The sequence below is a fragment of the Anaerotruncus sp. DFI.9.16 genome, assembly GCF_024461615.1.
In the GTDB taxonomy this organism is placed as follows: domain Bacteria; phylum Bacillota; class Clostridia; order Oscillospirales; family Ruminococcaceae; genus Anaerotruncus; species Anaerotruncus massiliensis.
Genome location: NZ_JANFZX010000014.1, coordinates 1 through 56577 on the forward strand (window position 1 = coordinate 1; position 56577 = coordinate 56577).

The 56577-nt window shown below is 64.7% G+C and carries 58 protein-coding genes and 1 pseudogene (1 of these 59 only partly in view); 48 read left to right on the forward strand and 11 right to left on the reverse strand.

The features are described 5' to 3' along the window. Window positions 1-35 precede the first annotated feature (35 nt). From NE609_RS17800 to NE609_RS07645, 4 genes and pseudogenes are all read left to right on the forward strand, one after another. Window positions 36-566: pseudogene (locus NE609_RS17800) on the forward strand (phosphoenolpyruvate-utilizing N-terminal domain-containing protein); the annotation flags it as partial. 184 nt (window positions 567-750) lie between these two features. Beyond that, window positions 751-1665 carry a phosphoenolpyruvate--protein phosphotransferase gene (gene ptsP, locus NE609_RS07635; protein WP_256152236.1) on the forward strand — a complete coding sequence of 305 codons (915 nt, stop codon included), beginning with the start codon at window positions 751-753 and terminating at the stop codon, window positions 1663-1665. After that, on the forward strand, window positions 1665-2204 hold the full coding sequence (locus tag NE609_RS07640; protein WP_256152204.1) for a nucleoside deaminase: 540 nt from the start codon (window positions 1665-1667) through the stop codon (window positions 2202-2204). The genes ptsP and NE609_RS07640 overlap by 1 nt, the downstream gene beginning before the upstream one ends. Before the next feature lie 4 nt (window positions 2205-2208). Then, window positions 2209-3033 (forward strand): HAD family hydrolase, encoded by an 825-nt coding sequence (locus NE609_RS07645; protein WP_256152205.1) that lies wholly within the window; start codon window positions 2209-2211, stop codon window positions 3031-3033. A 51-nt stretch (window positions 3034-3084) separates the two neighbouring features. On the opposite strand, the gene NE609_RS07650 is transcribed toward NE609_RS07645, so the two are convergent. Together NE609_RS07650 and NE609_RS07655 are read right to left on the reverse strand one after the other, a co-directional pair. Next, on the reverse strand, window positions 3085-4623 hold the full coding sequence (locus NE609_RS07650; RefSeq protein WP_256152206.1) for a YifB family Mg chelatase-like AAA ATPase: 1539 nt from the start codon (window positions 4621-4623) through the stop codon (window positions 3085-3087). 109 nt (window positions 4624-4732) lie between these two features. Then, window positions 4733-5302, reverse strand: coding sequence for a manganese efflux pump MntP family protein (locus NE609_RS07655; RefSeq protein ID WP_256152207.1), 570 nt, complete (start codon window positions 5300-5302; stop codon window positions 4733-4735). Between the two features lie 430 nt (window positions 5303-5732). Here NE609_RS07655 and NE609_RS07660 point away from each other — a divergent pair, with 430 nt between their 5' ends. From NE609_RS07660 to nrdR, 27 genes are all read left to right on the forward strand, one after another. Further along, entirely contained in the window at window positions 5733-7442 is a 1710-nt protein-coding gene (locus NE609_RS07660; RefSeq protein WP_121585934.1) for a phospho-sugar mutase, read from the forward strand. Window positions 7443-7577: 135 nt separating this feature from the next. Then, window positions 7578-7781, forward strand: coding sequence for a 50S ribosomal protein L31 (gene rpmE / locus NE609_RS07665; RefSeq protein WP_101551254.1), 204 nt, complete (start codon window positions 7578-7580; stop codon window positions 7779-7781). Window positions 7782-7850: 69 nt separating this feature from the next. Then, window positions 7851-8411, forward strand: coding sequence for a GNAT family N-acetyltransferase (locus tag NE609_RS07670; RefSeq protein ID WP_256152208.1), 561 nt, complete (start codon window positions 7851-7853; stop codon window positions 8409-8411). After that, window positions 8398-8562 carry a hypothetical protein gene (locus NE609_RS07675; protein WP_158595529.1) on the forward strand — a complete coding sequence of 55 codons (165 nt, stop codon included), beginning with the start codon at window positions 8398-8400 and terminating at the stop codon, window positions 8560-8562. The genes NE609_RS07670 and NE609_RS07675 overlap by 14 nt, the downstream gene beginning before the upstream one ends. Then, window positions 8546-9433 (forward strand): RluA family pseudouridine synthase, encoded by an 888-nt coding sequence (locus tag NE609_RS07680; protein ID WP_256152209.1) that lies wholly within the window; start codon window positions 8546-8548, stop codon window positions 9431-9433. Before NE609_RS07675 ends, NE609_RS07680 begins: the two co-directional genes overlap by 17 nt. A gap of 139 nt (window positions 9434-9572) precedes the next feature. Beyond that, window positions 9573-10349: a transporter substrate-binding domain-containing protein gene (locus NE609_RS07685; protein ID WP_101551248.1), complete on the forward strand. Its 777-nt coding sequence runs from the start codon at window positions 9573-9575 to the stop codon at window positions 10347-10349. Window positions 10350-10424: 75 nt separating this feature from the next. Continuing rightward, entirely contained in the window at window positions 10425-11090 is a 666-nt protein-coding gene (locus NE609_RS07690) for an amino acid ABC transporter permease (RefSeq protein WP_101551246.1), read from the forward strand. Then, complete coding sequence (locus NE609_RS07695) at window positions 11077-11799, forward strand: amino acid ABC transporter ATP-binding protein (RefSeq protein WP_121585930.1); 723 nt, start codon at window positions 11077-11079, stop codon at window positions 11797-11799. The genes NE609_RS07690 and NE609_RS07695 overlap by 14 nt, the downstream gene beginning before the upstream one ends. 63 nt (window positions 11800-11862) lie before the next feature. Beyond that, entirely contained in the window at window positions 11863-12633 is a 771-nt protein-coding gene (locus NE609_RS07700) for a TIGR00282 family metallophosphoesterase (protein ID WP_256152210.1), read from the forward strand. Window positions 12634-12821: 188 nt separating this feature from the next. Next, window positions 12822-14366, forward strand: a complete 1545-nt coding sequence (locus NE609_RS07705; RefSeq protein WP_256152211.1) for an ABC transporter substrate-binding protein — start codon at window positions 12822-12824, stop codon at window positions 14364-14366. A 60-nt stretch (window positions 14367-14426) separates the two neighbouring features. Continuing rightward, window positions 14427-14783 (forward strand): Asp23/Gls24 family envelope stress response protein, encoded by a 357-nt coding sequence (locus NE609_RS07710; protein ID WP_101551237.1) that lies wholly within the window; start codon window positions 14427-14429, stop codon window positions 14781-14783. Between the two features lie 36 nt (window positions 14784-14819). Then, the gene (locus NE609_RS07715; protein ID WP_121585924.1) at window positions 14820-16481 is read left to right on the forward strand and encodes a DAK2 domain-containing protein; all 1662 of its coding nucleotides are present in this window, start codon (window positions 14820-14822) and stop codon (window positions 16479-16481) included. 16 nt (window positions 16482-16497) lie between these two features. Next, window positions 16498-17055, forward strand: coding sequence for a biotin transporter BioY (locus NE609_RS07720; protein WP_121585922.1), 558 nt, complete (start codon window positions 16498-16500; stop codon window positions 17053-17055). 100 nt (window positions 17056-17155) lie between these two features. After that, a complete protein-coding gene (locus NE609_RS07725; protein WP_256152212.1) occupies window positions 17156-18301 on the forward strand; it encodes a DUF6070 family protein in 1146 nt (381 codons plus the stop codon). Between the two features lie 21 nt (window positions 18302-18322). Continuing rightward, on the forward strand, window positions 18323-18883 hold the full coding sequence (locus tag NE609_RS07730) for a hypothetical protein (protein ID WP_256152213.1): 561 nt from the start codon (window positions 18323-18325) through the stop codon (window positions 18881-18883). Between the two features lie 332 nt (window positions 18884-19215). Further along, window positions 19216-21855, forward strand: a complete 2640-nt coding sequence (alaS, locus tag NE609_RS07735) for an alanine--tRNA ligase (protein ID WP_256152214.1) — start codon at window positions 19216-19218, stop codon at window positions 21853-21855. A gap of 30 nt (window positions 21856-21885) precedes the next feature. Next, a complete protein-coding gene (locus NE609_RS07740) occupies window positions 21886-22227 on the forward strand; it encodes a histidine triad nucleotide-binding protein (RefSeq protein WP_101551225.1) in 342 nt (113 codons plus the stop codon). 242 nt (window positions 22228-22469) lie between these two features. Beyond that, entirely contained in the window at window positions 22470-22847 is a 378-nt protein-coding gene (gene crcB / locus NE609_RS07745) for a fluoride efflux transporter CrcB (protein ID WP_121585915.1), read from the forward strand. 136 nt (window positions 22848-22983) lie between these two features. After that, window positions 22984-23175, forward strand: a complete 192-nt coding sequence (locus NE609_RS07750) for a hypothetical protein (RefSeq protein WP_121585913.1) — start codon at window positions 22984-22986, stop codon at window positions 23173-23175. A gap of 20 nt (window positions 23176-23195) precedes the next feature. Further along, on the forward strand, window positions 23196-23972 hold the full coding sequence (locus NE609_RS07755) for a 4Fe-4S binding protein (protein WP_256152215.1): 777 nt from the start codon (window positions 23196-23198) through the stop codon (window positions 23970-23972). A gap of 96 nt (window positions 23973-24068) precedes the next feature. Beyond that, window positions 24069-25463, forward strand: coding sequence for an asparagine--tRNA ligase (asnS, locus tag NE609_RS07760; protein WP_121585909.1), 1395 nt, complete (start codon window positions 24069-24071; stop codon window positions 25461-25463). Between the two features lie 340 nt (window positions 25464-25803). Continuing rightward, window positions 25804-27090, forward strand: coding sequence for an aminotransferase class I/II-fold pyridoxal phosphate-dependent enzyme (locus tag NE609_RS07765; protein ID WP_256152216.1), 1287 nt, complete (start codon window positions 25804-25806; stop codon window positions 27088-27090). A 123-nt stretch (window positions 27091-27213) separates the two neighbouring features. Beyond that, a complete protein-coding gene (purB, locus tag NE609_RS07770; protein WP_121585905.1) occupies window positions 27214-28647 on the forward strand; it encodes an adenylosuccinate lyase in 1434 nt (477 codons plus the stop codon). A gap of 285 nt (window positions 28648-28932) precedes the next feature. Next, window positions 28933-30291: a preprotein translocase subunit SecD gene (secD, locus tag NE609_RS07775; protein ID WP_101551209.1), complete on the forward strand. Its 1359-nt coding sequence runs from the start codon at window positions 28933-28935 to the stop codon at window positions 30289-30291. Beyond that, complete coding sequence (gene secF, locus NE609_RS07780) at window positions 30291-31211, forward strand: protein translocase subunit SecF (RefSeq protein WP_256152217.1); 921 nt, start codon at window positions 30291-30293, stop codon at window positions 31209-31211. Before secD ends, secF begins: the two co-directional genes overlap by 1 nt. 120 nt (window positions 31212-31331) lie before the next feature. Further along, window positions 31332-32120 carry a sugar phosphate isomerase/epimerase gene (locus NE609_RS07785; RefSeq protein ID WP_256152218.1) on the forward strand — a complete coding sequence of 263 codons (789 nt, stop codon included), beginning with the start codon at window positions 31332-31334 and terminating at the stop codon, window positions 32118-32120. A gap of 91 nt (window positions 32121-32211) precedes the next feature. Beyond that, complete coding sequence (gene nrdR / locus NE609_RS07790) at window positions 32212-32682, forward strand: transcriptional regulator NrdR (protein ID WP_121585899.1); 471 nt, start codon at window positions 32212-32214, stop codon at window positions 32680-32682. Window positions 32683-32742: 60 nt separating this feature from the next. On the opposite strand, the gene NE609_RS07795 is transcribed toward nrdR, so the two are convergent. Further along, on the reverse strand, window positions 32743-33123 hold the full coding sequence (locus tag NE609_RS07795; protein WP_121585897.1) for a DUF4363 family protein: 381 nt from the start codon (window positions 33121-33123) through the stop codon (window positions 32743-32745). Beyond that, a complete protein-coding gene (locus NE609_RS07800) occupies window positions 33120-33830 on the reverse strand; it encodes a DUF421 domain-containing protein (protein ID WP_242970845.1) in 711 nt (236 codons plus the stop codon). Before NE609_RS07800 ends, NE609_RS07795 begins: the two co-directional genes overlap by 4 nt. Before the next feature lie 122 nt (window positions 33831-33952). On the opposite strand from NE609_RS07800, the gene NE609_RS07805 reads away from it, so the two are divergent. From NE609_RS07805 to NE609_RS07815, 3 genes are read left to right on the forward strand one after another with little or no spacing between them, the layout of a single operon-like run. Further along, window positions 33953-35506: a spore germination protein gene (locus NE609_RS07805; RefSeq protein WP_256152219.1), complete on the forward strand. Its 1554-nt coding sequence runs from the start codon at window positions 33953-33955 to the stop codon at window positions 35504-35506. Then, on the forward strand, window positions 35496-36584 hold the full coding sequence (locus NE609_RS07810) for a GerAB/ArcD/ProY family transporter (protein WP_256152220.1): 1089 nt from the start codon (window positions 35496-35498) through the stop codon (window positions 36582-36584). Before NE609_RS07805 ends, NE609_RS07810 begins: the two co-directional genes overlap by 11 nt. After that, entirely contained in the window at window positions 36581-37789 is a 1209-nt protein-coding gene (locus tag NE609_RS07815) for a Ger(x)C family spore germination protein (protein WP_256152221.1), read from the forward strand. The genes NE609_RS07810 and NE609_RS07815 overlap by 4 nt, the downstream gene beginning before the upstream one ends. Window positions 37790-37903: 114 nt before the next feature. Here NE609_RS07815 and NE609_RS07820 read toward each other — a convergent pair whose 3' ends face one another. Beyond that, entirely contained in the window at window positions 37904-38245 is a 342-nt protein-coding gene (locus NE609_RS07820; RefSeq protein ID WP_256152222.1) for an SLOG family protein, read from the reverse strand. Between the two features lie 260 nt (window positions 38246-38505). On the opposite strand from NE609_RS07820, the gene spoIVB reads away from it, so the two are divergent. The 3 genes from spoIVB (at window position 38506) to NE609_RS07835 (ending at window position 40973) form a co-directional block, all read left to right on the forward strand. Then, window positions 38506-39723 (forward strand): SpoIVB peptidase, encoded by a 1218-nt coding sequence (gene spoIVB, locus NE609_RS07825; protein ID WP_121585887.1) that lies wholly within the window; start codon window positions 38506-38508, stop codon window positions 39721-39723. A gap of 139 nt (window positions 39724-39862) precedes the next feature. Beyond that, the gene (gene spo0A, locus NE609_RS07830) at window positions 39863-40642 is read left to right on the forward strand and encodes a sporulation transcription factor Spo0A (RefSeq protein WP_121585885.1); all 780 of its coding nucleotides are present in this window, start codon (window positions 39863-39865) and stop codon (window positions 40640-40642) included. A gap of 163 nt (window positions 40643-40805) precedes the next feature. Further along, complete coding sequence (locus NE609_RS07835; protein ID WP_121585883.1) at window positions 40806-40973, forward strand: DUF1540 domain-containing protein; 168 nt, start codon at window positions 40806-40808, stop codon at window positions 40971-40973. Between the two features lie 67 nt (window positions 40974-41040). Here NE609_RS07835 and NE609_RS07840 read toward each other — a convergent pair whose 3' ends face one another. Next, entirely contained in the window at window positions 41041-41892 is an 852-nt protein-coding gene (locus NE609_RS07840; RefSeq protein ID WP_256152223.1) for an endonuclease/exonuclease/phosphatase family protein, read from the reverse strand. Between the two features lie 243 nt (window positions 41893-42135). Here NE609_RS07840 and NE609_RS07845 point away from each other — a divergent pair, with 243 nt between their 5' ends. The 4 genes from NE609_RS07845 to NE609_RS07860 are packed head-to-tail and all read left to right on the forward strand — an operon-like array spanning window position 42136 to window position 45116. Further along, window positions 42136-43104, forward strand: coding sequence for an aldo/keto reductase (locus NE609_RS07845; RefSeq protein ID WP_256152224.1), 969 nt, complete (start codon window positions 42136-42138; stop codon window positions 43102-43104). Window positions 43105-43108: 4 nt separating this feature from the next. Beyond that, window positions 43109-43444 (forward strand): Smr/MutS family protein, encoded by a 336-nt coding sequence (locus NE609_RS07850; RefSeq protein WP_172439229.1) that lies wholly within the window; start codon window positions 43109-43111, stop codon window positions 43442-43444. Next, a complete protein-coding gene (locus NE609_RS07855) occupies window positions 43444-44580 on the forward strand; it encodes a DUF3810 domain-containing protein (protein ID WP_256152225.1) in 1137 nt (378 codons plus the stop codon). Before NE609_RS07850 ends, NE609_RS07855 begins: the two co-directional genes overlap by 1 nt. Window positions 44581-44621: 41 nt before the next feature. Then, a complete protein-coding gene (locus NE609_RS07860; protein WP_256152226.1) occupies window positions 44622-45116 on the forward strand; it encodes a hypothetical protein in 495 nt (164 codons plus the stop codon). A gap of 62 nt (window positions 45117-45178) precedes the next feature. Here NE609_RS07860 and NE609_RS07865 read toward each other — a convergent pair whose 3' ends face one another. Then, on the reverse strand, window positions 45179-45895 hold the full coding sequence (locus tag NE609_RS07865; RefSeq protein WP_256152227.1) for a hypothetical protein: 717 nt from the start codon (window positions 45893-45895) through the stop codon (window positions 45179-45181). Window positions 45896-46268: 373 nt separating this feature from the next. Between NE609_RS07865 and guaB the strand changes: the two genes are divergently transcribed. Further along, on the forward strand, window positions 46269-47741 hold the full coding sequence (gene guaB / locus NE609_RS07870; protein WP_172439228.1) for an IMP dehydrogenase: 1473 nt from the start codon (window positions 46269-46271) through the stop codon (window positions 47739-47741). A gap of 101 nt (window positions 47742-47842) precedes the next feature. Next, window positions 47843-48601, forward strand: a complete 759-nt coding sequence (locus NE609_RS07875; protein WP_256152228.1) for an NAD(P)-binding domain-containing protein — start codon at window positions 47843-47845, stop codon at window positions 48599-48601. Window positions 48602-48830: 229 nt separating this feature from the next. On the opposite strand, the gene NE609_RS07880 is transcribed toward NE609_RS07875, so the two are convergent. Continuing rightward, window positions 48831-49388, reverse strand: a complete 558-nt coding sequence (locus tag NE609_RS07880) for a FumA C-terminus/TtdB family hydratase beta subunit (RefSeq protein WP_101551171.1) — start codon at window positions 49386-49388, stop codon at window positions 48831-48833. Beyond that, entirely contained in the window at window positions 49369-50142 is a 774-nt protein-coding gene (locus NE609_RS07885; protein WP_101551169.1) for a hypothetical protein, read from the reverse strand. Before NE609_RS07885 ends, NE609_RS07880 begins: the two co-directional genes overlap by 20 nt. A 233-nt stretch (window positions 50143-50375) precedes the next feature. Between NE609_RS07885 and NE609_RS07890 the strand changes: the two genes are divergently transcribed. Beyond that, complete coding sequence (locus tag NE609_RS07890) at window positions 50376-51011, forward strand: HAD family hydrolase (protein WP_256152229.1); 636 nt, start codon at window positions 50376-50378, stop codon at window positions 51009-51011. Here NE609_RS07890 and ytvI read toward each other — a convergent pair. After that, window positions 51008-52087 (reverse strand): sporulation integral membrane protein YtvI, encoded by a 1080-nt coding sequence (gene ytvI, locus NE609_RS07895; protein ID WP_256152230.1) that lies wholly within the window; start codon window positions 52085-52087, stop codon window positions 51008-51010. The genes NE609_RS07890 and ytvI overlap by 4 nt on opposite strands. A gap of 255 nt (window positions 52088-52342) precedes the next feature. Here ytvI and NE609_RS07900 point away from each other — a divergent pair, with 255 nt between their 5' ends. The 4 genes from NE609_RS07900 (at window position 52343) to NE609_RS07915 (ending at window position 56314) form a co-directional block, all read left to right on the forward strand. Then, window positions 52343-52786 (forward strand): ACT domain-containing protein, encoded by a 444-nt coding sequence (locus NE609_RS07900; protein ID WP_242970844.1) that lies wholly within the window; start codon window positions 52343-52345, stop codon window positions 52784-52786. A gap of 38 nt (window positions 52787-52824) precedes the next feature. Beyond that, a complete protein-coding gene (locus NE609_RS07905) occupies window positions 52825-54069 on the forward strand; it encodes a homoserine dehydrogenase (RefSeq protein WP_121585866.1) in 1245 nt (414 codons plus the stop codon). Further along, window positions 54069-54962, forward strand: a complete 894-nt coding sequence (gene thrB / locus NE609_RS07910; RefSeq protein ID WP_101553233.1) for a homoserine kinase — start codon at window positions 54069-54071, stop codon at window positions 54960-54962. Before NE609_RS07905 ends, thrB begins: the two co-directional genes overlap by 1 nt. A gap of 146 nt (window positions 54963-55108) precedes the next feature. Continuing rightward, a complete protein-coding gene (locus NE609_RS07915; RefSeq protein ID WP_101551161.1) occupies window positions 55109-56314 on the forward strand; it encodes an aspartate kinase in 1206 nt (401 codons plus the stop codon). A 166-nt stretch (window positions 56315-56480) separates the two neighbouring features. On the opposite strand, the gene NE609_RS07920 is transcribed toward NE609_RS07915, so the two are convergent. After that, window positions 56481-56577 carry the 3' end of a hypothetical protein gene (locus NE609_RS07920; protein WP_256152231.1) on the reverse strand. 1262 nt of this gene lie beyond the right edge of the window, so the window shows 97 of its 1359 coding nt (coding positions 1263-1359); its start codon lies off the right edge, out of view; its stop codon occupies window positions 56481-56483.

A 56577-nucleotide genomic window follows, 5' to 3' on the forward strand; every position in this document is an offset into this window, starting at 1 on the left:
GCCCCCCCCCCCCCCCCCCCCCCCCCCCCCCCGCGGTGGAGGAGGAAATCCCCGGAAAAGGCGCGCGGGAGGAGGCGCGGCGATGCCGCGAGGCCGCCGACGCCGTCCGGCGGGAGCTGCGCGGCCTGCGGGAGCGGGCGGCCGAAGCCGCCGGTGAGGCGGAGGCGCAGATCTTTGAAATCCATGCGCTGCTGCTCGACGACCCGGATTTCACCGGGGAAATTCAGCGGCAGCTCGACGGGGGCGCGGCGGCGGAGACGGCGGTGCGCCGTGCGGGGGAGACCCTCGCGGCGGAGTTCGAGGCGCTCGGGGACCCCAACATCCGCGAACGCGCGGCGGATATCCGAGACGTGTCCCGCCGGCTGCTTTCGGCGCTCGGCGGCGGAGGGGGGCTTTCCGGGGAGGGAGAGCCGGACGGCCCCGTCGTGCTGGTCGCGGACGAGCTGACCCCGAGCGACACCCTCTCGCTCGACCGCTCGCGGGTGGCGGGGTTCGTCACCCGGCGCGGGTCGGCGGCCTCCCATGTGTCCATCCTCGCCCGCGCGATGGGGATCCCCGCCGTCGTGGGGATTGCGGCGGCCCCGGAGCTCGAGGGGAGGCTGCTGGCCGTTGACGGAGACGCGGGCAGGGTGACGGTCGACCCGGACGAGGCCGCGCTCTCTGAGGCGCGAAGCCGCCGGAGGGCGGCGGCGCGGCCCCCCCGGCGGCGGGGGGGCCCGCGGGGGGGGGGCGGCGGGCCGCCTCGGGCGGCTGCGGGCCGGCGGGTTCCCGCCCGCCGAAACGCGCGGCGGAATCCGGGTGGAGCTGGCCGGGAACATCGGCGCGCCCGGGGAGGCGCGGGCGGTTCTGGAAAACGGCGGGGAGGCGGTGGGCCTTTTCCGCAGCGAGTTTCTCTACCTCGGGCGGGAGACGCCGCCCGACGAGGAGACGCAGTATCTCGCCTACCGGGAGGCCCTCGAACGGATGGAGGGCAGGCGGGTGATCGTGCGCACCGTCGACATCGGCTCGGACAAGCGCGCCCCCTGTCTCGACACGGGGCGGGAGGAAAACCCGGCGCTCGGCTGGCGGGCGATCCGTATCTGCCTGGACCGGCGGGAGCTCTTTCGGACCCAGCTGCGCGCGCTGCTGCGCGCCTCCGTCCACGGAAGGCTCGCGGTCATGTTCCCGATGATCGCCTCCCTCCAGGAACTGCGCTGCGCCCGGAAACTGCTCGGGGAGGCGCGCGCGGAGCTTGAGGCGGAGGGGACGGGGACCGCTTCCGTGGAGGTCGGGGTCATGATCGAGACGCCCGCGGCGGCAGTCCTCAGCGACCTGCTCGCGCGTGAGGCGGACTTTTTCAGCATTGGCACCAACGACCTCACCCAGTATACGCTGGCCGCCGACCGGATGAACGAACGGATCGCCGGGTACTACCGCCCGGCGGACCCGGCCGTCCTGCGGCTCATGAAGCTGACGGCGGAGAACGCCCGGAAAAACGGCGTCTGGACGGGGGTGTGCGGCGAGTCGGCCGCAGACCCGGCACTCATCCCGCTCTATCTCGCGATGGGTATCACCGAGCTTTCGATGTCGCCCGCCGCGCTGCCGGAGGCGCGCGAACGGGTCCGGTCGCTCGATATGGAGGAGGCGCGGGCCGCGCTTGCCCGCGCGCTCGGGGAGGTGGAGTGATGCTCGGACGAAAACGGGCCGAGGCGCTCGTGCTCATGGCGATGGAGGAGGCGGCCGCCGCGCTCGCGCGGGGGGACGACCCCTACGGCGGCGTCATCGCCGACCGGGAGGGCCGCGTCCTTGTGCGGGACGGCAACCGCGAAAACACCGAACGAAACCCCTGCGCGCACGCCGAGATGGTGCTCATCCGTGAGGCCTGCGCGAAGCTGGGGAGGAACGACCTTTCGGACTGCCTGCTCGTCTGCAACTACCGGCCCTGCCCGATGTGCGCGGCCGCGATGGTGCAGGCGGGCATCCGGGAAATCTACATCGGCTCCGCCGCGCTGGATTTCCCGGCGCTCCTCATGAAAACGGCGGGAAGCTACGCGGAGATGGGGATCACGGTGACGGGAGGCATTCTCGACGAGGCGTGCGCCGCGCAGGTACGCGCCGGGCGCGAGCAGCGCGCAAAGGAACGGGAGGCCGGGACGGGAAAAGAGAGCGGGTCCGGGGCCCCCTGCCGCGCTGGGAGCCTGGAAGCTCCCGCGGATGGGAGGTAGGGGGATGTTCGGCGGACTCGAATGTGTCGCGGCCGACCTGGACGGGACGCTGCTCGGCCCCGACGAATTGCCGGGGGAGGCGGACCGTGCCGCCGTTCGCGCGCTGTCTGCCGCAGGGATCCGGGTCGTTGCCGTCACGGGGCGGCATCCCCACATCGCGGAGTGGCCGGTCCGTCTCGCGGGATGCCATCCCGCCGCCATCTGCATGAACGGCGCGGCGGTCTATGACTTTGCGGCCGGGGCCTACCGTGCGGTCGAATACATGCCCGGGGAGGAGGCCTACCGGGCCTGCCGCCTGCTCGACCGGCTCGGCGCGCCCTACGCGGCCTATGCCGCCGACGCGATCCTGCTGGCCGGTGCGTGGGAGGCGGGAAATTTTTACGAAGCGCATTTTTCCCGGTGCGGGTCCCGTTTCCGCCATAAGCCGGTTTACTGCCGGGACAGCGCGGACTTCGGCGGGCGGGAGATCGCAGACCTGCTGCTCCCGGGGGTCCCATCCGAAGCGGCGGAGGTGCTGCGGGCGCTCGCCGGTCGGATGGAGGGGGTGCGGCTGGTCTCGTCGAGCGGAAGCTGCGTCGACCTCTGCGGCGCGGGCGTTTCCAAGGGCGCGGCCCTGCGGGAATACTGCCGCCGGGAGGGGCTTTCCCTCGCGGGGACCCTCGCGCTGGGGGACGAGGAAAACGACCGTTCCATGTTGGAAATCTGCGGACATCCCTTCGTGCCGGAGGGCTCGGCGATCTCGGGCAGGCTGCCGGGCGCGCGCGTGACAGCGCGCTGCGGGCGGGATCCGCTCGCGCACGCGCTCAGGGCCCTCTTCCCAGCGTGGTAAAAAACGCGCCCCCGTCCCGGGGCTTCCGGGGCGGGGGCGCGCGTTTTGAAATTATCCGCGGTTCCAGTATTTGCGGTCGAGGGAGCGGTACTGCACCGCCTCGGAGAGGTGGGGCGCGCGGATGCGTTCGCTCCCGTCGAGATCGGCGATCGTGCGCGCCACCTTGAGGATGCGGTCGTAGGCGCGCCCCGAGAGGCCTAGCTTTTCAAACACCAGCCCAAGCATCCGCTCCGCCTCGGGGTCGAGCGGGCAGGCTTCGGCGAGCATCGACGGGTCGAGCCGGGCGTTGCAGGAGACGCCGGTCCCGGCGTAGCGGGCGTTTTGGCGTTCGCGCGCCGCCTGCACCCGGAGGCGGACCGCGGCGGAGGATTCCTCCGCGTCCCGCCGCGCGGACAGCTGGGCGTAGGTGACGGGGGAGACCTCGACATTCAGGTCGATGCGGTCGAGCAGCGGCCCCGACACCCGCCCCAGATAGGAGGACACGCGGGAGGGCGGGCAGGAGCAGCGCCGGGTGGGATGGCCGAAATAGCCGCAGGGGCAGGGATTCATCGCGGCCACGAGCATGAAGCGGCTGGGATAGCTCAGCCGCGCGCCCGCCCGCGCGATCGTGAGGACGCCGTCCTCCAGCGGCTGGCGCAGGGCCTCCATCGCCTGCCGCTGGAATTCGGGCAGCTCGTCGAGGAAGAGGACGCCGTTGTGGGCGAGGGATACCTCGCCCGGCCGGGGCACCGGGCCGCCCCCGCAGAGCCCCGCGGGCGAGACGGTGTGGTGCGGCGCCCGGAAGGGCCGCGTCCGGATGAGCGGCAGGTCGGGCGCGAGCATCCCGCAGGCGGAATAGATCTTCGTCGTCTCGATCGACTCCTCCTCGGTCATGTCGGGCAGGATGGAGGGCAGGCGCTTGGCGAGCATGCTCTTGCCGGTGCCGGGCGCGCCGATCATCAGCAGGTTGTGCCCGCCCGCCGCCGCGACCTCAAGCGCCCGTTTGGCGGGGCCCTGCCCCTTCACATCGGCGAAGTCGGGCAGGGGCGGCTGCGGCCCGCCGCCAAAGCGGGCCGTCCCGGCGGGCGGGAGGGCGCATTCCCCGCGCAGGTGGGAGACGAGCTCCCCGACCGAGCCGACCGGGAAGACCTCGATCCCCCGCGCGGCCGACGCCTCGGCGGCGTTGGCGGCGGGGATGAAGGCGCGGCGCATCCCCGTCCCGGCCGCGCCGAGCAGCATGGGCAGCACCCCGCACACCCGGCGCAGCCCGCCCGAGAGGGAGACCTCGCCGATGAAGGCGGAATCCGCAAGCGGGGCGTTTTCGGGCAGGAGCCCCTGCGCGGCGAGCAGCCCGACGAGGATGGGCAGGTCGTAGAGGGAGCCCGCCTTCTTTACGTCGGCGGGCGCCAGGTTGACGACGATGCGTCCGTCGGGGAAGGGATAGCCGCAGTTGGAGAGGACGGAACGCACCCGCTCGCGCGATTCGCGCACCGCCGCGTCGGGCAGGCCGACGATGTCGAAGGCGGGCATCGCCCGGGCGACGTTCACCTCGACGGTGACGGGATAGGGATCGATTCCCAGGATCCCCAGGCTCTGGATTGTGGACAGCATGGCGGCGTTCCTCCCCTCTGATAGGAAAAGGATACCATATCCGGAAAGCAAAATCGACCTGTTTCGGCAAATTTTGTCGAAACAGGTCGAAAACAGGGCGCGGATTTGATCAGCCGAACATGTGCTCGACAAAGATTTTCAGCCCGATGCCCACGAGGATAACCCCGCCGAGCACCTGCGCGCGGCTGCCGAGCAGCAGCCCGAACTGCTTGCCGAGCATGGAGCCGACGATACAGCAGAGGAAGGTCACCACGCCGATGAAGGCCGCGGCCGTGACGATGTTGACCTGCATGACCGCGAACCCGACCCCGACGGCGAGCGCGTCGATGCTCGTGGCCACCGCCTGCACGGCGAGGACCTTGAAGGTGAAGAGATGGTCGGGGGAGCAGCCCTCGGGATGGCGCAGCTCACGGACGCCGTCGAAGACCATCTTCCCCCCGATGAACCCGAGCAGCAGAAGAGCGATCCAGTGGTCGGCGGCGGAGATCGCGTCGCTGAAGGTCCGCCCGGCAAGATAGCCGATGATCGGCATGAGCATCTGGAAGAGGCCGAAGGAAAAGGCGGCGGCCGCCGCCTGCTTCCGGCCGAAGCCCCGGTAGCACATGCCGTTGGAGATGGATACCGCGAAGGCGTCCATCGACAGCCCCAGCGCGATCAGAAAAAGTGTCGGCGTTCCCATAGGAAGAATCCCCCTTGCCATGTTGTTTCAGTAACCCGGATGCGTTCGCGCCCCGGGGCCCGCGGCCGCCCCCGGACGGTGCTCGGCTCCTGCGGGGGCGCCCGCCCCGGCAAAACGAAAGACCCACGGACATGGCTCTTCGGGCCCGTCCATGAGTCTTGTTCTTTCAGGCAAGCCAGGCCGTGAGGCCAATATGTTGACTTGCCACGCGCCGGAATGCGCGCAAACTACTCCCCCATGCGGAAATCTTAGCCCAGTATAACATGCCCGTCCGCCCGATGCAAGAGCCGGGCGGCGTTTCGGGAGAATTTTTCCGGACGCTTCCATTTCTCCCCAGTAATCGGTTGACTTTGACAGCCTGTACGGGTATCATGATAACAGGAAAATGAACAATCCCCATGAAAGTATATATGTGACGGGAGGAAGTTATATGAACCATAACGAGCTGTATGAGCGCTGGCTGGCCGCGTCCCTCGAGGACCCCGACCTGACCGCGGAGCTCCGGTCGATCAAGGGGCGGGACGCCGAAATCCTCGACCGTTTTTACCGCGACCTCGCCTTTGGAACCGCGGGGCTGCGCGGGGTGATCGGCGCGGGCAACAACCGCATGAACATCTATACCATCCGCCGCGCGACCCAGGGTCTCGCCAACTACCTGCTCGCCCAGTCGGAGGAGCCGCACGTCGCGATCTCCTACGACAGCCGCATCAAATCCGACCTCTTCTCACGGGAAGCGGCGGGGGTGCTGGCCGCCAACGGCATCCGGGTGTCGATCTACCGGGAGCTGATGCCCGTCCCGGCGCTCTCCTTCGCGACCCGCGAGCTTCGCTGCGACGCGGGCATCATGGTCACCGCCTCCCACAACCCCGCCAAATATAACGGCTACAAGGTCTACGGCAGCGACGGCTGCCAGATGACCGAGAACGCCGCCGACGCCGTCCTCAAAGAGATCAACAGCCTCGACGTGCTCACCGGCGCGAAGACGATGAAGTTCGAGGACGCGCTCGCCTCCGGGATCGTCTCCTACATCCCCGAGGAGGTCGTCGACCGCTTTATCGACAACGTCCTTGCCCAGCAGGTCAATCCGGGCGTCTGCGAAAAAGCGGGCCTCAAGCTCGTCTATTCCCCCCTCAACGGCGCGGGCAACAAGCCGGTGCGCCGCGTGCTCGCCGCGATCGGCGCGCGGGACGTGACCGTCGTGCCCGAGCAGGAGCACCCCGACGGCAGCTTCCCGACCTGCCCCTTCCCGAACCCCGAGATCAAGGAGGCGCTCGCCAAGGGGCTCGAGCTCGCGCGCGAAACGGGCGCGGACCTCATGCTCGCCACCGATCCCGACTGCGACCGGGTCGGCATTGCGGTGAAGGAGGGGGAGGACTACACTCTGCTCACCGGAAACCACGTGGGCGCGCTGCTCTTCGACTACATCTGCCGCTGCCGCACCGAAAACGGCACGATGCCCAGGGACCCCGTCGCGGTGACGACGATCGTCTCCACCAAGCTCACCCAGATGATCGGCAAGGCCTACGGCGTCGAGGTGCGCAGCGTGCTGACCGGCTTCAAGTACATTGGCGAGCAGATCGCGCTGCTTGAATCCGCCGGGCATCCCGAGCGGTTCCTCTTCGGCTTCGAGGAGAGCTACGGCTACCTGTCGGGCACCTACGTCCGCGACAAGGACGCGGTCGTCGGCTCGATGCTCATCGTCGAGATGGCCTCCTGGTATAAGCAGAGGGGCATGAGCCTCGTCGACGCGTTAAACGATCTCTATAAACGGTTCGGTATCTGCCGCGAGAGCGTCTCCAATTTCCAGTTCGAGGGCGCCGAGGGCATGAAGATCATGGCCGGCATGATGGAGAAGCTGCGGGAGAATCCGCCCGCCGAGATCGCCGGGCAGAAGGTCACCTGCGTGAGCGACTACGAGAAATCCACCTCCACCTGCGAAGGGAAGGCTTCGCCGATCGACCTGCCGAAATCGAACGTGCTCGAATACGCGCTCGCCGACGGCTGCACCGCCATCGTGCGCCCCTCGGGCACCGAGCCGAAGATCAAGCTCTACCTGTCGGTCGTCGGCAGGGACATGGCCGAAATCGACGCGCGCGCCGCCGCGATGGGCGCGGACGTCAAGCGCATCATGGGCGTCTGAGCGGGCAAAATAGGGAAAATACGCAAAATCCTGCGGTTTCCGTAAAAAACCGCTTGCAATCGCGAGAGACGTGTGGTATAGTTTTAATGTTGCATTTATGGCATCTATCTCCGATGTCAGAAAGAGGTGAAACAAATGAAAGAGGGAATCCATCCCAAGTATGTGGATACGACGATCACCTGCGCCTGCGGCGAAGTGATCCATACGCGCTCGACGAGGGAGAACATCCGCGTTGAAATCTGCTCCAAGTGCCATCCTTTCTTCACCGGCCGTCAGAAGCTGGTTGATACGGGCGGACGCGTTGACAGGTTCAAAAAGCGTTTTGGCATGGACAAGTAAGTTTGCTGCAAAGTGCGCAGCCGCGGAAACCGCGGCTGCGTTTTTTGTATCCGGAAGGAGGCGCGGCTGATGCGGATCGAAACCAGGCGCCTGCTCCTGCGCCCGCTGGAGGAGGCCGACTTTTCCGCGCTGCAAAAAATCCTCGGCGACCCGCGGGTGATGTACGCGTGGGAGCACGGCTTCGGCGACGCCGAGGTGCGGGACTGGATCGCCCGCAGCAGGGCGCGTTATGCGCGGGAGGGCGCGGGCCACCTCGCGGCAATCGAGCGCACGTCGGGGGACTTTGTCGGCACGATCGGCCCGGTGTGGGAACCGATGGGGAGCCGCGAGGCGTGGAGCGTCGGCTATATCCTCCGCCGGGACCGCTGGGGGGAGGGCTTCGCCCGCGAGGGAGCGGCCGCCTGTGTGCGGCATGTCTTCGAGGCGCTCGGCGCGCCCGAGGCGGCCGCCGACATCCGCCCGGAAAACGCCGCCTCCCGCCGGGTCGCGGCCGCGCTCGGCATGGAGGAGGCGGGGGCGTTCGTGAAGATCTACCGCGGGAAGGAAATGCCCCATCTCATCTACCGGATCACAAAGGAACGCTACGAATCGATGAAGCGGGAAAGAGGGAATATTTATGCGGAAATCTGAGAAATTCTTGTGGGCGTCTGTATTTTTATGCATCGGCATGGTGATCGGCTTTCTGATCGCGCCGATCAAGGCGGGCATTGTCTGCGGCAATGACAACACCATTTACACCGGGACCGGCCGGGACGCCGGGGACGATGACGCGGAGGCTTGAATTCACCGTGCCGCCCGCCTATGACGGGCGCAAGGTCGTCCACTTCCTGCGCGGGGAGGCGGGGTGCTCCTATACGCTCGTGCGCTCCCTCAAAACGAAGGAGGACGGCATCCTCTTAAACGGCGCGCGCGCCCGCACGATCGACCGCCTGCGGGCGGGCGACCGGCTGGCGATCACGCTGCGCGACGGCATGGGCGGGGCGGAGCCGGACGGCACGCCGTCCGTGCCGCTCCTCTATGAGGACGACGATATCGCTGTCTATGACAAGCCCGCCGGGATGGCCTGCCACCCGGTGCGCGGCATGCAGAGCGGCACGCTCGCCAACGTCTTCGCGCGCGACTGCCGTGCGCGGGGGCAGGAGGCGGTCTGCCGGCTGATGGGCCGGCTCGACCGGGACACGTCGGGCGCGGTGGTGATCGCGAAGAACGCGTTTGCGGCCGCCGCGCTCACCGGGCAGGTGGAGAAGGCCTACCTCGCGCTCGTGACGGGCGCGCCGGAGCCCCGGGCGGGGACGGTCGACGCGCCGGTCGGGCAGCCCGACCGGGCGGACCCGCGCCGCCGGGTCGTACCGGACGGCAAGCCCGCCGTGACCCACTACGAGACGCTAGCGGAATACCCCGGCTACAGCCTCGTGCGCTGCACCCTCGAGACGGGGCGCACCCACCAGATCCGCGTGCACATGGCCCACCTCGGCTGCCCGCTGCTCGGCGACGCGCTCTACGGCGGGGATCGGGCGCTTATCGGGCGGCACGCGCTGCATTGCGCGGGCGTCTCCTTCACCCATCCGGTGAGCGGCGTTTCGCTCACCGTGCGCGCGCCCTTTCCAAAAGATATGCAAAAGTTGGCGCCCGATTGTGCGCAAACATGGTGAATATGTATGAAAATTGCGGAGAGTGCATATTTTTTGAAAAAACCCCTTGCAAAACGGGGGAATGGATGTATAATTATAACACGATATACAGAACGGCCCCCGCATCAGGCATGCGGGCTCAGATTGGGAGGAAACTGAAATGAAAAAGGTAATGGCTCTGGCCCTCGCGGCCCTGATGGTGCTTTCCCTCGCGGCGTGCGGCAAAAAGGCGCAGGTCGCCATCAACTCGGTCGAGGACCTGAACGGCAAGAAGATCGGCGTCCAGGCGGGCACCACCGGCGAAATCTACGTGCAGGAAAACGTCACCGACGCCCAGCTCGGCAGCTACAAGTCCGGCATGGACGCGGCGCTCGACCTCAAGAACGGCAAGCTCGACGCGGTCATGCTCGATGAGCTTCCGGCCAAATCGATCGTCGCGCAGAACGACGACCTGACGATCATCGACTTCAACCTCGAGCCCGAGGAGTACGCGATCGCCGTCAAGAAGGGCAACACCGAGCTGCTCGACGCGATCAACGCGACGATCGCCCGGATGCAGGGCGACGGCTCCTATGAGGCGCTCGTGAACGCCTTCATGCCCGCCGAGGGCGAAGAAGCGATCAAGGTCCCCGAGGCGCTTGAGACCACGGGCGACGTGATCAAGATGGGCACCAACGCGGCCTTCAAGCCCTTCGAGTACGCCGAGGGCTCCGAGATCGTCGGCTTCGACATCTCGATGGCGCAGAACGTGGCCAAGGACATGGGCAGGAAGCTCCAGGTCGAGGACATGGCGTTCGACAGCCTGCTTTCCGCGCTTGACACCGGCACGATCGACTTTGTCGCCGCCGGCATGACCGCCACCGAGGAGCGCCGCCAGAGCGTCGACTTCTCCGAGCCCTATTACTCCTCCAAGCAGGTCGTCATCGTCCGCAAATAAGCAGTAAGAATCGATACGGGGATGCCGGGTGGGGCCTTTCGGCCCCGCCCCGCTCCTGTTTAGGGAGGAACGCCAATGCATGCGATCTATCAAAACCTGATTGCCATGGACCGCTGGAAGCTGATCCTCGAGGGCCTGGGCAACACGATCATCATCGCGCTGGGCGCGATCGTGATCGGCACCCTGATCGGCGCCGCCATGGCGCTCATGCGGGTGTCGGGCAACCGGGTCCTCGGCGGCATCGCCAGGGGCTACATCACGGTCATCCGCGGGATCCCGATGGTGACCCAGCTGATGATCTTCAACTTCATCATCTTCGCCCCCACCGGCATGCCGAAGCTCGCGATCGCGATCGTCAGCTTCGGCGTGAACTCGGGCGCCTACTGCGCGGAAATCTTCCGCGCGGGCATCCAGGGGGTCCCGCTCGGGCAGACGGAGGCCGGGCGGTCGCTCGGGCTGGGCAGGGCGCAGACCATGTGGTCGATCGTCATCCCGCAGGCGGTCAAGGCGGTGCTCCCCACCTACACCAACGAGTTCGTCGTGCTCATCAAGGAGACGGCGGTCGCCAGCTACATCGCGCTCATGGACCTGACCAAGGCCAGCGACATGATCCGCAACGCGACCTTCAACGCGTGGGTGCCGCTGCTCTCCGCGGCGGTGATCTATCTCTGCCTGACGCTGGGGCTGTCGAGCCTCTTCGCACGGCTGGAAAGGAGGCTGGCGCGCAGTGATCGAGGTTAAAAATCTCCGCAAGTCCTTCAAGGGGCTCGAGGTGCTCCGCGGCATCAATGAGACGATCGCCAAGGGGGAAAAGGTGGTGGTCGTCGGGCCGTCCGGCTCGGGCAAATCCACCTTCCTGCGCTGCCTCAACCGGCTCGAGGAGCCGTCGGGGGGCGAGATCTGGTTCGAGGGGACCAATATCTGCGACCCCAAGTGCAACATCAACCGCCTGCGCCAGAAGATGGGCATGGTGTTCCAGCAGTTCAACCTCTTCGCGCACCTGTCGGTCAAGGAGAACATCACCCTGGCGCCCACCAAGCTCAAGATCATGACCCCCGCCGAGGCGGACGAGAAGGCGATGCAGCTTTTGAACCGCATCGGGCTGGCGGAAAAGGCTAACGCCTATCCGAGCCAGCTTTCGGGCGGCCAGCAGCAGCGGATCGCGATTGTGCGGGCGCTGGCGATGAACCCCGACGTGATGCTCTTCGACGAGCCGACCTCCGCCCTCGACCCTGAGATGGTCGGCGAGGTGCTCGATTTGATGATCCAGCTCGCGGAGGAGGGGATGACGATGGTCGTCGTCACCCACGAGATGGGCTTTGCGCGCGAGGTGGGGACCCGCGTGCTCTTCATGGACGAGGGGCAGATCCTCGAGCAGAACACGCCCAAGGAGTTCTTCGCGAACCCGCAGAACCCGCGCACAAGGGACTTTTTGTCCAAGATTCTATAGGATTACCGACTGACCGCAGGGGCGCCGCGCGCCCCTGCGGAATTTTCGCCGGATGGAGGCACTATGAACGTACTGTTTTTGGGGGACGTGGTGGGCCAGGCGGGCTGTGAAAAGGTCCGCCGCGAGCTGCCGCGGCTGAAAAAAGAGCTGTCCGCCGGGATCGTGGTCGCCAACGGGGAAAATTCCGCCGAGGGCAACGGGATCACCCCCTACAGCGCGCAGCACCTCTTTGCGAGCGGGGTGGACGTGCTCACGACGGGCAACCACGCGCTGCGCCGCCGCGACGTCTACGACCTGCTCGAGGAGGGGAACGGCATCGTGCGCCCCGCGAATTTCCATCCGTCCGCGCCGGGGAAGGGCTGGTTCCTCCACGACAATCCCGCCTTCCCGCTCGCGGTGGTGAACCTGCAGGGGCGCGTCTATATGGACCCGCCGCTCGCAAGTCCCTTCGACACGGCGGACGCGCTGCTCTCCAAAATTGACTGCCCCAACATCCTCGTGGATTTCCACGCGGAGGCGACGGCGGAGATGCTCGCGCTCGGCCACTACCTCGACGGCCGGGTGTCGGCGGTGATCGGCACCCACACCCACGTGCAGACCGCCGACGAGCGCCTGCTGCCGCGGGGGACCGCCTACATCACCGACGCGGGGATGTGCGGCGGGAGGGACTCGATCCTCGGGGTGGAGAAGGAACGGGCGATCGAACGGCTGCGCACCGGGCTGCCGGTGCGCTTCCAGAACGACCCGGAACAGATTGAACTGTGCGGCGTGCTGCTCGTGTTCGGGAAGACGCCCGGGAAGGTCGAGCGGATCGAACGGGTCCGGGTCCCCTGACGAAGAATGGAAAACCGGACAAAAATCCCCGCGGCCCTGCCGGCCGCGGGGATTTTTTCGTTTTTTACGAATGTTCACAAAGCTGCGTTGAAATTATATGGCCTATGGGGTATAATATTTAGGATTTACATGAAGCGGAATCCGTTGGGCGGCCGCAGGCCGCCGGGACGATGGCATGGGAGTGCGGGATGAAAAAACGGTTTTATGCGCTGCTGGCGGCGCTGGCGGTCCTTTTGGGCGGCTGCGCCCCCGTCGATTTGAGCGACCAGCAGCAGGTGGATATTACGGGCCAACTGCAGGAGTCCGCCCCGTCCGCGACGGAGGCGGAGGAATCCGCCGCGCCCGTCGAAGGCGAGGTGCGCGTGGCCTACGACCCCTCGGATTCCCTCAACCCCTATACGATTACCTCCCAGCTCAACCGGCAGCTCGTTCCGCTGCTTTACGACAGCCTCACCCGGCCCGACAAGACCTGGCGGCCGGAAAACCTGCTGGCGCGGGAGATCACGCAGACGGACGGCAAGCAGTACGTCGTGAAGCTGCGTGGGGACGCGCTCTTCTGGGACGGCACCCGCCTGGACGGCAAGGACGTCATCTACTCGTTCACGACCGCGGTCGCCTCCGACTCCAACTGGAAGCAGATGCTTCAGAACGTGTCGGGCTGCTCAGTCAACAGCGACGGCGACGTCGTCTTCCGGCTCTATTCCGCTGACGCGGATTTCCCCGCGCTGCTCTCCTTCCCGATCATCAAGGAGGGCACGGCGGGGGAGGACTTTCCCGTCGGCGTCAGCAAGTATTACGTCTCGGGCACCTGGCGGCAGGGGGTCGTCCTCGAGCAGAACCCCCTCTACTGGCAGGAGGCGGGCAGCATCAAAAAGGTGCTGCTGGTGGGGGTGTCCGACCCGGGCGCGCTCGGCTTCAGCCTGCGTACGGGGGATGTGGACCTCGTCTACTCCGACCTGAGCGACCCCGAGCTCTCGAACCTCTCCGCCCAGAGCGCGCCCGTATCCCTCAACAACCTCGTCTATGTCGGGATCAACGGGAGCCGCGGCCTACTGGCGGAGCCGGCCTTCCGGCAGGCGCTCTCGCTGGCGGTCAACCGCGACGAGCTGGTGCAGAAGGCGTACGTCTCCCGCGCGCGGGCGACGATGTACCCGCTGAACCCCGATTTCTACCGCATGGAGTCGATCGAGCTCTCCGCGCCGCGCGACCTGACCAGGGCCGGGGAGCTGCTCGATGAACTCGGGCTGCGGCAGAAGGACGACGACGGCTGGCGGCTGCGCTACGGCGCGCCCGTCACCCTGCGCCTGCTCGTCAACAGCGAGAACGCCGCGCGCACCGCGGCGGCCGCGCTGATCGCCGAGCAGCTCGCGCGGCTGGGGATCAGGGTGGAGGTCGTGTCCCAGTCGTTTTCCCAGTACCAGTCGAGCCTCGCTGGCTACAACTACGACCTCTATATCGGCGAGACGCGGCTGATGGACAACATGGATTTTTCCCTGCTCTTAAACGGCGGGGCCCTCGGCTACGCGGCCCCCTACAGCGAGTACCTGAGCGACCTGGCGCGCGCCTACCGCGCGACGGGGACCGGCGTGGGGACGCTCTGCGAGGCGTTCTCCGCCCAGACGCCCTTCATCCCGCTTGTCTTCCGGCAGGGGGCGGTCTCGTTCGAACGGGCCTTCCAGGCGGAAATCCTTGCAACGGAGCAGGATATTTTCTATAATATAATGGAATGGTAGAACTTTACCCCGCGTGATTTCGTAACATTGCGCTGGCAGATAGAATGGAGGTTTTTCGTTTTGATCAGCATCGAGAACCAATACGGCACGGTGGAGATCTCCCAGGAGTATTTTTCCAACCTGGTCGGGAAGGCGGCGTCCGAGTGCTTCGGCGTCGTGGGCATGGTCAGTTCCCCCGCGCAGGGGCTGCGCGCCGCCATCCGCGGCAAAAAGACCCCCGACGAGGGGGTGCGCGTGCGCACCTCGGGCGGCGGGCTCATCGTCGACCTGCACATCGTGGTCATCTACGGCATGAATATCGCGGCGGTCACCCGCAGCATCGTCAACCGGGTGCGCTATACGGTGGAGCAGGCCACCGGGCTCGAGGTGGCAAAGGTCAACGTCTTTGTCGACGCGATGAAAACCGAGAACGCATAACGGATGCAAAACTTCTGAGATGGGGGTCATAAGATCGTGATTACAGGACGGATGCTCAGGGATGCGTTTATCTCGGGAGCAAACAACATTTCCAACCAGCGGCAGGCGGTCGATGCGCTTAACGTCTTCCCGGTGCCGGACGGCGATACGGGAACCAATATGTCGATGTCCGCCTCGGCGGCCAAGCGGGAGCTCAAGCGGGTCCCCGACGACGCGACCGTTTCCCGCGTGGCGGACGTGTGCGCCTCGGCGCTGCTGCGCGGCGCGCGCGGCAACTCGGGCGTCATCCTTTCGCTGCTCTTCCGCGGCTTCTCCCGCGGGCTCAAAAACGAGACCGAGGCGGACGCCGAGCACATCGTGCGCGCGCTGGAAAAGGGCGTGGAATCGGCCTATAAGGCGGTCATGAAGCCCACCGAGGGCACCATCCTCACCGTGGCGCGCGTCGCCGCGATGAGGGCGCGCGAGGAGCTCCACGCCGACACCACCACCGAGGAGATCTGGGACATCATCCTCGACGCCGGCAGGGAGGCGCTTGCCGAGACCCCTGAGCTGCTGCCGGTGCTCAAAAAGGCCGGCGTCGTCGACGCGGGCGGGCAGGGGCTGATCGTCGTCTTTGAGGGCATGGCCGAGGTCTTCCACGGCCGCCCGGGCGTCGAGCCGGGCGAGGAGAAGCCGGCCGACAGCGATTCGATCCATCCCGACCGCAACGCGGCGGGCGAATACGTGGGGGAGATCACCCACACCTACTGCACCGAGTTCCTCGTCAAAAAGACGGAAAACTCGATCGACCCGCAGGATCTGCGCGAGTTCCTCGAATCGATCGGCGACTGCGTGGTGGTGGTCGACGACGACGACATCATCAAATGCCACGTGCACACCGACCATCCCGGCCAGGCGCTCGAAAAGGCGGGCACCAACGGCGCGCAGCTGACCAGCCTCAAGATCGAGAACATGCGCGAGCAGTACGAGGCGCAGAAGGCGAGCATCGTGGAGCCGGAGAGCGACGCCGGCTTCAAATACGCGGCGGTCGACCCGTCGCGCGAATACGGCTTTGTTGCGGTCGCCGCGGGCGAAGGGGTGCAGAAGCTCTTCGAGGACCTCGGCGTCGACAACATCGTGAGCGGCGGCCAGACGATGAATCCGTCGACCGACGACATCCTCTCGGCGGTGCACGCGACCCCGGCCAAGACGGTCTTCGTGCTGCCCAACAACAAGAACATCATCATGGCCGCCGAGCAGGCGACCAAGCTGGCCGACCGCAGGGTGGTGGTGCTCCAGACCCGCACGATCCCGCAGGGCCTGTCGGCGATGCTCGCCTTCGACCCCGACGCCGACGCGACGGCCAACCAGCTCGCGATGCAGAAGGCGTTCGAGCGGGTCGGGACCGGCCAGGTGACCTTCGCGGCGCGGGACAGCGACTTCGACGGCCACAAGATTAAGGAGGGCGAGCTGCTCGCGCTGGAAAACGGCAGGCTCGCCTTCACCGAGAAGGACCTCACCCGCGCGGTCGTGCGGCTGGCCAAGGCCCTCACCCACCGGGACAGCAGCTTCGTGACGCTGCTCTACGGCGAGGAGATCGAGGACGGGCTGGCCGAGAGCGTGCGCGAGGCGGTGGCTGACAAGCTGCCCGACGACGTCGAGGTCGCGCTCATCAAGGGCGGGCAGCCGGTCTACTACTTCATCATCTCGGTCGAATGACCCGGGGGCGTTCGTGATGCGGCATCAGAAAGTCACCCGGATGGTGCTCGCCGCGATGTTCGCGGCAATCACCGCCGTGGCCTCCCAAATCATTTTCCCGCTCGGCTTCACGCCGGTGCCCTTCTCCTGCGCGATGATCGCGATCTACCTGTGCGGGGCGCTGCTCGATCCGCGGACGGCCTTCTTTTCCCAGCTCGCCTACCTGCTGGCCGGCGCGGCCGGCGCGCCGGTCTTCTCCTACTTTTCCGGCGGCCTGCATAAGCTCGCCGGGCCCACGGGGGGCTACCTCTTCGTCTATCCGCTCATGGCGCTGGCGGTTTCGGCCGTCACACGCCGCTGGGGGCGCGGCTTCTTCAAATACTGCGCCGCGATGACGATGGCGCTCGCACTCTGCTACGCGGTGGGAACCGCGTGGTTCATGTTTGTGTCGGGCACCGGGCTCGCCGCCTCGCTGGTGGCCTGCGTGGCGCCCTTCGTTCCGATGGACGCCGTCAAGATCCTGCTTTCCGCAGCGCTCGCCAGCGCGCTTTCCCGCGCGCTCGGTAAGGCGCGGCTGCTCGGGACGAACATATAAACGAAAGCCCATCCGGGGCGGGCGGAACGCCCGCCCCTTTTTCTACGGTTTTGTCCCGTTCTTCCGCCGCGGATGGTTTGGTATGGTATGGAGGCGAAAGATGATGATGTATGGAAAATCCCTGCGCGCGGTGTGCGCGCTGCTCTGCTGCCTGACGCTGGCGTCCTGCGGGAAGGCTCCCGCGCCCGCCGCGCCGGAATCCTCCGTGCCGCCCGCGGCGGCGGAATCCGGGAGCGTTCCCACGGAGGAAGCGCCCGCCGTGGATGAGGAGTTCGCCCGAGTGGTGGAGGCCGCCGTTCCGGTCGCCCGGGAGATCACGGCGGAGTATGGGGAGGTAATCGCGGCGTTCCCCGAGACGAAACGGGAACGGCTGCTCGCGGCGGTAACGGCGCTGAGCGTCCCCGCGAAGCTGTGGGACTACGGGAACAGCGAGCGCGGGATCGAGGGCTGGCAGGCGATTGCAGAGTTCTGCGAGGCCTTCCGGCGCGGCGAGGACGCCGAAACCGCCTGGTACTGGGTCGGCGCCGAAGAGGCCGCGCAGTACCGGATGACGGCGGCGGACGGGACGCTCTCCCGGGAATACCGGTGCTGGAAATTCGGGGACACTTCGCCCTCGTCGGATTCCACGACGGTGGAGACGCTGTCCGGCGTCAAATTCCGGGAGGACGGCTGGATCGAATGGAGCCGTTCCCCGGACGAGCTCCCGGAGCAGGAGCGGATCGTCCCGCTGCCGAAGGAGCTTTGGGGTCTCTGTGAAAAATATGTCATGCCCGTCGCCGGGGATCACAGCAACGTGCTGACGCGCGACTGGGACGCCGAAAACCACGAAGACGTGTGGTGGGAATTCGTGTTCGTCTCGCTCTCGCGCAGCGTGGGGAAGGAGCTTTTCGATACCTATGAAGCGGTGGAGGACGCCTACGACACTTACGAGGTGCCCGCCGCCGATGTGGAAGGGCTGCTGACGGGATATTTCCCGGTCACCGCGGAGGAGCTGCGGGCGCTGCCCAACTACCGCCCGGACACGCAGACCTACCGGATGCAGTATTTCCAGGGAAGCGGCACCTTTGTGGGCGGGGACCTGGAAGTGACGGATAAAACCGATCACCCCGACGGCAGCATGACGCTGCGGGTCGACTGGGTGCGCCCGGACGACTGGTCGGGACGGTATTACCTGACCGTCCTGCCCGGAGAGGACGGAAGCTGGAAATATCTCGGCAACCGGGTGGAGCCGGGCACCGAGGGATAGACGACAGTTTGGAGGATACGGATGAACGGGAGACGGGGAATGGCCGCGCTGGCGGCCCTGCTGGTCTGCTGCGGCTGCGCCGCACAGCCCGCGGACGCGGGAAGCGCGCTTTTCGCGACGGAGGACGGGCGAATGACCTTCACGTTCCCGGCGGGCTGGACGGCGGACGCCGAAAGCCGCGCCTTCGACCTCGTCTGCCGCGAAGAGGCACGGGAGCTCTCGGCGGGCGTGTTCTCCTACACGCGCGAGGGCGCGGCGATGCCGTTCGAGCCGTCCGAGGCGCTCGACTTCCACGTGGAGGACTTTTGCGCCCGGCTGGAGGACGCGGGGGAGCCGGGCGGAAAGGAGGAGCGCGCCGACGGGGGACACTCCTTTACGTCGGTGCTGTTAGAGGCGGGAGGAACCGCCTACTATTTCACGCTGATCGAATTTTCCGGCTACTCGGGGCGGTTCGCGGTGGCGGTGATGACCTGCCCGGCGGCGGCCTTCGAGGCGGAGCGCGCCGGGTTCGACGCGATCGCCGCCTCGGCCGCGCTCGCGGAGGAGCCGCCGGGCCCCGCCCCGCGCGGGCAGGCCGCGTAAACCCGCTTCCCGCGCGTTTTTGCGGTTGACATCGGGCGCGCGGGAGGGTATACTACAAGGAGATAACGGCGAAGATGGGGTCAATCCGTGGATTCCGGCACAGAGAGGCGCGCGGCTGGTGGGAGCGCGCCGCGGAAGAGGCGGGCGCCGCCCCGGAGCCTTCCGGCGACGAGCCGGACGCAGGCGGGCGTTAACCGCAGCGAGCGGCGCGGGGGTTTCCCGCGCAATTTGGGTGGTACCGCGGAAGGCAGATGCTTTTCGTCCCAACTTTTGGGGCGAGGAGCATCTTTTTGTATTTCCGCCGGAAAAGGTTAAAGGAGCGATTGAAAACAATGGAATGGACCGGACTCAACGAACTGCGTGAAAAATTCCTCAGCTTTTTTGAGAGCAAGGGGCATCTGCGGCTGCCGAGCTTCCCACTGATGCCGTCCGCCGACGAGGCGAGCCTGCTGCTCATCAACTCGGGCATGGCCCCGATGAAAAAGTGGTTCCTCGGCATTGAGGAGCCGCCGCGCCACCGGGTGACGACCTGCCAGAAGTGCATCCGCACCCCCGACATCGAGAATGTCGGCAAGACCTCCCGCCACGGCACCTATTTCGAGATGCTGGGCAACTTCTCCTTTGGCGACTACTTCAAGCACGAGGCGTGCGCGTGGGCGTGGGAGTTCATCACCAAGGAGCTCGACCTGCCGGTCGACCGCATCTGGGTGTCGGTCTACCTGGACGACGACGAGGCGGAGGAGATCTGGACCAAGGAGGTCGGCGTCGACCCGGCGCGCATCGTGCGGCTGGGCAAGGAGGACAACTTCTGGGAGATCGGCTCCGGCCCCTGCGGCCCCTGCTCGGAGATCTATTTCGACCGCGGCGAGCAGTACGGCTGCGGCAAGCCCGACTGCGCCCCCGGCTGCGACTGCGACCGCTACGTCGAGTTCTGGAACCTCGTCTTCTCCCAGTTCAACGGCGACGGCGAGGGCCACTATGAGAAGATGGAGCACCCGAACATCGACACCGGAATGGGCCTCGAGCGCCTCGCCTGCATCATGCAGGGGGTGGACAACCTCTTCGAGGTCGACACGGTGCAGAATATCTTAAAGCACGTCGCGCGCATCGCGGACGTCGAGTACCACAAGGACGCCAAAACCGACGTGTCGCTGCGCGTCATCACCGACCACATCCGTTCCACCACCTTCATGGTGAGCGACGGCATCCTCCCGCAGAACGAGGGCCGCGGCTATGTGCTGCGCCGCCTGCTGCGCCGCGCGGCGCGCCACGGCCGCCTGCTCGGCATCAACGAGCCCTTCCTCTACAAGGTCTGCGAAACGGTCATCGGGGAGAACGCGAACGCCTATCCTGAATTGGTCGAGCACAAGGACTACATCGTCAAGGTCATCAAGGTCGAGGAGGAACGTTTCGCCCGCACGATCGACCAGGGCATGGAGCTCTTGAGCAGCTTCATTGACAAAATCGACTCCCAGATGGACCGGAAGGTCATGAAGGGCGCGGACGCCTTTAAGCTCTACGACACCTACGGCTTCCCGGTAGACCTCATCCGCGAGATCCTTTCCGAGCGGCACATCGAGCTGGACGAGGCGGAGTTCGACCGCCAGATGCAGGCGCAGAAGCAGCGCGCCCGCGAGGCGCGCGCCGCGCTGGGCGATCTCGGCTGGGAGGAGGACGTTCTCGCGGACCTCGGCGCGCCGGGGAAATTTGTCGGCTACACCGAGAACACCGCCGAGGCGAGAATCGTCGCGCTCGTGAAGGACAACCGGCGCGTCGACGAGCTGCACGACGGCGAAATGGGCTCGGTCGTCCTCGACGTGACCCCCTTCTACGCCGAGAGCGGCGGCCAGGCGGGCGACAGCGGCTTTATCAAGGCTGGCGGGAACGCCTTCAACGTCTACGACTGCAAAAAGTCCAAGGGCGGGCATTTCGTCCATGTGGGCGAACTGACGGTCGGGACCCTCGCCGTGGGCGACCGGGTGACGGCGGTCATCAACACCGACCGCCGCCGCGACATCATGCGCAACCACACCGCCTGCCACCTGCTTCAGGCGGCGCTGCGGCAGGTGCTGGGCGACCACGTGCACCAGGCGGGCGCCTTCTATGACGACAGCGTCTGCCGGTTCGACTTCAGCCACTTCTCGGCGGTTACACCGGAGGAGCTCAAAAAGGTCGAAGAGATCGTCAACCGGATGATCCTCGCGGCGGTCGACGTGCACGTCGACGAGATGCCGATCGAGGAGGCCAAGAAGCTGGGCGCGATGGCCCTCTTCGGGGAAAAGTACGGCGATGTTGTGCGCGTGTGCGACATCCCGGGCGAATCGACCGAGTTCTGCGGCGGCACCCATCTGGAGAACACCGCGCTGGTCGGGCTCTTCAAGATCGTGAAGGAGTCCTCCGTCGCGGCGGGCGTGCGCCGCATCGAGGCGGTCACCGGCAAGAACCTGCTGCGCTATTTTAGCGAGCAGGAGGCGCTGCTCGAGCAGGCGGCGGCTGCCGTCAAGGCGAGCCCCGCCGAGCTGCCGGCGCGCGTCGAGGCGCTGAACGGCGAAATGAAGGAGCTGCGCCGCAAGCTGGAGGGCGCGGAAGGCAAGCTGGCGGAGGCGCAGCTCGGCAACGTGCTGGAGAACTCCCAGATCGTCGGCGGCGTGCGGGTCGCGTCGGTCGCGATGACCGGCGCGAAGATTGAGGCGCTGCGCACGATGGGCGACCGGGTGCGCGAGAAGTTCTCCGACATCGTCTGCGCCTTCTCCACCACCAACGACGGCAAGGCGTCCATCCTCGTGGTCTGCGGCAAGCAGGCGGTCGAGAAGGGCGCGCACGCCGGCAAGATCGTCAAGGACCTCGCCGCCCTCTGCGGCGGCAGCGGCGGCGGCCGTCCCGACAGCGCGCAGGGCGGCACGTCGGAGATCTTCCGCGTCGACGAGGCGATGGCCCAGCTGACCTCCATCGTGAGCAGGCTGGTCGAATAAACACGCACCATACGGGAAGGAGGGCATACCATGAGCGACTGCATCTTCTGCAAGATCATCGCGGGCGAAATCCCCAGCAGGAAAATCTATGAGGATGAGCGCTGCTACGCGTTCCACGACATCGACCCCAAGGCGCCGGTGCACTTCCTCGTGATCCCCAAGGAGCACATCACCGGCGCGAACCGGATCACCGAGGAGAACGCGCCCCTCGTCGGGCACATCTTCGCGGTCATCGCGAAGGTCGCCGCCGAGCTCGGCGCGGGCGACGACTACCGCGTCGTCACCAACTGCGGCCCCAAGGCTGGCCAGACGGTCGGCCACCTGCATTTCCACGTGCTGGCGGGCCGCGACATGACCTGGCCTCCGGGCTAAAGGCGCATGGCGCTTTGGCGTCCTGACCAAAGCGCCCCCGCTCGCGGGACTGCTCGGCGCGCCGCCCTCGCGGCGCGCCGAAGCGCGCTTCGCGCGATGCCCGCTCGATGCGCCTCACGGGGAGGGGCGGGCCGCCCCTCCCCGTGTGCCCCACCCCGGCGGGGCGCCCTTTGCGCGCACCTGCCCTCCGAATGGAGGGCGGGTGCGCGTGCGTCTATTTTTTCGCGGAAGGAAGGAGCGGCATGGGAAATCTTCTGGCCGTCGGCTGCGGCGGCTTTTTGGGCGCGTCGGCGCGCTACCTCGTCTCGCTGGCGGCGGGGCGGCTCGATACCCGGGGCTTCCCGTTGGGGACCTTCGCGGTCAATTTGGCCGGGGCGTTCCTGATCGGGTTCCTGTCGGAGCTGCTCGCGCGGGCCTGCCCTGACCGGAACCGGCTGCGCCTCTTTTTGACGACGGGCGTTATGGGCGGCTTCACGACCTTCTCCACCTTCAGTCTTGAGACGGTGAACCTCTTCCAGGCGGGCCGGCCGTGGCTGGCGGCGGCGAACGTCCTGCTGAGCGTGGTTTTCTGCCTCGCGGGCGCGGCGGCGGGGAAGCTCTGCGCGGCGCGGGCGGCGTAAAGAGAAACGAAGCGGCGGTTGCCGTTCCAAACGCAACCTCTGTTCGCAGAAACATCGAAAACCCAACGGAATACCGACGACATATCATTGGCAATTGTGCTATCCTGATAGCACAATGCGTGAAGAGGTGATTGCCGTGCCGTTGGAGATACATGGTGTGCGGAGGGACCCGTCGGTCTACCGGTCGATCTATCTGCCGGAGCGGCTTATCGAGGCAGTGGAACGCATCGCATGGCGGGAGAACGTGAGCGTCAATCGCGTGATCGTCAGCATGATCGCGTTCGGCGTAGAGGAACTGGAAAGGGCGGAGGAACCGCTAAGACCGTAAAGAAAGTGGAGGTACCTACTATGGAGATCACCAAATTGACGGCGTTCATTTTCAGCCCCACGGGCACGACGGCGGCGGTCGCGAAGCCGCTGGCCGAGGCGCTTCTGTCCGGCGCGCGCATCGTCGACCTGACCTGCGCGGACGCGGAGGAGGAGCGCTTCGGCCCGGACGAGCTCGTCCTCTTCGCCGCCCCGGTCTACGGCGGGCGGATTCCCGCGCCCGCGGCGAAGCGGTTCGCGCGGATAAAGGGGGAGGGCACCCCCGCGCTGCTCGTCGCGGTCTACGGCAACCGTGACTACGACGACGCGCTGCTCGAGCTCTGCGATCTCGCGGAGGAAAACGGCTTTCGCCCGGCGGGGGCGGGGGCCTTCCTCGCCGAGCACTCGATCTTCCATTCGGTCGCGCGCGGCCGTCCCGACGTGGCGGATTTGGAGGCGGTCCGGACGTTCGCCGGGCTGGCGAGGGAGAAGCTCGCCCGGGCGGCTGGGGCGGGGGAGTTCGGCCCGCTTGCCGTCAAGGGGAACCGGCCCTACCGGGAATTTTCCGGCGTGCCGCTCAAGCCCCAGGCGGACAGAAAGTGCGTCAAATGCGGCGTCTGCGCCGAAAACTGCCCCGCCGGGGCGATCCCGGCGGACGACCCCTCCAAAACGGACAATAGCCGCTGCATCTCCTGCATGCGGTGCGTTAAGGCCTGCCCGGTTGGGGCGCGCAGGGTGAACGGCCTCATGCTGTCGGTGGCGGAAAAGCCGTTCGCGAAGAAAAACAGCCTGCGCCGGGAACCCGAGTGGGTCCTCTGAACGGGACGGTTCCGTTTGGATTGGTTTTTTATTGCAAATCCGGGGCATCCTGTGGTATATTAGTGGAGTGAATATCATCTGGAAAGAGGTAGTATTGTGAAACGGACAGAGATCAAACAGCTCTTCTCCGCGCCGCAGGATTTCGACGGCGCAGAGACGACCGTCTGCGGCTGGGTACGCACCATCCGCGATTCCAAGGCGATCGGCTTTATCGAACTCAACGACGGCTCCGCCTTCAAGAATTTGCAGGTCATCCTCGAGCAGGGGACCCTTTCGAACTTCTCCGAGATCGTGAAGCTCAACGTGGGCAGCGCGATCACCGTGCACGGAAGGGTGGTGCTGACTCCCGAGGCCAAGCAGCCGCTGGAGATCCACGCGGAATCGGTGGAGGTTGAGGGCCTTTCCACGCCCGACTATCCGCTCCAGAAGAAGCGCCATTCGCTCGAATTCCTCCGCTCGATCGCCCATCTGCGCCCCCGCACCAACACCTTTGAGGCGGTGTTCCGGGTGCGTTCGGTGGCGGCGTTCGCGATCCACAAATTCTTCAACGAGCGCGGCTTCGTCTACGCGCACACCCCGCTCATCACGGGCAGCGACTGCGAGGGCGCGGGGGAGATGTTCCGCGTGACCACCCTCGACCCGAAGGACCCGCCCCTCACCGAGGACGGCAAGGTCGACTACTCGCAGGACTTCTTCGGCAAGCAGACGAGCCTGACCGTCTCCGGCCAGCTTGAGGGCGAGTGCATGGCGATGGCGTTCGGCAAGATCTACACCTTCGGCCCGACCTTCCGCGCCGAGAATTCCAACACCCCCCGCCACGCGGCGGAGTTCTGGATGATCGAGCCGGAGATCGCGTTTGCCGACCTCGAGGACAACATGGAGCTCGCCGAGGAGATGATCAAATACGTCCTGTCCTACGTGCTGGAGCAGTGCCCGCAGGAGATGGCGTTTTTCAACAGCTTCTACGACAAGGGCCTCATCGAGCGGCTCGAGGGGATCGTATCGTCCGATTTCGGCCGCGTCACCTACACCGAGGCGGTCGCGCTGCTGGAAAAGGTCAAGGACCGCTTCCAGTACCCTGTCTACTGGGGCTGCGACCTGCAGACCGAGCACGAGCGCTACCTCACAGAGGAAATCATGAAGCGCCCGGTGTTCGTCACCGACTACCCCAAGGAGATCAAGGCGTTCTACATGCGCCTCAACGACGACGGCAAGACGGTCGCGGCGGTCGACCTGCTGGTTCCGGGCATCGGGGAGATCATCGGCGGCAGCCAGCGCGAGGAGCGGCTCGACGTGCTGCTCTCCCGCATGAAGGAGCTCGACCTGCGCGAGGAAGACTACAGCTGGTATCTCGACCTGCGCCGGTTCGGCGGCACGAAGCACGCAGGCTACGGCCTCGGATTCGAGCGGCTCATCATGTATATCACCGGCGTTTCCAACATCCGCGACGTGCTGCCCTTCCCGCGCACGACCGGTTCGGCGGAGTATTAAAAAAGAACAAGGATCCGCCGCGGGCACAGGCCCGCGGCGGATTTTTTCTGCGCCCGGGTGCGGGAAAGGATGCAGCTTGTCCGGAAAATCCTGTGCCGATCGACCAGATTTCCCCTGTTTACGGGGGCCTGTTTTGGTGCGGAATCATGAATTTTGCAGGATTCAAAAATTCATCTTGCAAAACGGGCAAAATTGGCATATACTATAGCATAGGGCCCAAACGGCGGGAAAGCCGCGCGGGCGTATGACAAACTTTCCATTACATATGATATAGGCGGGTGTTTTGACGATGATGGCAAATGAACGCGGGGTTTCCCGCGAGGCGCAGGAGGTAGCGGTGATGTCAGGATATGCGGAGCTTTCCCGTGAGGAGCTCGAGGCGCTGCACGGGGAGCTGCTCGGGCGGTACGAGGCGTTCAAGGCGAAGGGGCTGAGGCTCGACATGTCGCGCGGCAAGCCGGCCGCCGACCAGTTCGACCTGGTTTCCGGGCTGCTTGACACGGTGACCTCCCAGTCGTCCACCAGGGCGGAGGACGGGGCGGACTGCCGCAACTACGGCGATTTCGACGGCATCCCCGAGTGCAAGAAGATTTTCTGCGACATGCTCGGCGTCGCACCGGAGGAGCTTTTCGTCTGCGGCAACTCGAGCCTGTCGGTCATGTACGACGCGATCGGTAAGATGATGCTGCTCGGCGTGCGCCCGGGCGCGAAGCCGTGGCGCTATCTCGACAAGGTGAAATTCCTCTGCCCGGCGCCCGGCTACGACCGCCATTTTGCAATTACCGAGCTCTACGGCATCGAAATGATTCCCATCGAGATGACCCCCGACGGCCCGGACATGGACACGGTCGAGCGCCTGGTGGGCTCCGACCCGTCGATCAAGGGCATCTGGTGCGTGCCGAAGTACTCCAACCCGCAGGGCATCACCTATTCCGACGAGACGGTGCGCCGGTTCGCGCGGATGAAGACCGCCGCGGACGACTTCATGATCATGTGGGATAACGCCTACGCGGTCCATGACCTCTATCCCGACCGCCGCGACACGCTGCTCAACATCCTCGACGAGTGCAAGAAGGCGGGCGATCCCGACCGGGTCATGATCTTTGCGTCCACCTCGAAAATCTCCTACGCGGGCGCGGGCATCGCGGTGTTCGCTTGCTCGGAGGCCGTCATGAAGCGGATGAAGGAGCTGCTCTCCTTCCAGACGATCGGCTTTGACAAGCTCAACATGCTGCGCCACGCGCGGTACTTCGGGGACCTCGACGGCGTCATGCGCCACATGGATAAGCAGGCGGAGCTCCTGCGGCCCAAGTTTGCGGCGGTGCTCGACGCGTTCGACCGGGAGCTCGCGGGCAAGGGGATCGCCGAATGGCTCGCCCCCAACGGCGGCTATTTCATCTCGCTCGACGTGATGGACGGCTGCGCCGGGCGGGTGGTTCGGCTCTGCAAGGAGGCGGGGGTCGTGCTGACGGGCGCGGGCGCCACCTATCCCTACAAGAAGGACCCGCGCGACCGCAACATCCGCGTCGCGCCGACCTACCCGACCGTCCCCGAGCTCGAACAGGCGGTCGAGCTGCTCTGCATCAGCGTGCAGCTCGCGGCGGTGGAAAAGTTGCTGGCCGCGTAAAAGGGGAAAAATTTACAGAAAATGCGGGCGGGCAATTGTTTCAATTGCCCGCCCTGTGTTATACTAATCACATTGTATCATCCCGGCAGGGACGGAATCAGAAACCGGAGAGGAAGGACACAGATGGCCCACGACAGATACGAAAGCCCCTTTTGCACCCGTTACGCGAGCGATGAAATGCAATACGTTTTTTCCGCCGATCACAAGTTCAAGACCTGGCGGAAGCTGTGGATCGCCCTGGCCAGGGCGGAGCAGAGGCAGGGCCTCCCGATCACCGACGCGCAGATTGCCGAGCTGGAGGCCCACGCGGACGATATCAACTACGACGTCGCCGAGGCGCGGGAGAAGGAGGTCCGTCACGATGTGATGAGCCACGTCTACGCCTATGGGGTGCAGTGCCCCTCGGCGAAGGGGATCATCCACCTGGGCGCGACGAGCTGCTACGTCGGAGACAACACCGACGTGATCGTCATGCGGGAGGGTCTGCGGATCATCCGCCGCAAGCTCCTCAACGTCGTTTCGCTGCTGGCGGATTTCGCGGACCGCTACAAGGACATGCCCGCGCTCGCCTACACCCATTTGCAGCCCGCGCAGCTCACCACCGTCGGCAAGCGCGCGACCCTCTGGCTCAACGAGCTGATGCTCGACTACGGGGAGCTCGAGCACCGCATCGCCTCCCTGAAGCTGCTGGGCAGCAAGGGCACCACCGGCACCCAGGCGAGCTTCGTCGAGCTCTTCGACGGGGACAGCGCGAAGATCCGGGCGGTCGAGGAGGACATCGCGCGGGAGATGGGCTTTGACGCGGTCGTGCCCGTCTCGGGGCAGACCTACTCGCGCAAGGTGGACAGCATGGTGGTCGGCGTCCTCGCGGGCATCGCCCAGAGCGCGAGCAAGTTCTCCAACGACTTGCGCATCCTCCAGAACTTCAAGGAGATGGAGGAGCCGTTCGAGGCCCACCAGATCGGCTCGTCGGCGATGCCCTACAAGCGCAACCCGATGCGCAGCGAGCGGATCACAGCGCTCGCGCGCTATGTGATGACCGACTCCCTCAACCCGGCGTTCACCGCCGCGACCCAGTGGTTCGAGCGCACCCTCGACGACAGCGCCAACAAGCGGGTCGCCGTGGCGGAGGCGTTCCTCGCCACTGACGCGATTTTGGGGATCATGCTCAACGTCTGCGACGGGCTGGTCGTCTATCCCAAGGTGGTGCGCCAGCGGGTGATGAAGGAGCTGCCCTTCATGGCGACCGAAAACATCATGATGGACGCGGTACGCCGCGGCGGCGACCGGCAGGAGCTGCACGAGCGGCTGCGGGAGCACTCGATGGCGGCCGCGCGGCACGTCAAGGAGGAGGGCGGCGACAACGACCTGATCGAGCGCGTCTGCGCCGACCCGGCGTTTGGGCTCAGGAGGGAAGAGGTCGACGCGATCCTCGACCCGGCCCGTTTTACCGGCCGCAGCGCCGAGCAGGTGGAGGAATACCTGCGCGACGTGGTGAACCCGGTGCTCGAGGCGAACCGCTCCCTGCTCGGCGAGCGGGCGCAGCTTTCGGTATAATCCGCGCCCGCGCGGCAAAAACCGATTGACTTTTCCGTTCATATCCAATATAATTAAAAAAGTGCCGCATTGCGGCCGGGCGCGTCCCGGCGGATGTTTGGCATGGCCGGGAACCCGGGGGAAAGCCCGGCGGGGCGGGCAGTTTCAGGCCGCGGAGGATGCGCGGCGTGAAGTTGTCCGGGCCGCCGCGCGGACGGCCGGGGGAGGCCAGAGGAAAACCACGGGCAGCCGCGCAGCGGCTGCCGGCTGTTTTTGCAGTTGTGGTTTTGCAAGGAGGACAAGCAGATGAAAAAGGTTGGAAAACCGGTGTTCTTTGTCGTACTGATATTGATCGCCGCGTTTACCGCGCTGTCATTCTTCGGCGTGTCGACCGCCTACGGGGATAACACCCACACCTACATCAAAGGTGTGGACGATATCCGCTGGGGCATCGACATCCGCGGCGGCGTGGACGTCACATTTACCCCGCCCGCGGACTATGACGCCTCTCCCGAGGAGATGGCGGCCGCGGAATCCATTATCAAGGTCCGTATGGTCTCCCAGAACATCACCGACTACGAGACCTACGTGGACGACAGCAAGGACCGCATCATCGTCCGTTTCCCCTGGAAGCAGGGCGAGTCGGACTTCAACCCCGAGCAGGCGGTCAAGGAGCTCGGTGAAACCGCGCTGCTGACCTTCCGCGAGGGCAACGAGTACACCGGCCCCGTGGTCATCGAGGGCAAGCACGTCACCTCGGCGCGCGCCGTCCTCAACTCCCAGACCAACGAGCCGATGGTCGAACTGAACCTCAACACCGAGGGCGCCCAGCTCTTCTCCGAGGCGACCGGCCGCCTGGTCGGGCAGCCGATCTCCATCTGGATGGACGAGAACCGCATCAGCTCGGCGACCGTCAAGACCCAGATTCCCAACGGCGTGGCCACCATTTCGGGCGGCTTCGACGTCAAGGGCGCACAGGACCTCGCTGAAAAGATCAACGCCGGCGCGCTGCCCTTCAAGCTCGAGACCGAGAACTTCTCCTCGATCTCCCCGACGCTCGGCCTCGGCGCGCGTGACGCGATGGTCACCGCGGGCGTGATCGCCTTCATCCTGGTCGCGCTCTTCATCATCCTGATCTACCGCATGAGCGGCGTGGTCGCCACGATCGCGCTGGTCGGCCAGGTGGCGGGCATGATCGCCTGCCTCACCGGCTTCTTCGCGCCGTTCCCCTCCTTTACGCTCACCCTGCCGGGCATCGCCGGTATCATCCTCTCGATCGGCATGGGCGTCGACGCGAACGTCATTACCTCCGAGCGCATCAAGGAGGAGCTCCGCAACGGCAAGACGCTGGACGGCGCAATCGATTCGGGCTTCCAGCGCACCTTCGCGGCCATCTTCGACGGCAACATCACGATGGTTCTCGTCGCGATTATCCTGATGGGCGCGTTCGGACCGCCGAGCTCGATCTTCGGCACCATCTTCAGCCCCATCTTCCGCTGGTTCGGCGCCTCCGCCACCGGCGCGATCTACTCCTTCGGCTATACGCTGATCGTCGGCGTCATCTTCAACTTCATCATGGGCGTCACCGCTTCCCGCCTGATGCTCAAGTCGATCTCCAAATTCAAGCCCTTTAAAAAGGCGTGGCTGTATGGAGGTGACAAATAATGAAACAGATTGATATTGTCGGACGCAGAAAGATTTGGTTCACAATTTCGATTGTCCTGATTGTCATCGCCATCCTGGCCTCCTTCTTCCCCGGCGTGAAGCTGGACATCCAGTTCAGCGGCGGCACGATCGTCACCTACTCGTTTAACGGCGACCTCGACAAGGGCGAGTTCCAAAGCACCATCGAAAATTCGCTGGGCCAGAAGGTCACGCTGCGCGAGCAGAACGACGTCAACACCGGCGCCACCAACTACGTGATCACCCTCAACTCCAAGTCGGGCGTCACGCCGGACCAGCAGATCGCGGTCAACACGGCGCTCAACGAGAAGTTCCCCGGCGCGGACATCCAGACCGCCAGCATCAGCAACGTCGACCCGTCGATCGGGCGCGACTTCCTGCTCAAATCGGTGGTCGCGGTCGCCGTGGCCTCCATCCTGATGATCATCTATATCGCCTTCCGGTTCCGTAAGATGAATGGCTGGTCGGCGGGCGTCATCGCGGTGGCCGCGCTCGTCCACGACCTGATCATCGCCTACGGCGCGTTCGTCGTCTGCGGCTTCCCGCTCAACGACAGCTTCATCGCGGTCATGCTGACCATCCTGGGCTACTCGATCAACAACACGATCATCGTCTACGACCGCATCCGTGAGAACCGCAGGCTGCTGCCGGTCAAGACCTCCTACAAGGACCTGGTCAACATTTCGGTCAACCAGTCGATGTCCCGTTCGATCAACACCACCGTTTCGACCGTCATCGCGGTCGGCTGCGTGTGCGTCATGTCGCTCGTGTACAACGTCAGCTCGATCCTGACCTTCTCCTTCCCGCTTCTGGTGGGCATGTTCGCCGGATTCTTCTCCTCGATGTTCATTTCCGGCTCCCTCTGGACGCTCTGGCAGGAGCACAAGCTCGCGAAAAAGTAAGGCTGCGGCATTCTTGGGCCGCCAGCACTGCCGGCGGCCCATCTCCATTTTGACAGCGCGCGGCCGGCGCGCATATCATGGAAAAAGTCATTGCCCCGCGGGGCGGAAGGGGGAAGGCCGATGCTGGCCGGAATATCCACCGCGTGTTTCTATCCCGAGCTCACCGAGCGTGGGCTTTCCTACATCGCGGGCCTGGGCGCGCAGGCGGCCGAGGTCTTCTTCAACGCCGCGAGCGAGCTGGACGACTGCTACCTGCGCGAGCTGCGCCGGACGGCGGACGGCGGCGGCACCCGCATCCTCTCGGTGCATCCGTTCACCTCGGGCCTCGAGCCGTTGCTCTTCTTCTCCGACTACCGGCGCCGCTTCGCGGACGGGATCGCCTTCTACCAGCGGTACTTCCACGCCGCCAACCTGCTTGGCGCGAAGCTCTTCGTCTTCCACGGCGACCGCAGGAACACCACCCGCTCCCGCCGGTTCTATTTCGACCGGTTCGCGGAGCTCTGCGAGGCGGGGAGGCGGATGGGGGTCACCGTCGCGCAGGAGAACGTCCCGCGCTGCGCGGGCTACTGCCCCGATTTCTTCACCGACATGCGCGCTTATCTCCCCGGCGCGCGGTTCGTCCTAGACATCAAGCAGTGCGTGCGGGCGGGCTATTCGCCCGCCGAGATGGCCGACGCGATGGGGGAGGGCCTTGTCCACCTGCACGTGAGCGACCACGGCGCGCGCGGCGACTGCCTGCCGCTCGGGGCGGGGGAGCTCGACCTTGCCGCGCTGCTCGGGAGGGTGCGCGGGTACGGCTTCGACGGCGGCGTGATGCTCGAGCTTTACCGCGACAGCTACGGCGGGTATGGGGAGCTCGATGACAGTTATGCACGGATTCTTGCGGCGATCCACGTGGAAAATGGTTAAAATTCCTTGTTTTGCGGGGCGTTTTGTGTTATGATACGGGTAATACAGATAGTATAAACAAGCGCCCCAACAGAATGAGGGAGATGGTCCTGTGAAGTGCCCATACTGCGGATATGTCGAAAGCAAAGTCATCGATTCCCGTCCGACCGACGAGTCAGAGCGCATTCGCCGCCGCCGCGAGTGCATCAAATGCGGGCGGCGGTTCACCACCTATGAGGTCATCGAGACCACCCCGCTGATCGTCATCAAGAAGGACAAGTCGCGCGAGGAGTTCGACTCGGGCAAGGTGCTCGGCGGCATGGTGCGCGCCTGCGAAAAGCGCCCGGTGCCGCTCGACGTGCTCGAGGAGGCGGTGCGGGACATCGAGATGACGCTGCGCAACTCGCTGGAAAAGGAGGTCCCCTCCTACAAGATCGGCGAGCTCGCCATGGAGAAGCTGCGCGGCATTGACGAGGTCGCCTACGTGCGCTTCGCTTCGGTCTACCGGCAGTTCAAGGACATCGACTCGTTTATGAAGGAGCTCCAGACCCTGCTGAGCTCCCGCGACGGGGACGGAAAATGATTTGATACGAAAAGAGGGCCCATCCGGAAATCCGGATGGGCCCTCTTTTTTGTGCCCGCGCTAAAAGATATTCGGCAGCGTGGGGATCTCCGCGTCGCGGATGTGGGAGATCAGGTGGCGCAGGCGCGCCACCTCCGCCGCGTATTCGGCGGTTTCGCCGTATTTCGCGAGCATGGGCAGGCGCGCCACGATGCCGGTGATCGTGTCGAGCTCGTCGTGGTGAATATAGCGCGTCATGACCGTTTCGTTGCGCTCCCACTGCTCGTGGAACTTGTCGGTGAGCTGCGCGGCCTGCGGCATGTCGTCCCGGTCGATGGCGTCCGCAATGGCGGAGAGGGAGGCCTCCATCTCGTCCGACACGCGCAGCAGGTGCATGAGCGCGGCCGTACTCGCCGCGAGGATGAGCGCGATGATGACGCAGACTGCGACGACCCGTTTCATGACGCATCCTCCTTCCGGTCCTTGAGCTTGAGCTGTGCTTTGGGCACGATCAGGTAGTCGGCCTGGCGATTGCAGGTCATCAGGAAGATGTCCTGTGTGGTGTAGCCGTTGTCGGTGATCGTTTTTTCGAGCCACTCATATTTGAGGTTGCAGTAGCCAAGCGCGCTGTCGATCACGACCCCGTCCGCGATGAGCACGACGGGCGGCGCGTCCGCGCCGGGAGGGGCCTGGAGATTGAGCATCCCGGCGGTGGCGGGCTGGGCGGTGAATTTGGGGTAGACCGAGAGGGAGCCGGTCGTTTCGACGATCGCGAACGCCACGTCGCGCACGTCGAAGATATCCTTGCCGCGCAGCTCCTCCATCATGTCGTCGATCGTGAAGCGCAGCTCCTTGAGCTGCTTCTGGTCTATCTTGCCGTCGCGGATGATGACGCGCGGCGTACCCGAGACGATGCGGCGCATCTTTTTATAGCGCAGGGTCATCGCGGAGATGAGAACGTCGAAGGAAACCAGCGTGAGAATGGGGATGATGCCGCCGATCAGCGGCACGTTGCTGTCCTCGATCGCCATTGTCGCAATGTTGGAGACCAGGATGGTGACGACCAGCTCGGAGGGCTGGAGCTGGCCGATCTGACGTTTGCCCATCAGCCGAAGGCTCAGAATGATCAGCGCATAGATGATCAGCACGCGGATGAATACAATATACAAAAGCCATCGAACCTCCATCGATTTTTACTGACTCTTAGTCTGGCCGGAAAGCGAATGGATATTCCCGCCGCTTTGCTGGCAATACTAACGCTGTATCAAACTGTAAAACGGGAGGAATGGGAATGGGAGTCATCCGTTATCTGAAGGGGCTGTTCGCACCGCCGCCCGCCTACGCGCCGCCGCGCCCGGACGAGGGCGCGGACAAAAAGCTGGGGAGCGCTCTGCTCGACAACCTGATCGGGGTGCGCGCGATGTTCACCGACTCCGGGGACCTCATCATCCACGAGGTGCTGGTGTGCGGCGTGCCCTGCGCCGTGCTGATGTGCGAGGGCATGGTGAACACCCAGACCTTTTCGGAGATGTTCGCGGAGCCGCTCACCCGCCTGAGGCTCGAAAAGCCCGGCCCCGATTCGGTGCTCGACTGGGTGCGCCATCAGTCTCTGCTCGCGCCCGACCAGAAGGAGATCCACACCTTCGGCGAGCTCTTCCGGTTCATGATGTCCGGCTTTGTCGTGCTGCTCATCGACGGGATCGCGGGCGGTTCGGTCTTCGGCATCCAGGGCTTCTCCGGCCGCTCGGTCGGCGAACCGGCGGGGGAGACCAACGTGCGCGGCTCCCGCGAGGGATTTTCCGAGATGCTGCGGCCCAACATGTCGCTGCTGCGGCGGCGGTTCAAATCCCCCGACCTGATCTTCGAGATGACCGTCTTCGGGGACAAGAGCCGCACCGACTGCACCCTCGTCTACCTGCGCGGCGCGGTGTCGGACGAGCTGCTGCGCGAGGTCAAATACCGCCTCTCCAAGGTGAAGATCGACGTGGTGCTCGAGAGCGGCTACCTTCAGCCCTTCCTCGATTCGAAGCCGCTCTCCCTCTTTTCGGGGGTGGGTGTCACCGAGCGGCCCGACACCCTCTGCGCCAAGGTCGCGGAGGGGCGCGTCGGCCTGCTCGTCGACGGCACTCCCTACGCGCTCATCGTGCCCTATCTCTTTGCCGAAAACTTCCAGAGTCTCGACGACTACTCCCACCGGCCCTATTTCGCCACCTTCATCCGCTGGCTCAAATACGCGGCCTTCGCCCTCTCCATCCTGCTGCCGGGGCTCTATGTCGCGGTCGGCTCCTTCCACCCCGAGCTGCTGCCCGCGACGATCCTGACGAGCCTCGTCGTCAGCGAGGAGACAACCCCCTTCCCCCTGATGTTCGAGGCGCTGGCCGTCTTTTTCATCTATGAGATCGTGCGGGAGGCGGGGCTGCGGATGCCGCAGGCGGTCGGCCACGCGGTGAGCATCGTCGGCGCGCTCGTCATCGGAGACGCGGCGGTCAGCGCGGGCATCATCGGCGCGCCGATGGTCATCGTCGTCGCCGTCACCGCGATCAGCTCGTTTGTCGTGCCGAGCCTCTACGAGCCGGTGACGGTGCTTCGCTTCGCCTTTATCCTGATCGGGGGGCTGTCGGGCGTCTTCGGCGTCGTGCTGGCGCTGTGCGCCGTGATTGTCAACCTCTGCGCCGTGAACCCGCTCGGCGTCCCCGCGACCTCGCCCGCCACCCCCTTCTCTCTCTATCCGATGCGGGACGTGCTCTTCCGCTGGGGATGGCGCACGCTGGCAAGGGAGGACTTGCGGGTGCAGGATCTGGCGGGAAGCGACATCCGAGGGGAGGGGACCGCAGATGACCGGTAGCCGTCCGCGCGACATCTCTCCGGCGCAGCTCGTCATGCTGCTCCTGCTCTGCCGGCTTTTTGTCCTCTTCACCGATACCTCCCGCTCCGAAAACAACCTCTCCGGGCCGGCGGCGCTGGCGGCCGTGCCGCTTGCGGCGGCCGGCGCGCTGCTGATGCTGCTGCCCTTCTTCCTGCTGCGGCGGAAGGCGGGCGGCGACATGCTCACCGCCTTCTGGCGGGTCGGCAGGCCGTTCGGCGCCGCGCTCACCGCCGCCTGCGGGCTCTTCTGTGTCTACATGGCCGCGTCGACGGCCGGGCACTTCAGCTTTTTCCTCGTGAGCACCGTCTACCAGAACGCCAAGCAGTGGGTGTTCGTCCTCCTTTTCCTGCTGGCGGCCGCCTATGCCGCGGCCCTCGGGCTGGAGGCATTTTCGCGGGCGGGCGGCTTCTTTTTCGCGGTGGCGATGGCGGCGGGGGCGCTTCTGCTCTTCGCGCTGCTGCCCGAGGTCGACCTCGCGAACCTCGCGAGCCCCTTTTTGGACCTCGGCGCGCTTGCCGCGGGGACGCTTCGCGGCGTGGCCGGCAACGCGGATATCCTGCTTTTCCTGCTGCTCTTCCCGCGGGTGCGCGGCGGGAGCGGGAAGACCGGATTCTGGTGGGTGGCGCTCACCGCAGCGGTGTGGTGGGTGCTTTGCTTCTTCGTTCTGACGGCGCTTGGGGACTACGCGGGCACCCGCCTCTTTCCGCTGCAGGCCGCCGCCGCCGTGGCGAACCTGTCGGTCTTCGGGCGGATGGACCTCGTGCACATCGCCGTGTGGATTTTTACCGCCTTCCTGCGCGCCGCCGCGTGGCTTTACTGCGGATGTACCTGCCTGCGGCGGCTGTTCCCGAAGGTGCGGATGGGCTCGGCTTCCGCGCTCTGCGCCCTGGCGGCGGGAATCGCCGCGGCAGCCGCGGCGCCGCTGTGGGAGGCGGCCGGTTCCGCGTGGGAAAGCAGCGTGCCGCTTCTGCTGCTGGCGGTCGCGGCGCCGCTCGTGACCCTCTGCTTCCCGCGCGCAAAAAGCCCCGTGGAGGATGGAAAGGAGGCCGCGCAATGAGACGGATCGCAGCGCTTTGCGCAATTTTGGTTCTGCTGGCCGGGTGCGTCCCGAGCGTGCGGCTCAACGAGCGGGGAGTCGTGCAGGCGATCGGCATCGACCTCGCAGAGGAGGGCGGCTACCGCGTCACGATGCAGGTGCGCGAGGCGGTCGACGGAGCGGGAGGCGCGAACCAGTCCCCCGACGACGCGAAGACCATGCTCGTCGAGGAGACGGGGCGCACGATGACCGAGCTGCTCGCCCGCGCCTCCGCGACACAGGGGCGGCAGCTCTTTTTGGGGAGCGTCCGGGTGATCGTGTTCGGGCAGGAGGCCGCGCGCGCGGGGGCGGAGGGGCCGCTCGGGTTCTTCAACTCCAACCACCAGATATCCCCGGCGACCCTCGTCGCGGTGGCGGAGGGGGAGGCGGGGGAGCTCATCCGCGCGGGCGAAAAGGACCCCGCCCTCTCGGCGGAGGGGCTGGCGGACGTGCTCGAAAGCGCGGGCAAGGGCGGCTTTTCGCCGCCCAGCCGCCTCAAGGACCTGATGGGCGCGGCGAACGCCGAGAACGCCGCGGGCGCGGTCACGCTTCTGCGCTACAGCGCCCCCGATCCCCCAAAAAGCGAATCGTCGTCTTCGGAGGCGTCGTCTGAGGAAAGCGGGACGGACTCCGAGGCGCGGCAGGCGGCGGAGAAGACGCCTGCAAAAAAGCTCTCGCTCGGCGGGGCCGCGGTTTTTGTGGGGCACCGGATGGAAGCCTCCATCAGCCCGGCGGCGACGCGCGGGCTCGAGTGGACCCAGAACCGCGCGAAGGCGTGCGTCATCTCGGTGGGGGACGGCCAGCTCGGCGAGGTGGCCGCGGTGACCCACCGGCAGAAGGCGAAGATCACCGTCGAGATGTCGGGGGAGGTCCCCGTCTTCGACATCCGGCTGGAGGTGCGCAGCACCGCGCTGGAGAGCCGCCTCCTCTCGGGCGGCTTCGACGACCGGACGCGCCGGTATGCCTCCGCCCTACAGGAGATCAAAATTCGCGCGGAGGTCGAGGAGATGGTGGCGTCCTCCCTGCGCCGGGGATACGATCTGCTCGGGCTCTCCCGCCTGATGCGTCAGCGGTATCCCGCTTACTACGAGGCGCACCGGGAGAACTGGGGGGAGGCGCTCGCCTCCTGCGGGTACAACGTGGCGGTCTCCTGCGAGATCGACCGGACGGGCGCCGGTAACAGATAAGTGCTTGCGCGGAAGAAAAAGCCGGGTCGGCGCTCGTCAGAGAGCCGACTCGACTTTTATGTATTGTTACCGTCATATGACTATTTTAAAAAAAATTTATCGAAAAATTGGGAATTATGGAATGTGGATGATCCGGAAGGGCGTGCCCGTTTCAACACATTTGCGCAGGGTGTCCGCCGTGCCGCGCGACCTGCCGTCCCAGAAGGCGAGCACAAGGTCGGCGTACCCGACGATCTCGCTGTTGCGCACGAGCGGAGCGAAGCGCCCGTCCCGCTCATAATCGGGCCGGAAGACGCGGATCGGCAGCCCGAGCCGCCCGGCGGCCTGCTCGGCAAGCGCGTCCACGCCCGCGGCGCCGCCGCTCACCAGCTCGGAGGCGTTCTGCGGGATGTGGGAGATGAGCTCGTCCAGGCCGTATCCGTAAATTTCCCGGGACCCGATGATTGCCACCCGCATTTCCATCCGTCCTTTCCGCTGCCTTTTTTTCAAAAAAACCGGCGGCGCTCCACCCAGATCCAGTATAGCAGATACCGGAACTTTTTACCACCGTGCGCAGGCAAAATCAGGGCGCGCGGCGGCGCGGGCGTTCGGGCTCAAATATTTTTTGCTCCCAAAAATCATTGAAGTTATTCCCCGCAATATTCAGATTATCCGGTGGAACAGTAAAAGCGTGAAATTTCTTTTTTTGAATTTGATGAATACAGGGGGATATTCCAATGAGAAAGCTGATACAGAAAGTCGCGGGAGCACTCTGCCTGGCGGTCGTCGCCGTACAATCGCTCGCGCTCTATACACAGGCGGTCCTGCCCGACCACTATTATGTGGCGGCGGGCGAGACCCTCACGATCAATTCCACGCTGCCCATCACGACGGAATCATCGGGCGACAGCCTGCCCGTCGAAGCCTACTCCACCGCAGGCAACAGTTATAATGTGGACCTCAAGCTCCCTTACGGCGTCGAGATCAAGCAGGTCCAGGTCCAGGTGGTCGACCGTTCGATGGTGGTCCCGGGCGGCACGCCGTTCGGCATTAAAATGTTCACCGAGGGCGTCATTGTCGTCGGCATGAGCGACATTCCCTGCGGCGGCGAAAGCCGCAATCCCGCCAAGGAGGCGGGCGTCAAGGTGGGCGACATCATCACCGCGATGGACGGGCACGCGGTACAGACCAACGAGGACGTCGGCGCGGTCGTGACGGCCAGCGGCGGAAAGCCGGTCAGCATCGAATTCCAGCGCAGCGGGCAGGAGCTCTCCTGCAGCATGACGCCGGTCAAGAGCGACGACGGCAGCTACCGCGCAGGCATCTGGGTGCGCGACTCGTCCGCGGGCATCGGCACCCTCACCTATTATAACCCGTCGAGCGACGTGTTTGCGGGTCTGGGACACGCGATCTGCGACGTGGATACGGGCAACATCATGCCGCTGCACTCGGGCGAGATCGTCGACGTGAGCATCACCGGCGTGCATAAGGGGGAAAGCGGCGCGCCCGGCGAGCTGCGCGGCAGCTTCACCGGCTCCCGGACGGGCGAACTGCTGATCAACTCGCAGGTTGGGATCTTCGGGACCGGCGGGCAGCCGTCCGCGGGGGCCGAGCCGGTGCCGCTGGCGCTGCGCTACGAGGTGGTCGAGGGCCCGGCGACCATCCGCTGCACCCTTGACGACAGCGGGCCGAAGGAGTACGCGATAAACATCGAAAAAGTCAGTATCGGGGAAAATAATCCGACCAAAAATATGGTAATCCGCGTGGTCGATTCAGAGCTTCTGGCAAAAACCGGCGGGATTGTGCAGGGAATGAGTGGCAGCCCGATCCTGCAAAACGGCAAGCTGGTGGGCGCTGTAACGCATGTTTTCGTCAACGATCCGACTCGAGGCTACGGAATTTTTGCGGAAAACATGGAAAAGATGTCGTCATCCGTCGAAAGAGGGCGGGAATGACACCGGGAAATTCAACAAACTTTTAACAATTTCGGACGCGGATTTCTTCGTCAAACTTACGGGAAAAAGGTTGTCATAATTTCCAAAAAGTGATAATATCTTATCAGGGAAACGGGAGGACATGGAGGCGTATTAGTAAGTGAAGGATCAGACAAAAGTGCTAATCGTGGAGGGTGGCGGAGAATATTGCGCGAAATGCGCGGCTCTCTTGAAAACCTACGGATTCGACACGGTGGTCGCGCCCAAAGACGGACTGGCCGTCGCGCAGCTGATCGGGGAAACCCGTCCCAAGGTGGTTTTGATGGATGTGTTCATGCCGAGGCTCGACGCCATCGGGGTCATGAACTCGGTGAAGGAGATGGGGCTCGGCTACGAGCCGCGCTTCATGGTCACCTCGACCTTCAGCAACCAGATGCTGGAAAACGAACTGATGTCCGCAGGCGCCTGCTACTTCTTCCTGATGCCGTTCGATCCGGAGGTGATGGTGGAGCGAATCGTCAAGCTGGCGGGCGTTCCCTCCGCGCCGATCGGCGCGGGCGCGGAACACGCCGCCGGCGGGGAACCGAACCTCGAACTCATGGTCACGGAGATCATCCACCAGATCGGCGTCCCGGCGCACATCAAGGGTTACCACTATGTCCGGGAGTCGATCATGCTGGCGGTCCAGACGCCCGAGATTATCAACTCGGTCACAAAGCTGCTCTATCCCACCGTCGCCAAAAAGTTCGGCACCACCGCCTCGCGCGTTGAACGCGCGATCCGCCACGCGATCGAGGTCGCGTGGGACCGCGGAGACGTCGACACCCTCAACAGCTACTTTGGATATACGATCCACAACGGCCGCGGCAAGCCGACCAACAGCGAATTCGTCGCGATGATCGCCGACAAGCTGCGGCTCCGCCTGAAAAACGCAAACTGACTTTCCCGCGAATCCGCCCCGGCCGTCCGGCCGGGGCGGATTTGTTTTTCCAGTTGCCCGATTCAAATATTTTCGCGCGCGCGGGACATACTAATCGGGACGTAACAAGATGGGTTACGTCCCCGTTTGCAACACGTGCGAGAATTTAAGGAGGCGTTTTTTCATGGACAACTGCAAAGCGAACAAGTGCATCGAGTGCACCGTCACCCAGTGCCGGAACCACTGCGAGACTTCCAACTACTGCGCGCTGGACCGCATCCGCGTCGGCACCCACGAGATGAACCCGACCATGGATCAGTGCACCGACTGCCTGTCCTTTCAGTGCAAGTAAAGGAACCCGGTGAAAAACGTCCGCGGCGAATCGCCACGGACGTTTTTTTATTTCGGTATGGACGCGGTCATGCGGTGCAGGTGCGCGCCTCGGCGCGCAGGCGGAGAGTGGCCTCGAGCGGGTAGTGGTCGGACGGGTAGCGGCCGTCGATCGGGTCGGTGACCACGTGGCTCTCGACGATCTCAAACTCGTCGGAGACGAAGATGTAGTCGATCGGCTGTGAGCCCGGCTTCACCCGTCCGCTGAAGTTGTGGAGGGTGTTGTGGACCTCCGAAGGCTCGAAGCGGGAGTAGACGTCGGTGAGGTGGATGCCCGGGAATTCCTCGAGCTGGCTGTGGAGCATCCGGACCGGGCGGCTGCCCGGCTTGGCGTTGAAGTCGCCCATCAGCACGGTCGGCAGCGCGCGCTCCTCGTTGAAGCGCTCCATATAGCCGAGGATGACGCGGATGCCCAGCGTGCGGGCGATGCCGCAGATGTGGTCGAGGTGGGTGTTGAAGACGCGGATCGAACGCCCGAGATCCTTGAGGTAGATCTCCGCGACGGTGCAGATGCGCGGGAAGATGGCGTAATAGGCGCGCGAGAGGTGCTCGGGCTCCTTGGAGAGCCAGAAGGTCTTGATCAGATTCACCTTTGCGCTGTCGTTTTTGATGATGATGTCGCTGTGCTCGTCGCTTTGGGGCCGGATGCCCGAATAGCGGCCGAAGCCGAGGACGCTGTAGTCGACGTCGAGCAGGCGGCTGACGTCCTCCCGCATATTTGGGAGCAGCTCCTGCACGCCGATGATCGTCGCGCCGCTCTCGCGGATGTACTGCGCGGCGAGGGCGCGCCGTTCCGACCATTTGTGAGAGCGGTGCAGCGGGAGGCCGAAGTCCCGCTTGAGGTTGAAGGAGATCACGCGGATCAGATCGTTGCCGTTCATGCTATCACCTGTATCAGAAGTTCTGTAGTTTATTGTAACACCTTAGTTTGAGCAATTCAATGCGGTCGGATGTAAATCTGCCGTTTCCACGCGCATGTAAAATGAGGAAGGGAAACCGCCTGACTTTGGCAGCGTCAAATTCCGACCCGCGCTTGTAAAAAAGGCAAAATTTCGATATAATGTCCATAAAGAATTTCCCTGCCGCGCAGGGCTGAATATGCGGACGAACAAGGAGGGCTTTGGATGAAATTCATGGACGTGCAGGCCGCCGGAGGCACGCTGAAACTTGCGAAAATCGCGCGCGGGGCCGATTATTTCGGGGTGCGCATCCCCGAGGATCGGGCGTTTTCCCTGATGGACCGCTACCTCGAGCTGGGCGGCAACGTCATCGACACCGCCCGCATCTACGGGCGAGCGGAGGCCCGCGACGCGTCCTATTCCAACAGCGAGCCGATCGTCGGGCGGTGGCTCAAATCACGCGGGACGCGCGACAGGGTGGTACTCATCACCAAGGGCGCGCACCATGTGATGGAGGATCCGTCGCAAAAGCGGGTGAACCGCGCCTGCATCGACAGCGACCTGGAAACCTCCCTGCGCGAGCTGGGGGTGGACAGCGTGGACATCTACTTCCTCCACCGAGATGACCCGGAAAAGCCGGTTTCGGAGATCATGGACGCGCTCGACCGGCATGTGAAGGCGGGCAGGATCCGTGCGCTGGGCGCCTCCAACTGGACCTGCGCGCGCATCGCGGAGGCGAACGCCTACGCCCGCGCGAACGGGAAAACGCCCTTTACGGTGTCCCAGATCCAGTGGGGCGTCGCCTATGTGAAGCCGGGCGCGTGGCCCGACCCGACCCTTGTGAGCATGACCTCGGAGGAGTACGCGGGCTATCTCGCGCTCGGCATCCCCGTCATGGCGTTTTCTCCGCAGGCGGGCGGGTATTTTTCCAAAATGATTTCGGGCGAGCCGCTCCAGCCCAAGTTTGCCGAGCGGTACGACGGCCCGGAGAACCGCCGCAGGCTCGCGGCGCTCCGGGAGATCTGCGCGCGCACCGGCGCGTCGCCGGCGGCGGTGCTGCTGGGCTACATCACCTCGAACAGGCTGCCGGGCAGCGCGGTGATCGGCTGCTCGACGCTCGAACAGCTCGAGGACAGCATGTCCGCCTGCGACCTCACCCTCAGCGAGGCGGACATCGCCGCGCTGGAGCAGTGAGATGGTGGCGGCGGTAAACCTCGAGGCGGGCATGCCCACGGTTGAGATCGCGCTCCGGCGGCTCGAGCTGGGGCTCTCCGACGCGCGGATGCGGCATGCGGCCGCGGTGCGCCTCATCCACGGCTACGGAAGCAGCGGCCGGGGCGGCGCGATCCACGACGGCGTACATAGCCATCTCGCCCGGATGAAGTCGCAGGGCAAAATCCGGGAATTTGTCCCGGGGGAGGAATTTTCCCCCTTTTCGCAGCAGGCGCGCAATGCGCTCGCGCTCTGCCCGGAGCTCTCCCGCGACCGCGATTTCGCCCGTGAAAACAGGGGCGTCACGCTGGTGGTGCTCTGATGCGCGCCGCCGTCCGGGAACGGCTGCGCCCGCGCGGGCTGTTGCGCCGCTGGTGGCCGGTGCTTCTGACGCCGGCCGGGCTTTTGCTCGTCTGGCTCGCGAGGCGGGACCCGTGGGGGACCGAGCGCCTCTTTTCCGAGGGGCTCTATCCGCTGCTCGCGCGCCCCGTCGGCGCGCTGACCTCGCTGCTGCCCTTCTCCCTCTTCGAGATGGGCGTGATCGTCCTGCTGGCCGCCGCGCTTCTGTGGATCGGACGGGGAATCTTCCGGCTCGCGCGCTTCCTGCGCGGAAGGGGAGAGCCGCCCCGGTTCGGGAAGACGCTGTGGCTGCTCGTCAACGGACTGAGCATCCTTTTTTTCCTCTTCGTCATCACCTGCGGGCTCAATTACTACCGCCCCGAGTTCGCCGCGTTCAGCGGACTGGCGGTGCGCGACTCCTCCGCGGAGGAGTTGGCCGCGCTCTGCGGCGAGCTCGCGCTGGAGGCGAACGCCCTGCGCGAGGGGCTGCCCGAGGACGCGTCCGGCGTCATGCGGCTCACGGAGGATTTTTCGGGAAACGCTGCGCGGGCGCGGGCGGATTTCGCGAAGCTGGAGGAGGATTACAACGTCCTCCCGGCCTTTGCGATCACCCCCAAGCCGGTGCTCAACTCCACCCTGATGTCGATGGCGCAGATCACCGGGGAATTCACCCTGCTCACCTTTGAGGCGAACATCAACACCCTAGCACCCGACTACTCGGTGCCCGCCACGATGTGCCACGAGCTCGCGCACACGCGGGGGTTCATGCGGGAGGACGAGGCGAACTTCATCGGGTACCTCGCCTGCCGGAAGAGCGATTCGCCCGAATTCCGCTACAGCGGCGTGATGCTCGCGCTGGTGCACGCAGAGAACCGGCTCTACGCCACCGACAGGGAGCTCTTTTTCCAGGTGGACGCGCTGCTTTCCGACGGGGTGCGGCGCGACTTCGCGGCGAACAACGCCTACTGGGCGCGGTTTGAGGGTCCGGTCGCCGAGGTCAGCACCGCGGTCAACAATACCTACCTGCGCGCCAACAACCAGTCGGACGGCGTCAAGAGCTACGGCCGGATGGTCGACCTGCTGCTCGCCGATTACCGGCAGCGGCACGGAATGGAATGATCGCGAATGCATCTTGGACGCCGTAGCAAGGAGAGGGTTTCATGATTGTTGAAATTTGCAGTGTGGTTATCGCGGCTTGTGCGCTCTTTGTTTCCGTTTTTACGGCCTACATCCAGAAAAAACATGACCGGATCAGTATCATGCCGATATGCTTTATCGTGGAAAAATGCCATGAAGGGAATCTTGCGGTTCTGATCAGGAACCTGGGTTTGGGCGCGATGACAATTGACAAGGCCTTGATGACGCGTGGAGAAGAGGTCCATGGCAATTTGATCGAGATGATGCCCAAGGTCAAGCAGAAGTGGGAGGGCTTTTCCCTCGAGATTGAAGGACGGACGATCCTGCCTACGCAGGAAATCGTCCTCATTGCCATTAATCCCAAGAGTGAATCCATACGGCAGGCCGTTAAGGACGCTCTGACCGGAGTGGAGGTGTCGATCTCGTTCCATGATGTCTATGGGAAAGAATATCACAAGGAAAAACGGCTTGGAGGATGGGGGATCTTGGAAAAGGATTTTGGTTATGTTGCAAAATAAAGATCGTAAAACCGGCCCCGCTTTCTCAAACGAGAAAGCGGGGCCGGTTGCTTCAAACGGGCTTATTTCGCTTCGATCGAGACGAGCTGGAGGAAGGGCATTCCGTTGAGGCGGTTGACGCGGAAGGTGAAGAGGGAGGTGCGCACGGGGGTCAGGTAGGAGGTGTCCCCCTCCTCGAAGAAGTCGACGTCGTAGGCGACGCCGCCGTCGGGCGCGCCCTTCGGCTCGGAGGTTGCGAAGTTTTGCAGCTCCCCCTCATAGCCGAGGGTGTAGCCGTAGGTCTGCATGTCCGGGTCGTAGCGGGGGGACTCGGTGAAGGAGAAGCCCTCGATGCCGAAGAGGCGCTGGGCCATATCGTCGATCACCGTGTCGGGGATGAGGTAGTTGCCCTTGTCGTCCTGGTCGAAGAAATAGCCGAGCAGGTCCTTCATCCGGAACGCCTCCATCTGACAGAAGAAGAGCACGCGGTCGGGGTCCAGCTCGGAGGTGGAGGAGAGGCTCTCCGTGCCGCCGAAATAGTTGAGGAACTGGCTCAGCGACTGGTTGATGAGCTTCATGTCCGCGTCGGTCAATTCGGGCAGGGGGTATTCCGGCTCCTGCTCGTCCGGCTCGGACGACTGGGGCTCCGGCTCCTCCGGTTCGCTGGCGGGTTCCTCCGGCTCGCTCTGAGAAGCCGGTTCCTCCTCGGGGACGGGGGAGGCCTCCCGCGAAGCGCAGCCCGACAGGGCCAGCGACAGGATCAGAAGCACGCAGAGCGTGCCGGTCACAAATCTTTTCATTAAAACGCCTCCTGACGTCGTCATTTCTATCTGGACCTATTCTATCATGCGCCGGGCGCGCGGTCAACCGGCTCCGCGTCCTCCGCGGCTGGTCCGGGCGGGGTGGAGCTGCCTGCCGGCAGCGGACAATACGGCGCTGTTCCGCCGGGGTGGAGAGAGGCGGACGACCGGCGGGAGCCGCCGTCCGCGGCGTCCTTTGTATTTCCCCGGCGCACAGAACCGCCGCAGTGCACCGCATACAGGATTTAGTGCTCGGGGGTGCAAAATTTAGCAATAAAGGCTATTGATTGCGTCAGGGATAAGTGCTATGATAGTAAAAATATAACCGCCTGCAAGGGCGCGGAATACTGATGAGATGAGGAATGGAGGACGTATGCTGAATACGAATGCAAGTGAAAAATTCACGAAGGAAGGGCTCACCTTCGACGACGTGCTGCTGGTTCCCGCGCGTTCCGAGGTGGTCCCCGCGGATGTGGACATCTCCACCGAGCTGGTCAGGGGAATCCGGCTCAACTCCCCCTTTCTGACCGCCGCGATGGATACCGTCACCACCTCCAAGATGGCGATCGCGATCGCGCGCGAGGGCGGCATCGGCATCATCCACAAGAACATGAGCATCGAGCGGCAGGCCGACGAGATCGACACCGTCAAGCGTTCGGAAAACGGCGTCATCGCCAACCCGTTCTACCTTTCGCCCGAGCATTTCGTCTATGACGCGGACGAAATCATGGGCAAGTATAAGATTTCCGGCGTGCCCATCTGCGAGAACGGAAAGCTCGTCGGCATTCTTACCAACCGCGACCTGCGCTTCCTCGAGGACTACGGCATCAAGATCAAGGAGGTCATGACCAAGGACCACCTGGTCACCGCTCCGGTCGGCACCACCCTTGACGATGCCCGTCAGATCCTGCGCAAGCACAAGATCGAAAAGCTCCCGATCGTCGACGGCGAGGGGTATCTGCGCGGACTCATCACGATCAAGGACATTGAAAAGGCGGTCCAGTACCCCAATTCCGCGCGCGACAGAGGCGGGAGGCTGCTGGCGGGAGCCGCGGTCGGCATCACCCACGACTATATGGACCGCGTGGACGAGCTGATCAAGGCGAGCGTCGACGTGCTCGTGCTTGACTCCGCCCACGGGCAGCAGACCAACATTTTCACTTGCTTAAAAGCCATCAAGCAGAAATATCCCGAAATCCCCATCATCGCAGGCAACGTGGCCACCGCCTCCGGCACCGAGGACCTCATCAAGGCGGGCGCGGACGCGGTCAAGGTCGGCATCGGCCCCGGCTCGATCTGCACCACCCGCGTCGTCGCGGGTATCGGCGTGCCGCAGCTGACCGCCGTCTACGACGCGGCCTGCGCCGCCTCCAAATACGGCGTGCCCGTCATCGCGGACGGCGGCATCAAATATTCGGGCGACATCGTCAAGGCGCTTGCCGCCGGCGCATCGACCGTCATGCTCGGCTCGCTGCTCGCGGGCTGCGCGGAAAGCCCGGGAGAGGTCGAAATCTACCAGGGCCGCAGCTTCAAGGTTTACCGCGGCATGGGCTCGCTCGCCGCGATGGGCGAGGGCTCGAGCGACCGCTACTTCCAGGAGGGCAAAAAGAAATTTGTCCCCGAGGGCGTCGAGGGCCGCGTCCCCTACAAGGGTACCGTTGCGGACACGATCTACCAGCTGATCGGCGGCATCAAGGCCGGCATGGGCTACACGGGCTGCAGGACGATCCCCGACCTGCACGAGCGCGCCCAGTTCATCAAGATCACCGGTGCGGGTCTCAAGGAGAGCCATCCGCACGACATCTACATCACCAAGGAAGCTCCCAACTACTCCCTCAATCCGTAATCTCCAATATCCCCCGGCCCTGCCGGGGGATATTTATTTCCTGTGGCAATCTTTCGGGGATTTTGTTATAATGAAACCATCAAAGCGGAGGGGGTGCGCCCATGGAGATCGGCGTGATCGGGCTGGGCGGTAACGGCCGCGCGGTCGTCGGACAGCTGCTTGAAAAGACGGCGCGGAACCTCTCGGTCTACGACCCGGACGGCAGGAGCGTCCGCCGCGCCGTAAACGTCTGCGCCACGGCGGCCGAGCTCTGCGACCGCTGCGATCGAATCGTGGTCGCGCTTGACGCCTCCGCCGACCTGACGCGCCTTTGCAACAGCATCGCGCCCTTCGTGCGTCCGGGGCAGATCTTCATCGACCTCACCGACACCTCCCCCGCGCTCGCGCACGCGGCCGCAAACGGGATGCGCCGCCTCGGCGCGGCCTATATTGACTGCGGTGTGTTCGGCCGGGAGGGGCTCGACGGGCCGTTCATCCTCTTCGCGGGGGGCGACAGCGAGGCGTTCGCCGCGGTGCTGCCGCTCATCCGCTGCTTCGCGCCCGACTGTCACTACGCGGGACCGCCCGGCCGCGGGCGCGCGATGCGTGTCATCTGCCGGGCGCTTGCCGCGCAGCTCATGCGGGGCGTCGACGAGGCCGCCGCGCTCGCCGCCTCCTTCGGCGTTGGGCGGGAGGCGTTCACCTCCGCGCTCGCGGCCTTTGAGCGGATCGCCGACCCGCTCGCGGAGCTCGGGGGCGGCTTGCCCGGCTTTTCCGCCGGGGAGCTCGCGGAGGACGCCGCGCTCGCCTCCGAGATGGCACGGCGCGCGGGGCTCGAACTCGGCGGGCTCTTTGCCGCCGGGGAGCGCGCGGAAACATAGACGGGAAATATCGGGCGGGCCGCGTGAGCGGCCCGCCTTTTTGGCGCGGCGGGGGAGACGGACCGGGGGCGGGACCGCCCTGCCGCAGGCAGGGCGAGGCGGGCGGAGCCCGCCCGCGCCGTCCGCGGGACGGCGCGTCCCGCCCCCCGAGCCTCGCCCTCAGCGGCGCGCCTCGCGGCTTCAGGACGCAAAAAGAGCGCCGGAGACTTTCGTCTCCGACGCTCGTGCGCTACGCTTCTTTGCGGTATGCGGCGCGCCCCGCGTCAAAGAGGTTTTGACCGGCGCAGTCCGCCGCGACGATGAGGGGGAAGCCGCGGACGGTGAGGCGCTTGACCGATTCGCACCCCAAATCCTCGTAGGCGATGACCTCGCAGGAGGTGATGCACTGCGCCGCGAGCGCGCCGGCCCCGCCGATCGCGCAGAGATAGACGCCGCGGTTGCGGACGATCGCGTCATAGACCTCCCGCGAGCGGCCGCCCTTACCGATGGTGGCGGTCAGCCCCCGGTCCATCAGCGCGGGGGTGTAGGGGTCCATGCGTCCCGAGGTGGTGGGCCCGCAGGAGCCGATCGCCATACCGGCGGGCGCGGGGGTCGGCCCCGCGAAGTAGATGCACGCGCCTTCAAGCGGAAAGGGGAGCGGCTCCCCGGCCCTGAGCGCGGCCATCATCCGTTTGTGCGCCGCATCGCGCGCGGTGTAGATGGTGCCCGACAACAGGACGCGGTCGCCCGCGCGCAGCTCCGGGGCCTTTTCGGAGAGCGCGGAGGCGTCAATCCGGAAGGTGTTCATCCACGGCACCTCCCAGGTATCCCGCTTCGTCCGCGGGCTCGGAGAAGGGCGGCTGCTCCTCGGTGTAATCCAGCCGCGTGTCGTCGCCGAATTTCTTTTCGACCTGCCGCACGACCTCCTGCATCACGTCGATGCGGTCGTTGAGCACGAAGAGGATCTCCTCAATCGACTTGCGCAGGCGCGCCGCGTCCCCCTTGAAGCTGCCGAGCTCGCTGTAGAAGTTGCGCATGTAGGCATGCGCCTGGTCGGTGATCTGCGCGGCCTTGCCGTTTGCCTCGGCGATGATCTGGTCGGCGTTTCGCTTCGCCTCGATCATCGCGTCGCCGATCTGGCCGGACAGCTCGTCGTATTTTTTGCTCTTATAGTCGAGGCTCTCCGCCTTGAACTGAAGCTGGCGGCCGCGTTCGATCTGGATCTGCAGCTCGCGTTCGCTGTCGGAAAGCTGTTTTTGCAGGGCCTTGTTCTGGGTGTCGAGCTCGGAGATCATCTCCTGCGCCTGCCGCGCGATGCCGCGTTCCTTTTCCAGCTGCTCGGCCACGGCGGTCAGCTTGCCCTCCTGGTCGGCGAGCTGGGCTTCCAGCTTTTTGATGTGCGCGACCTGCGAGTCCTGCGCGCGCGCGTATTCCTCCAGCTTTGCGGCATAGTCCGCCTCCGCGGCGTGGAACTGCTCGTTGAGCGCATCAATATAGCTGAGCACCGATTTCTTATCAAAGCCGCCAAAAGTGGTGGTCTTAAAAGTCCCCGCTTCTCCCATAATTCGACATCCTTTCCGATGGTTCGTGGAATGGTCTGATAGATATTATCAGTATATCATGATCCCCCCAAAAAACAAAGGAATATTTTATTGGAGCGGCGCGGGGGAAATCCGTGGGAGGGTGGGCAAAAAATTCCTTTCTTCGCGGCAATATTTCTCGATGTTGCACAATATGATTCCGATTTTTTGTGTGATATACTAAAACAGGTATCATATGGATGGAGGATGTATGGATGAAAAAACTGGCCGCATTCGATCTCGACGGGACCCTGAGCCAATCGGACAGGTTCCTGCTGCCCGCCTACCGCAAGGCGCTTACGCTTACCGGGCGCGACCCTCTGCCGGACAGCCTGCTGATGACGCTGATCGGCGGGACCGCCGCCGACAACGCCAGGGTGATCTCACCCGACGGCTCGATGGAGACATACGAGGAATTCAATTTCCACGTCGTCCAGGCGATCCGGGAGACGATCCCCGGTCTGGCGCGCGCCTATCCGGGGGTGGAAGAGAGCCTCCGGGAACTCCGGAGGCTCGGCTATAAAATCTATCTCTGTTCCAACGCGCGGCGCGAATATACCGATCTCGTCCTCGGGCAGATCGGGCTGCTGCCCCTCTTCGACGGCACGCCCGAGGGCCGGGATGGCTGGGACAAGCCGCAGCTGCTGGCCCACATCCTCGAAACCGAGCGCCCCGGTGCGGCCGTCATGGTGGGCGACCGGCACTTCGACAGGACGGCCGCGCGGGAAAACGGAGTTCCCTTCGTCGGCTGCCTCTACGGGCTGTTCCCCGCGGAGGTCACGGGCGCGGACGCGGAGGTCAAAAGCGCGGGCGAGCTGCCCGAAGCGATCGAACGGCTGACCGCCCTTTAAGCCTCGGCCCGCCGTTCGGGGGCCGCTCCCGTCCACAGGTAGCGTCCGAGCAGCACGGCGACCGGCGCGGCAAGCATCCCCCAGAATCCCGCGATTTTAAGTCCCGCGTACATGGCGGTGATCGTCACGATGGGGTGCAGGCCGATCTGGTTGCCCACGATGCGCGGCTCGAGGATGTTTCGCAGCACCTCGATGAGCGCGAAGAGCAAGATGAGCCCCACGCCGCCCACAAGGTCGCCCCCCGCGATCAGCACGATCCCCCACGGGACGAGGATGGTGCCGGTGCCGATGAGGGGCAGGATGTCGAGCAGGGCGATGGCGGCGGCCACCGGAAGCACATACTGGAAACCGAGCAGCCACAGTCCGGCGAGCAGTTCCAGGAAGGTAACCGCCACGATGATCGTGTAGGCGCGCACCATCTTCCACACCGTCTCCCGCCCAAACCGCTGGAGCCCGCGCAGGCGTTCCTCCCATTTGCCGGGGAAGAGCCCGCAGAGGAAAGCGCCCACCTGCCGGTAGCCGGTCGCGGTGAGCATGCTGATCACGACGGTGAAAACCGCCGCGATCAGCAGGATGGGCAATTTAGCCGCCAGACCGGCGGCCCAGCTGACGAGATGGGTGGAGCCGTCGACCGCCGCCTGGCGGATGGTGTCGGACACCGCGCCCGAAAACTGCTCAAGCCCGCCCTCCGCCGAGGCCCCGAAGCGCCCGGCGAGCCCGTAGAACCATCCGCTGAGCTGGTCGAACAGCGGCGCGACGTTTTCGGCGTAGAGCTCGGGCAAGCGGAGCAGCAGCTCGTAGAGCTGGGCGAGCAGGATGGTGAGGAAGAGAGCGAGCATCCCCGCCGCCACGAGGTAAAAAAAGAGGAGCACGAGGACGGCGGCGCAGGACTCCTTCATGTGCGTTTTTTTTGCGAATTTCAACGTCGCGGGGCGCAGCAGCGCCGCCACCCCCGCGCCCAGGAAGAAGGGCAGCGTCCAGCAGAGCAGGTAGCGCACGGCAAAATAGACCGCCGCGCCGAGCGCCGCATAATAGAGGATACCCACCACGACGCGGAATTTGTCGTCCGCCTGCACGCCGCCGCCTCCTTTCAACAAAATGGTTCCTATAAAGGGTATGCAGACGGCGGCGAAAAAACACCGGTTCGTACGGTGCGAAAAACATTGGCAGGACTGCTGCCGGAATGGAAAAAATCCAGCCAGGCAGTTCCCCATGGACATCTTCACCAGAACCGATCTGCAAAATCTGCGAATCTGTGACAAAGTGACGGTTTACTTTGGCGGGTAGGTGTGGTATAGTGTATTTGTCTGTAATACAAAAGTATGCGAGGGGTGGACGCTTTGTCCGAAAATTTGAAATTCCTGCTGGTCGACGCGCAGGTTTTGCCGGATGTATTCCTCAAGGTCGTGCAGGCGAAGATGCTGCTGGCGCAGGGCAAGGCCAAAAGCTCCTCGCAGGCGGCGCAGATGGCGGGCATTTCCCGCAGCGCGTTCTATAAGTATAAGGATGCGATCTATCTGTACGACGAGCGGATGAACGAGAACCTCGTGACCTTCTACCTGACGCTCGAGGACCGCCCCGGCGTGCTCTCCTCGCTGCTGAGCTCCTTTTACAAGGCCGGCGCGAACATCATCACCGTCAACCAGAACATTCCGGTCGACGGCGTGGCGATCGCGACGGTGTCGGTGCGCACCAATCAGTCGAGCCTCTCCCGCTCGGAGATGATCGAAATGCTTGGCGCGCTCGACGGAATCGTCGAGGCCAAGACGATCTGATCCCTTTCCCGTCAAAATACGTTTGGAGGTACCATGTCATGATCAATATCGCGGTTCTGGGCTGCGGCACCGTCGGTTCCGGCGTTGTCGACGTGTTTTTCAAAAATAAGGAGAGCCTTGAAAAGAAGGCGGGACAGGAGCTCGATCTCAAGTACATCCTCGATGTGCGCGATTTCCCCGACAGCCTCTATGCCGACCGGTTCGTCAAGGATTTCAACGTCATCCTAAACGACGACAGCGTTTCAATCGTCGTCGAGGTGATCGGCGGGCTCGAGCCCGCCCACGAATATACCCGTGCCTGCCTCGAACGGGGCAAGAGCGTGGTCACCTCCAACAAGGAGCTGGTCGCGCAGTACGGCGCGGAGCTTTTGGATATCGCCCACAGCCGCCATGTCAACTACCTCTTTGAGGCGAGCGTCGGCGGCGGCATCCCGATCATCCGCCCGTTGCACATGTGCCTGGCGGCCAACCGCATCGAGGAGATCGCCGGCATCCTCAACGGCACCACAAACTTCATCCTGACCAAGATGTTCCGCGAGGGCGTCACCTTTGACAGCGCGCTCGCGCTCGCCCAGAAGCTCGGCTATGCCGAGCGCAACCCCGCCGACGACGTCGAGGGCAAGGACGCCTGCCGCAAAATCTGCATCCTCGCCTCGCTGGCGTTCGGCTCCCACGTCTATCCGCGGGACGTTTACGCCGAGGGGATCACGCGGATCACCCAGGAGGACGTGGCCTACGCGGCCGGGTGCGGCAGCGTCATCAAGCTGATCGGCCGCGCCAAACGGGGGGTGAACGGCGCGCCCATCACCGCCATGGTGACTCCCGCGTTCGTCAGCCACGACAGCCAGCTCGGCAACGTGGACGACGTCTTCAACGGCATCCTCGTGCGCGGCGACGCGACGGGCGACGTGGTCTTCTATGGCAAGGGCGCGGGCAAATACCCGACCGCCTCGGCGGTGGTCGGGGACGTGATCGAGTGCGCCAAGGCCACCGATACCAGCCCCTCGCTGCGCTGGGAGAAATCGAACGGCGGCAACGTCGCCCCGCGTGAGGACAACGTCACCGCGATGTACCTGCGCTGCCGCTCCTTCGAGAGCAATTCGCTCGAGGACGCGGTGGAGCTCTTCGGCAAGGTCAAGGCGCTCTCCCGCGACGGCAAGCCCTCCAACGAGGCCGCTTTCATCACCCCCGCCGCGACCGAGCGGGAGATCGACGCCGCCTGCAAAAAGCTCGAGGAGAAGGGCGTGTCGATCCTCAGCAAGATCCGGGTGCTCGACTATTGATGCTGAAGCTGCGGATTCCGGCCACCAGCGCCAACATCGGGCCGGGCTTTGACTCGATCGGGCTGGCGGTCGGCCTCTATAACTATGTCACGCTGGAGGAGTACGACGGGCTTGCCATCGAATCGCTCGACGGCAAGGAGATTCCCACCGACGAGACGAACCTCGTCTATACGACCGCCAAACGGCTCTACGAGCTGTGCGGCGTGCCCTTCCGGGGGCTTAAGATCGGCCAGATCAACAACATCCCGCTGACGCGCGGGCTGGGCTCCAGCTCCGCCTGCGTGATCGCCGGGCTCAAGGGCGCAAACCGCCTGATGGGGAACCCCGTCTCGGACGACGAGCTGCTGAACCTCGCCGCCGGGATCGAGGGGCATCCCGACAACTCCACCCCCGCGCTGACCGGCGGGCTTGTCACCGCCGTCTTCGACGGGAAAAAGGTGTGGTACGTCAAGCAGGAGATCAAAAACGACCTGCGCTTTGTCGCGATCATCCCCGATTTCGAGCTGTCGACCGCGAAGGCGCGCGGCGTCCTTCCCGACACGGTGCCCCGCCGGGACGGGGTCTTCAACCTCTCCCGCGCCGCGCTCATGTCCGTCTCCCTCTACAGCGGAAACTACCACAACCTGCGCGTCGCGGCGGACGACCGCCTGCACCAGCCCTACCGCATGGGGCTCGTGAAGGGCGGCGGAGAAGTGATGGACGCCTGCTTCCAGCTCGGCGCCTACGCTGCCTACCTGAGCGGCGCGGGGCCCACCATCATGGCGATTGTCGACGCGAACCTGCGCGATTTCGGCGACTGCATCGCGCGGCGGCTCCCGGAATTGGGACTGGACGGCTGGCAGGTGCATACACTGTCTATAGATAATGCCGGCACCGTCATCGAACGGGTTTAGAAAGAGGCCCGGGCATGTTTTTGAGCACGGGCAGCGCCTGCTGCTGAGGCAGGGCGGCCGGCCTGACGTAAAGTTTTGAAGGGGTCCCGGGGGTACTTTTTCAAAAGTTCCCCCGGGCGTACTACATAGATCTGGAGGAAAACCATATGAACCTGGTTGTACAGAAGTTCGGCGGGTCGTCCGTGAAGGATTCCGAACGCATCTTCAATGTGGCGCAGATCATCTCCGACACCTACCGCGCGGGAAACAACGTGGTGGCGGTGGTGTCCGCGCAGGGCGACACGACCGACGACCTCATTGCCAAGGCGCAGGAGATCAACCCGATGGCCTCCAAGCGGGAGATGGACGTCCTGCTCTCCACGGGCGAGCAGATTTCCATGTCGCTGCTGGCGATGGCCATCGAGCGGATGGGGCTGCCGGTCATCTCGCTCACGGGGTGGCAGGCCGGCTTCCTGAGCGATTCCACCCACGGCGCGGCGCGCATCCGCCGCATCAACAAGGAGCGGCTCGACAACGAGCTCGCCAAACGCAACATCGTGATCGTGGCGGGATTCCAGGGGATCAACCGCTATGACGATATCACCACCCTCGGGCGCGGCGGTTCGGATACGAGCGCGGTCGCGCTGGCGGCGGCGCTGCACGCCGACCTCTGCCAGATCTATACCGACGTCGACGGCGTGTACACCGCCGACCCGCGGCTCGTTCCCGGCGCGCACAAGCTCGACGAGATCACCTACGATGAGATGCTCGAGCTCGCGACGCTCGGCGCGGGGGTGCTCCACAACCGCTCGGTGGAGATGGCGAAAAAATACAATGTCAACCTGGAGGTGCTCTCCAGCTACACCAAGAACCCCGGCACCAAGATTAAGGAGGCTGTCAAAGTGGAAAAGATGCTCATCAGAGGGGTGGCGCGTGATAACGACGTGGCCCGCATTTCGATCATCGGGGTGCCCGACCAGCCCGGAATCGCGTTCAAAATCTTCTCCCAGCTTGCCGCGAAAAAGGTCAACGTCGACATCATCCTCCAGTCGATCGGCCGTGACGATACCAAGGACATCAGCTTCACCGTCAACCGCTCCAACAAACAGCTCGCGCTCGAACTGATGGAGGACATCAACGAGCGCTGCGGCGGCAAGGGCATCATCTGCGACGACAACATCTCCAAAGTCTCGATCGTGGGCGCGGGGATGCAGTCCAATCCCGGCGTCGCTTCCAAGATGTTCGAGGCGCTCTCGGAAGCGAACGTCAACATCCAGATGATCTCCACGAGCGAGATCAAGATTTCGGTGCTCGTGGCGCTCGCCGACGGCGAACGCGCCGTCAGCGCGATCCACGACGCCTTCGACCTCTGAGAGAGATACAAACGCCGCCGGGAAACCGGCGGCGTTCAGCTTGTCGATCAAATCTTTGAGCATTTTACGCTACAAGGTGATATTGTCCGGCACATGTCCGGACAATATCAAAAGGTTATCAAAAAAGCCGCCCCATTCGGGGCGGCTTTTTCCGTTGCCATGTAATTTACGCGGCGTCCTGCGAAGCGGAGGCGGCCTCCTCTTCGGCGGGGCCGAGGTCGGCGGGGAAGGACTCGACCTCGAGGGTTTTCTCGGTGTCGCCG

Coding starts and splice junctions, on each gene's coding strand:
- spoIVB (WP_121585887.1), top strand. CDS start 38,506: ATGAGAAAGCTGATACAGAAAGTCGCGGGAGCACTCTGCCTGGCGGTC.
- guaB (WP_172439228.1), top strand. CDS start 46,269: ATGCTGAATACGAATGCAAGTGAAAAATTCACGAAGGAAGGGCTCACC.
- NE609_RS07855 (WP_256152225.1), top strand. CDS start 43,444: ATGCGCGCCGCCGTCCGGGAACGGCTGCGCCCGCGCGGGCTGTTGCGC.
- NE609_RS07865 (WP_256152227.1), bottom strand. CDS start 45,895: ATGAAAAGATTTGTGACCGGCACGCTCTGCGTGCTTCTGATCCTGTCG.
- NE609_RS07915 (WP_101551161.1), top strand. CDS start 55,109: ATGAACCTGGTTGTACAGAAGTTCGGCGGGTCGTCCGTGAAGGATTCC.
- rpmE (WP_101551254.1), top strand. CDS start 7,578: ATGAAAGAGGGAATCCATCCCAAGTATGTGGATACGACGATCACCTGC.
- NE609_RS07725 (WP_256152212.1), top strand. CDS start 17,156: ATGATGATGTATGGAAAATCCCTGCGCGCGGTGTGCGCGCTGCTCTGC.
- NE609_RS07840 (WP_256152223.1), bottom strand. CDS start 41,892: ATGAACGGCAACGATCTGATCCGCGTGATCTCCTTCAACCTCAAGCGG.
- NE609_RS07810 (WP_256152220.1), top strand. CDS start 35,496: ATGACCGGTAGCCGTCCGCGCGACATCTCTCCGGCGCAGCTCGTCATG.
- NE609_RS07755 (WP_256152215.1), top strand. CDS start 23,196: ATGGAGATCACCAAATTGACGGCGTTCATTTTCAGCCCCACGGGCACG.
- secD (WP_101551209.1), top strand. CDS start 28,933: ATGAAAAAGGTTGGAAAACCGGTGTTCTTTGTCGTACTGATATTGATC.
- secF (WP_256152217.1), top strand. CDS start 30,291: ATGAAACAGATTGATATTGTCGGACGCAGAAAGATTTGGTTCACAATT.
- NE609_RS07905 (WP_121585866.1), top strand. CDS start 52,825: ATGATCAATATCGCGGTTCTGGGCTGCGGCACCGTCGGTTCCGGCGTT.
- NE609_RS07660 (WP_121585934.1), top strand. CDS start 5,733: ATGAACCATAACGAGCTGTATGAGCGCTGGCTGGCCGCGTCCCTCGAG.
- NE609_RS07835 (WP_121585883.1), top strand. CDS start 40,806: ATGGACAACTGCAAAGCGAACAAGTGCATCGAGTGCACCGTCACCCAG.
- NE609_RS07680 (WP_256152209.1), top strand. CDS start 8,546: ATGACGCGGAGGCTTGAATTCACCGTGCCGCCCGCCTATGACGGGCGC.
- NE609_RS07675 (WP_158595529.1), top strand. CDS start 8,398: ATGCGGAAATCTGAGAAATTCTTGTGGGCGTCTGTATTTTTATGCATC.
- NE609_RS07640 (WP_256152204.1), top strand. CDS start 1,665: ATGCTCGGACGAAAACGGGCCGAGGCGCTCGTGCTCATGGCGATGGAG.
- alaS (WP_256152214.1), top strand. CDS start 19,216: ATGGAATGGACCGGACTCAACGAACTGCGTGAAAAATTCCTCAGCTTT.
- NE609_RS07720 (WP_121585922.1), top strand. CDS start 16,498: ATGCGGCATCAGAAAGTCACCCGGATGGTGCTCGCCGCGATGTTCGCG.
- NE609_RS07740 (WP_101551225.1), top strand. CDS start 21,886: ATGAGCGACTGCATCTTCTGCAAGATCATCGCGGGCGAAATCCCCAGC.
- NE609_RS07700 (WP_256152210.1), top strand. CDS start 11,863: ATGAACGTACTGTTTTTGGGGGACGTGGTGGGCCAGGCGGGCTGTGAA.
- NE609_RS07685 (WP_101551248.1), top strand. CDS start 9,573: ATGAAAAAGGTAATGGCTCTGGCCCTCGCGGCCCTGATGGTGCTTTCC.
- NE609_RS07845 (WP_256152224.1), top strand. CDS start 42,136: ATGAAATTCATGGACGTGCAGGCCGCCGGAGGCACGCTGAAACTTGCG.
- NE609_RS07645 (WP_256152205.1), top strand. CDS start 2,209: ATGTTCGGCGGACTCGAATGTGTCGCGGCCGACCTGGACGGGACGCTG.
- NE609_RS07860 (WP_256152226.1), top strand. CDS start 44,622: ATGATTGTTGAAATTTGCAGTGTGGTTATCGCGGCTTGTGCGCTCTTT.
- NE609_RS07785 (WP_256152218.1), top strand. CDS start 31,332: ATGCTGGCCGGAATATCCACCGCGTGTTTCTATCCCGAGCTCACCGAG.
- NE609_RS07730 (WP_256152213.1), top strand. CDS start 18,323: ATGAACGGGAGACGGGGAATGGCCGCGCTGGCGGCCCTGCTGGTCTGC.
- thrB (WP_101553233.1), top strand. CDS start 54,069: ATGCTGAAGCTGCGGATTCCGGCCACCAGCGCCAACATCGGGCCGGGC.
- NE609_RS07820 (WP_256152222.1), bottom strand. CDS start 38,245: ATGCGGGTGGCAATCATCGGGTCCCGGGAAATTTACGGATACGGCCTG.
- NE609_RS07815 (WP_256152221.1), top strand. CDS start 36,581: ATGAGACGGATCGCAGCGCTTTGCGCAATTTTGGTTCTGCTGGCCGGG.
- NE609_RS07880 (WP_101551171.1), bottom strand. CDS start 49,388: ATGAACACCTTCCGGATTGACGCCTCCGCGCTCTCCGAAAAGGCCCCG.
- NE609_RS07655 (WP_256152207.1), bottom strand. CDS start 5,302: ATGGGAACGCCGACACTTTTTCTGATCGCGCTGGGGCTGTCGATGGAC.
- NE609_RS07650 (WP_256152206.1), bottom strand. CDS start 4,623: ATGCTGTCCACAATCCAGAGCCTGGGGATCCTGGGAATCGATCCCTAT.
- NE609_RS07690 (WP_101551246.1), top strand. CDS start 10,425: ATGCATGCGATCTATCAAAACCTGATTGCCATGGACCGCTGGAAGCTG.
- NE609_RS07795 (WP_121585897.1), bottom strand. CDS start 33,123: ATGAAACGGGTCGTCGCAGTCTGCGTCATCATCGCGCTCATCCTCGCG.
- NE609_RS07705 (WP_256152211.1), top strand. CDS start 12,822: ATGAAAAAACGGTTTTATGCGCTGCTGGCGGCGCTGGCGGTCCTTTTG.
- purB (WP_121585905.1), top strand. CDS start 27,214: ATGGCCCACGACAGATACGAAAGCCCCTTTTGCACCCGTTACGCGAGC.
- NE609_RS07890 (WP_256152229.1), top strand. CDS start 50,376: ATGAAAAAACTGGCCGCATTCGATCTCGACGGGACCCTGAGCCAATCG.
- NE609_RS07765 (WP_256152216.1), top strand. CDS start 25,804: ATGTCAGGATATGCGGAGCTTTCCCGTGAGGAGCTCGAGGCGCTGCAC.
- NE609_RS07875 (WP_256152228.1), top strand. CDS start 47,843: ATGGAGATCGGCGTGATCGGGCTGGGCGGTAACGGCCGCGCGGTCGTC.
- NE609_RS07670 (WP_256152208.1), top strand. CDS start 7,851: ATGCGGATCGAAACCAGGCGCCTGCTCCTGCGCCCGCTGGAGGAGGCC.
- crcB (WP_121585915.1), top strand. CDS start 22,470: ATGGGAAATCTTCTGGCCGTCGGCTGCGGCGGCTTTTTGGGCGCGTCG.
- NE609_RS07885 (WP_101551169.1), bottom strand. CDS start 50,142: ATGGGAGAAGCGGGGACTTTTAAGACCACCACTTTTGGCGGCTTTGAT.
- NE609_RS07805 (WP_256152219.1), top strand. CDS start 33,953: ATGGGAGTCATCCGTTATCTGAAGGGGCTGTTCGCACCGCCGCCCGCC.